General features: G+C 45.7%; 51 protein-coding genes (2 of these 51 only partly in view). 31 read left to right on the top strand and 20 right to left on the bottom strand.

Translation table 11 applies throughout. The annotated features are described in order from the left end of the window. The 3 genes from R7070_RS06515 to R7070_RS06505 form a co-directional block, all read left to right on the top strand. A protein-coding gene (locus R7070_RS06515; RefSeq protein ID WP_256900203.1) for an ABC transporter permease crosses the window boundary here: on the top strand, positions 1-1,429 show its 3' portion. The gene continues 1,082 nt to the left of window position 1, outside the view; 1,429 of the gene's 2,511 nt are visible here — the last part of the coding sequence; its start codon lies beyond the left edge, outside the window; it ends in the stop codon at positions 1,427-1,429. Then, on the top strand, positions 1,429-2,538 hold the full coding sequence (locus R7070_RS06510; protein WP_256900202.1) for a lipocalin-like domain-containing protein: 1,110 nt from the start codon (positions 1,429-1,431) through the stop codon (positions 2,536-2,538). The genes R7070_RS06515 and R7070_RS06510 overlap by 1 nt, the downstream gene beginning before the upstream one ends. Positions 2,539-2,641: 103 nt before the next feature. Continuing rightward, on the top strand, positions 2,642-2,908 hold the full coding sequence (locus tag R7070_RS06505) for a DUF2999 family protein (protein ID WP_004746427.1): 267 nt from the start codon (positions 2,642-2,644) through the stop codon (positions 2,906-2,908). An 81-nt stretch (positions 2,909-2,989) separates the two neighbouring features. On the opposite strand, the gene R7070_RS06500 is transcribed toward R7070_RS06505, so the two are convergent. Both R7070_RS06500 and R7070_RS06495 read right to left on the bottom strand, forming a co-directional pair. Next, positions 2,990-3,577: a GNAT family N-acetyltransferase gene (locus tag R7070_RS06500; RefSeq protein ID WP_238972316.1), complete on the bottom strand. Its 588-nt coding sequence runs from the start codon at positions 3,575-3,577 to the stop codon at positions 2,990-2,992. Positions 3,578-3,668: 91 nt separating this feature from the next. Further along, a complete protein-coding gene (locus tag R7070_RS06495) occupies positions 3,669-4,532 on the bottom strand; it encodes a helix-turn-helix domain-containing protein (RefSeq protein WP_256900201.1) in 864 nt (287 codons plus the stop codon). A gap of 184 nt (positions 4,533-4,716) precedes the next feature. On the opposite strand from R7070_RS06495, the gene R7070_RS06490 reads away from it, so the two are divergent. Together R7070_RS06490 and R7070_RS06485 are read left to right on the top strand one after the other, a co-directional pair. Then, a complete protein-coding gene (locus R7070_RS06490; protein ID WP_256900200.1) occupies positions 4,717-5,616 on the top strand; it encodes a GyrI-like domain-containing protein in 900 nt (299 codons plus the stop codon). A 298-nt stretch (positions 5,617-5,914) separates the two neighbouring features. Next, positions 5,915-7,012 carry an ElyC/SanA/YdcF family protein gene (locus tag R7070_RS06485; protein WP_256900199.1) on the top strand — a complete coding sequence of 366 codons (1,098 nt, stop codon included), beginning with the start codon at positions 5,915-5,917 and terminating at the stop codon, positions 7,010-7,012. A 78-nt stretch (positions 7,013-7,090) separates the two neighbouring features. Here the strand turns inward: R7070_RS06485 and R7070_RS06480 are convergent, their stop codons facing one another. Further along, positions 7,091-7,513 (bottom strand): organic hydroperoxide resistance protein, encoded by a 423-nt coding sequence (locus R7070_RS06480; protein WP_047476680.1) that lies wholly within the window; start codon positions 7,511-7,513, stop codon positions 7,091-7,093. A 137-nt stretch (positions 7,514-7,650) separates the two neighbouring features. Between R7070_RS06480 and R7070_RS06475 the strand changes: the two genes are divergently transcribed. From R7070_RS06475 to R7070_RS06460, 4 genes are all read left to right on the top strand, one after another. Further along, entirely contained in the window at positions 7,651-8,109 is a 459-nt protein-coding gene (locus tag R7070_RS06475; protein WP_005383518.1) for a MarR family winged helix-turn-helix transcriptional regulator, read from the top strand. A 305-nt stretch (positions 8,110-8,414) separates the two neighbouring features. Next, a complete protein-coding gene (ahpC, locus tag R7070_RS06470) occupies positions 8,415-8,972 on the top strand; it encodes an alkyl hydroperoxide reductase subunit C (RefSeq protein ID WP_005374632.1) in 558 nt (185 codons plus the stop codon). A 336-nt stretch (positions 8,973-9,308) separates the two neighbouring features. Continuing rightward, a complete protein-coding gene (ahpF, locus tag R7070_RS06465; RefSeq protein ID WP_256900198.1) occupies positions 9,309-10,877 on the top strand; it encodes an alkyl hydroperoxide reductase subunit F in 1,569 nt (522 codons plus the stop codon). Between the two features lie 1,249 nt (positions 10,878-12,126). After that, positions 12,127-12,546: a VOC family protein gene (locus R7070_RS06460; protein ID WP_005374615.1), complete on the top strand. Its 420-nt coding sequence runs from the start codon at positions 12,127-12,129 to the stop codon at positions 12,544-12,546. Positions 12,547-12,625: 79 nt separating this feature from the next. Here the strand turns inward: R7070_RS06460 and R7070_RS06455 are convergent, their stop codons facing one another. Both R7070_RS06455 and R7070_RS06450 read right to left on the bottom strand, forming a co-directional pair. Then, entirely contained in the window at positions 12,626-13,165 is a 540-nt protein-coding gene (locus tag R7070_RS06455; protein ID WP_005398264.1) for a CAP domain-containing protein, read from the bottom strand. A gap of 127 nt (positions 13,166-13,292) precedes the next feature. Next, positions 13,293-14,249, bottom strand: a complete 957-nt coding sequence (locus R7070_RS06450) for a LysR family transcriptional regulator (RefSeq protein WP_054576541.1) — start codon at positions 14,247-14,249, stop codon at positions 13,293-13,295. A gap of 126 nt (positions 14,250-14,375) precedes the next feature. Here R7070_RS06450 and R7070_RS06445 point away from each other — a divergent pair, with 126 nt between their 5' ends. The 3 genes from R7070_RS06445 to R7070_RS06435 all read left to right on the top strand — a co-directional run bounded on the left by R7070_RS06445 (position 14,376) and on the right by R7070_RS06435 (position 16,575). Then, positions 14,376-15,062, top strand: coding sequence for a DJ-1/PfpI family protein (locus R7070_RS06445; RefSeq protein WP_005374612.1), 687 nt, complete (start codon positions 14,376-14,378; stop codon positions 15,060-15,062). Between the two features lie 120 nt (positions 15,063-15,182). Beyond that, positions 15,183-15,713 (top strand): sigma-70 family RNA polymerase sigma factor, encoded by a 531-nt coding sequence (locus R7070_RS06440; RefSeq protein WP_255209459.1) that lies wholly within the window; start codon positions 15,183-15,185, stop codon positions 15,711-15,713. A 166-nt stretch (positions 15,714-15,879) separates the two neighbouring features. Continuing rightward, entirely contained in the window at positions 15,880-16,575 is a 696-nt protein-coding gene (locus R7070_RS06435) for a VC0807 family protein (protein ID WP_005383527.1), read from the top strand. 73 nt (positions 16,576-16,648) lie between these two features. On the opposite strand, the gene R7070_RS06430 is transcribed toward R7070_RS06435, so the two are convergent. Together R7070_RS06430 and R7070_RS06425 are read right to left on the bottom strand one after the other, a co-directional pair. Then, positions 16,649-17,641, bottom strand: coding sequence for a zinc-dependent alcohol dehydrogenase family protein (locus R7070_RS06430; RefSeq protein ID WP_054578591.1), 993 nt, complete (start codon positions 17,639-17,641; stop codon positions 16,649-16,651). Between the two features lie 88 nt (positions 17,642-17,729). Next, complete coding sequence (locus R7070_RS06425; protein ID WP_175413520.1) at positions 17,730-18,545, bottom strand: AraC family transcriptional regulator; 816 nt, start codon at positions 18,543-18,545, stop codon at positions 17,730-17,732. A gap of 111 nt (positions 18,546-18,656) precedes the next feature. Here R7070_RS06425 and R7070_RS06420 point away from each other — a divergent pair, with 111 nt between their 5' ends. Beyond that, a complete protein-coding gene (locus R7070_RS06420; RefSeq protein WP_256900197.1) occupies positions 18,657-19,361 on the top strand; it encodes an MOSC domain-containing protein in 705 nt (234 codons plus the stop codon). Positions 19,362-19,415: 54 nt separating this feature from the next. Here R7070_RS06420 and R7070_RS06415 read toward each other — a convergent pair whose 3' ends face one another. Both R7070_RS06415 and R7070_RS06410 read right to left on the bottom strand, forming a co-directional pair. Next, a complete protein-coding gene (locus R7070_RS06415) occupies positions 19,416-20,654 on the bottom strand; it encodes a DEAD/DEAH box helicase (protein WP_256900196.1) in 1,239 nt (412 codons plus the stop codon). Positions 20,655-20,919: 265 nt separating this feature from the next. Beyond that, positions 20,920-21,921: an arginine deiminase-related protein gene (locus tag R7070_RS06410; RefSeq protein ID WP_005374598.1), complete on the bottom strand. Its 1,002-nt coding sequence runs from the start codon at positions 21,919-21,921 to the stop codon at positions 20,920-20,922. 404 nt (positions 21,922-22,325) lie between these two features. On the opposite strand from R7070_RS06410, the gene R7070_RS06405 reads away from it, so the two are divergent. Beyond that, positions 22,326-24,176: an ABC transporter ATP-binding protein gene (locus tag R7070_RS06405; RefSeq protein ID WP_005374597.1), complete on the top strand. Its 1,851-nt coding sequence runs from the start codon at positions 22,326-22,328 to the stop codon at positions 24,174-24,176. Between the two features lie 592 nt (positions 24,177-24,768). Beyond that, positions 24,769-25,476: a DUF445 domain-containing protein gene (locus tag R7070_RS06400; protein ID WP_005374596.1), complete on the top strand. Its 708-nt coding sequence runs from the start codon at positions 24,769-24,771 to the stop codon at positions 25,474-25,476. A 103-nt stretch (positions 25,477-25,579) separates the two neighbouring features. On the opposite strand, the gene R7070_RS06395 is transcribed toward R7070_RS06400, so the two are convergent. Continuing rightward, positions 25,580-26,056, bottom strand: a complete 477-nt coding sequence (locus tag R7070_RS06395) for an Lrp/AsnC family transcriptional regulator (RefSeq protein WP_005374595.1) — start codon at positions 26,054-26,056, stop codon at positions 25,580-25,582. A gap of 292 nt (positions 26,057-26,348) precedes the next feature. Continuing rightward, the gene (locus R7070_RS06390; protein WP_005374593.1) at positions 26,349-26,597 is read right to left on the bottom strand and encodes a hypothetical protein; all 249 of its coding nucleotides are present in this window, start codon (positions 26,595-26,597) and stop codon (positions 26,349-26,351) included. Between the two features lie 358 nt (positions 26,598-26,955). Between R7070_RS06390 and R7070_RS06385 the strand changes: the two genes are divergently transcribed. Further along, positions 26,956-27,489 (top strand): GNAT family N-acetyltransferase, encoded by a 534-nt coding sequence (locus R7070_RS06385; RefSeq protein WP_085569453.1) that lies wholly within the window; start codon positions 26,956-26,958, stop codon positions 27,487-27,489. A gap of 18 nt (positions 27,490-27,507) precedes the next feature. Beyond that, positions 27,508-27,942, top strand: a complete 435-nt coding sequence (locus tag R7070_RS06380; protein ID WP_017820067.1) for a hypothetical protein — start codon at positions 27,508-27,510, stop codon at positions 27,940-27,942. Positions 27,943-28,033: 91 nt separating this feature from the next. On the opposite strand, the gene R7070_RS06375 is transcribed toward R7070_RS06380, so the two are convergent. After that, complete coding sequence (locus R7070_RS06375) at positions 28,034-28,273, bottom strand: RNA recognition motif domain-containing protein (RefSeq protein ID WP_005374587.1); 240 nt, start codon at positions 28,271-28,273, stop codon at positions 28,034-28,036. A 148-nt stretch (positions 28,274-28,421) separates the two neighbouring features. Between R7070_RS06375 and R7070_RS06370 the strand changes: the two genes are divergently transcribed. Then, complete coding sequence (locus R7070_RS06370) at positions 28,422-28,955, top strand: GNAT family N-acetyltransferase (protein WP_042522265.1); 534 nt, start codon at positions 28,422-28,424, stop codon at positions 28,953-28,955. A 124-nt stretch (positions 28,956-29,079) separates the two neighbouring features. Here the strand turns inward: R7070_RS06370 and putP are convergent, their stop codons facing one another. The 4 genes from putP to R7070_RS06350 form a co-directional block, all read right to left on the bottom strand. Continuing rightward, entirely contained in the window at positions 29,080-30,573 is a 1,494-nt protein-coding gene (putP, locus tag R7070_RS06365; protein ID WP_005374582.1) for a sodium/proline symporter PutP, read from the bottom strand. A 136-nt stretch (positions 30,574-30,709) separates the two neighbouring features. Beyond that, positions 30,710-31,417, bottom strand: coding sequence for a delta-1-pyrroline-5-carboxylate dehydrogenase (locus R7070_RS06360; protein ID WP_005392153.1), 708 nt, complete (start codon positions 31,415-31,417; stop codon positions 30,710-30,712). Between the two features lie 11 nt (positions 31,418-31,428). Beyond that, on the bottom strand, positions 31,429-34,560 hold the full coding sequence (putA, locus tag R7070_RS06355; protein WP_158173300.1) for a bifunctional proline dehydrogenase/L-glutamate gamma-semialdehyde dehydrogenase PutA: 3,132 nt from the start codon (positions 34,558-34,560) through the stop codon (positions 31,429-31,431). 406 nt (positions 34,561-34,966) lie between these two features. Continuing rightward, positions 34,967-35,779: an AraC family transcriptional regulator gene (locus R7070_RS06350; RefSeq protein ID WP_025768702.1), complete on the bottom strand. Its 813-nt coding sequence runs from the start codon at positions 35,777-35,779 to the stop codon at positions 34,967-34,969. Positions 35,780-36,751: 972 nt separating this feature from the next. Here R7070_RS06350 and R7070_RS06345 point away from each other — a divergent pair. After that, complete coding sequence (locus tag R7070_RS06345) at positions 36,752-37,471, top strand: PAS domain-containing protein (RefSeq protein WP_017820063.1); 720 nt, start codon at positions 36,752-36,754, stop codon at positions 37,469-37,471. A gap of 73 nt (positions 37,472-37,544) precedes the next feature. On the opposite strand, the gene pdxH is transcribed toward R7070_RS06345, so the two are convergent. Next, positions 37,545-38,180, bottom strand: a complete 636-nt coding sequence (gene pdxH / locus R7070_RS06340) for a pyridoxamine 5'-phosphate oxidase (RefSeq protein ID WP_005374570.1) — start codon at positions 38,178-38,180, stop codon at positions 37,545-37,547. A 115-nt stretch (positions 38,181-38,295) separates the two neighbouring features. On the opposite strand from pdxH, the gene R7070_RS06335 reads away from it, so the two are divergent. From R7070_RS06335 to R7070_RS06300, 8 genes are all read left to right on the top strand, one after another. Next, positions 38,296-40,170: an ATP-binding protein gene (locus R7070_RS06335; RefSeq protein ID WP_053308002.1), complete on the top strand. Its 1,875-nt coding sequence runs from the start codon at positions 38,296-38,298 to the stop codon at positions 40,168-40,170. Further along, positions 40,163-41,386 carry a sigma-54-dependent transcriptional regulator gene (locus R7070_RS06330; protein WP_085569455.1) on the top strand — a complete coding sequence of 408 codons (1,224 nt, stop codon included), beginning with the start codon at positions 40,163-40,165 and terminating at the stop codon, positions 41,384-41,386. The genes R7070_RS06335 and R7070_RS06330 overlap by 8 nt, the downstream gene beginning before the upstream one ends. A 173-nt stretch (positions 41,387-41,559) precedes the next feature. Further along, positions 41,560-42,951 carry an HlyD family type I secretion periplasmic adaptor subunit gene (locus R7070_RS06325; RefSeq protein WP_005374562.1) on the top strand — a complete coding sequence of 464 codons (1,392 nt, stop codon included), beginning with the start codon at positions 41,560-41,562 and terminating at the stop codon, positions 42,949-42,951. A 114-nt stretch (positions 42,952-43,065) separates the two neighbouring features. Continuing rightward, positions 43,066-43,749: a transglutaminase-like cysteine peptidase gene (locus tag R7070_RS06320; protein WP_005374561.1), complete on the top strand. Its 684-nt coding sequence runs from the start codon at positions 43,066-43,068 to the stop codon at positions 43,747-43,749. A gap of 5 nt (positions 43,750-43,754) precedes the next feature. After that, positions 43,755-45,668, top strand: coding sequence for an EAL domain-containing protein (locus tag R7070_RS06315; protein ID WP_005383568.1), 1,914 nt, complete (start codon positions 43,755-43,757; stop codon positions 45,666-45,668). A gap of 15 nt (positions 45,669-45,683) precedes the next feature. Further along, the gene (locus tag R7070_RS06310) at positions 45,684-47,798 is read left to right on the top strand and encodes a type I secretion system permease/ATPase (protein ID WP_005374556.1); all 2,115 of its coding nucleotides are present in this window, start codon (positions 45,684-45,686) and stop codon (positions 47,796-47,798) included. A gap of 493 nt (positions 47,799-48,291) precedes the next feature. Further along, the gene (locus R7070_RS06305) at positions 48,292-48,885 is read left to right on the top strand and encodes a mechanosensitive ion channel family protein (protein ID WP_042522270.1); all 594 of its coding nucleotides are present in this window, start codon (positions 48,292-48,294) and stop codon (positions 48,883-48,885) included. A 135-nt stretch (positions 48,886-49,020) separates the two neighbouring features. After that, on the top strand, positions 49,021-49,605 hold the full coding sequence (locus tag R7070_RS06300) for a flavodoxin family protein (protein ID WP_017821885.1): 585 nt from the start codon (positions 49,021-49,023) through the stop codon (positions 49,603-49,605). 63 nt (positions 49,606-49,668) lie between these two features. Here the strand turns inward: R7070_RS06300 and R7070_RS06295 are convergent, their stop codons facing one another. After that, positions 49,669-51,294 (bottom strand): ABC transporter substrate-binding protein, encoded by a 1,626-nt coding sequence (locus R7070_RS06295; RefSeq protein ID WP_256900195.1) that lies wholly within the window; start codon positions 51,292-51,294, stop codon positions 49,669-49,671. A 141-nt stretch (positions 51,295-51,435) separates the two neighbouring features. On the opposite strand from R7070_RS06295, the gene mpaA reads away from it, so the two are divergent. Further along, positions 51,436-52,146 carry a murein tripeptide amidase MpaA gene (mpaA, locus tag R7070_RS06290; RefSeq protein WP_033907251.1) on the top strand — a complete coding sequence of 237 codons (711 nt, stop codon included), beginning with the start codon at positions 51,436-51,438 and terminating at the stop codon, positions 52,144-52,146. A 19-nt stretch (positions 52,147-52,165) separates the two neighbouring features. Here mpaA and R7070_RS06285 read toward each other — a convergent pair whose 3' ends face one another. Beyond that, positions 52,166-53,017 carry an SIS domain-containing protein gene (locus R7070_RS06285; RefSeq protein ID WP_256900194.1) on the bottom strand — a complete coding sequence of 284 codons (852 nt, stop codon included), beginning with the start codon at positions 53,015-53,017 and terminating at the stop codon, positions 52,166-52,168. A gap of 242 nt (positions 53,018-53,259) precedes the next feature. Here R7070_RS06285 and murQ point away from each other — a divergent pair, with 242 nt between their 5' ends. The 3 genes from murQ (at position 53,260) to R7070_RS06270 (ending at position 56,849) form a co-directional block, all read left to right on the top strand. Continuing rightward, positions 53,260-54,162 carry an N-acetylmuramic acid 6-phosphate etherase gene (gene murQ, locus R7070_RS06280; protein WP_053303963.1) on the top strand — a complete coding sequence of 301 codons (903 nt, stop codon included), beginning with the start codon at positions 53,260-53,262 and terminating at the stop codon, positions 54,160-54,162. A 28-nt stretch (positions 54,163-54,190) separates the two neighbouring features. Beyond that, entirely contained in the window at positions 54,191-55,645 is a 1,455-nt protein-coding gene (gene murP, locus R7070_RS06275) for a PTS N-acetylmuramic acid transporter subunit IIBC (protein WP_256900193.1), read from the top strand. Between the two features lie 148 nt (positions 55,646-55,793). Beyond that, entirely contained in the window at positions 55,794-56,849 is a 1,056-nt protein-coding gene (locus tag R7070_RS06270; protein ID WP_256900192.1) for a porin, read from the top strand. 208 nt (positions 56,850-57,057) lie between these two features. Here R7070_RS06270 and R7070_RS06265 read toward each other — a convergent pair whose 3' ends face one another. Beyond that, positions 57,058-57,671 carry the 3' portion of a LysR family transcriptional regulator gene (locus R7070_RS06265; protein WP_256900191.1) on the bottom strand. Its footprint extends 298 nt past the window's final position, so only the last 614 of its 912 coding nucleotides appear in the window; its start codon lies off the right edge, out of view; the stop codon is at positions 57,058-57,060.

Here is a 57,671-nt window from a genome sequence, read left to right as displayed (position 1 = left end):
GCAATGGTGGGCGCAAGCCCTGCTGCTCACGTTAGCCGCAACCCTGTTGGCGTGTTGGCAGCACTTTAAACAGCGAGTGCGCCAGCCGCTTTCCTCTCATGGTGGATTTTATCAAGCACCTGAAGCTTCTAACGAAAACCAATTGTTCGTGATAGGTGCTGCGTTGACGGCTCTCGCACTTGCAGGGTTATGGCTGAGTGAGCACCACCGATTTACCATGGCGTGGCTCGGCGTGCTTGTGGTGTCGATTCCTTTGTATCTACCCAAAACACTCAGTGTATTAGCCAATTGGTGTGAAAAACGCACCAGTTCCGGTTTGATGCAGTATCTGTTTGCAGAGCTGCGCGAGCTGATTTCTCCGCTTTCTCTCGCCATGATGGCACTGCTACTCGCCGTTACTGCCAATATGGGGATGAACACGCTAGTTGGCAGCTTTGAATCCACCTTAAAACAGTGGTTAGAACAAAGGTTACACGCCGATATTTACGTCAGCCCTGCCCAAGGGGAAATCGCTGATGTGGAGCGCGCATTAGGACAGTTCGACAAGGTTGAGACCGTCTACAAGCAATACTACGTCGACGATAACCTGAAAGGCTTACCGATTTTGCTTGGCACCAAAGACAAAGACACCTTAGAGCAAACCATGGTGTTCAAATCGCATTTGGAGAACTTCTGGTCCCGCTTTTACCAAGGTGAATTAGTCGCCATCAGTGAACCAACCGCGGTCAAACTGGGTTTATCACTGGGTAGCGAGCTCACACTTGATGCTGTTCCAAATAAGAACCTGCTTGTGGGGGCTATATTTCACGATTACGGTTCACCCAATGGTGAAGTGTTATTGGCACCCAAATTATGGCAAGAGAGTGGCTTTACCGACCTGCCAACAAGCCTTGGCATTAAAGTATCTGGTGACCCACAAATCGTATACGACCAACTGCGCGAGCAACTGAATCTGCATCCAAGTCAGCTCTACGATCAGGCGCAAATCAAATCCATCGCGTTGGATATTTTCTCGCAGACCTTCGCCATTACACGCGCACTCAACGGCGTGACGTTGATGGTCGCGGTGATTGGTTTGTTCAGTGCTTGTTTCATGTTGCTCGACGCGCGCAAAGCCGCCATCGCAAGGCTATATGCACTTGGCGTCAGCCGTCGCAAATTAATGACCATGGTGGTCGGACAGATCGTTGCTCTGGTCAGTTTTACTCTGGTTATTGCCCTGCCCCTCGGTGCCATAGTGGGATATGTGCTGACAGACATCGTCACCTTGCGTGCTTTTGGTTGGAGCTTAAATTATCTGTGGAATTGGAGTGATGCGCTGAGCATTGCGGCGATCACCATCTTAGTGGCAGTGATCGCAACCTTGATTCCGCTGTGGCGATTAGTCAGCAAGCCTGTCGTGTCCAGTTTGCAAAGCGAGGTGTTGTGATGGTTCGATTAGCAAGCAAACTTACTCTACTCATAAGCAGTTTATTCCTGTTCGGTTGTGAAGATTCGCAGCAACAAAATATGGGCACTTTGCTGGGCAGTGGAGATACGCAAAGCGAGAGCAACTTATTCACACCCGTAGAAAAAGGGGTTGAACTCACCTTTCCTACCGATCATCAAGCGCACCCAAACTTTCGTCATGAATGGTGGTACTTAACCGCTAACTTAATTGATGAAGATGGCAACCCACTTGGCGTTCAATGGACACAATTTCGCTTTGCTGCTGCGCCGCCAACGGACGAAGATGACGTGAAGAAAACCGAGTGGCAAGCTCAACAAATCTACATGGCGCACAGCGCAGTCACGACAACGGACAAACACTACGCCGATGAAAAATGGTCACGCGATCAAGTATCTCTAGCCGGCGTCGACACTTCACCGTTTCGTGTTTACCTCGATGATTGGCAGTGGACTTCTTCAACCAACGACCTCTTCCCTGCCACGTTGAAGGCGAAATCCGAACAGTTTGGCTATTCGCTCACTCTTACCAGCAGCGTGCCTTATCAAAAGCAAGGCGAGCAAGGTTACAGCACCAAAAGTGCCGATGGACAGGTGGCTTCGTATTACTACAGCCAACCGTTTATTGATGTCTCAGGTGAAGTCACCATCGACGGCAAAACCCATCAAGTGTCGGGCAAAGGTTGGATAGACCGAGAGTGGAGCTCGCAATTCTTACTCGACTCACAACAAGGCTGGGACTGGTTTGCCCTAAGATTGAGTGACGACACCAGCTTGGTGGTGTTCCAATTGCGGGATTCCAAAACCGGATCAGCCAGTTACTCCAGCGCAAGGCTGATGCAGCAAGATGGTTCTGGCATCGCTATCCCACAAAAAGACATTCAGTTAGAGGCAACCAATCAAACAGAAATCCAAGGGCGAAAGTATCCAACCCAGTGGCAAGTGTCGATTCCTGACCAGCAAATTGATCTTACCGTTTCTGCTCTCAACCCGAACGCGAAAATGCCCCTTTCTGTGCCTTATTGGGAAGGCCCGGTGCGTATTGAGGGCTCTCATTCTGGGACAGGTTATATGGAACTAACGGGGTATTGAAAAGTTGAATGATTACCCCAATTATTCAGCTAGTACAAACACAGGTAACCGAGTGATACACTGCACCTCAGTGTCATCCAATGAATAATTGAAAGGAAATATGATGAACCCAATTATCGCCTTGCTAAAAGAGAACAACATCAGCGACGAACAAATCAACGAGATTTTTCAGACTCTGACGCAAAACCCTCTAGCGGCAATGGCAACAATCAGCCAACTAGGTTTGCCACAAGACAAGCTACAAATGCTGATGGCGCAAGTGATGCAAAACCCTGCGCTAATCAAAGAAGCGGTAGACGAATTGGGATTGGATTTCTCAAAGGTTGAAGAAGCAAAAGAGAAGCTTCAAAGCCAGAACCAAGGCAACTAAGTCTTAGCCATTTAGCGCTGAATATAGAAAAGGCCGTTAACCCGAGCATGTGGGTTAACGGCCTTTTTTGTTGGCTAATTATTAGCGATTTAAAGACGCGAATTGTTCTGCGGTCATACCGTAGTACAGCTTGTCGTCAAAGCCTTGCTCTCGTTTGTAGTAGTCTTTCTGACGGCCTTCTTGAGTAAAACCATTTTTCTCTAACGTCTTGTAAGAGCCAACATTAGAAGCGTAGCAATCGGCACTGACTTTATGGGCGTTTAGCTCAGTAAATCCAATCTCGGTCATCATTTGGCAAGCGCGAGTCGCAACGCCTTTGCCCCATGCGCAAGTAGGTAACTGATAACCCACTTCGTAGTTGCCAGTTAAGAACATCACTGCGGTCACTGCACACATTCCCATGTACTGACCTTGTTGGTCACGAATCACGAACGTTGGGATATCTGGCCAAACACCTCCTTTGATCGCTTGTGCCGTATTTTCAATAATAGGGCCAAAGAAACCTTCATACAGGCTGTTGTCAGCAGGTGCGAAGAACAGATACTGATTGACCTTATCATCGTTCAACATCTCGATAATATCTTGTAGATCAGAGCCTTGAATCAGCTGGATAGTCAACGATTCGTTAAATGGGATGGCTTCGCCTTGTTTTAGTTTTTGATATGACATGTGTTACCTCGTTATCTGCTGAAAATAGTAGCTCAGCGGATAAGAGAAAAATTGGATTTTTGCGACAACTTTCGGGCTGACCAGCAATGCATTACGACTCAAAGTCGCCATAGATATCGATGGTTAAGTCGCGCTTTTTCAAGTATTTGCTCGGCGTTTTTCTTAGCTGCTGTTTGAGGGTACGAATCAAATGCGATTGGTCACTGAAACCAAATTGCTGTGAGAAGCTCGCCCAATCAATCGCCTCTTGTTGCTTGTAGAGAGTCAAAATCATCTGCTCTAGACGTGCCATTTGTTGATACTGCTTAACGCTCAGCCCCACTACTTGCTTGAAACTGCGCTCAAGCGTTCTTCGAGAACAGGCGCATTGTTTGGCTATCTCATCAATATCCATCGCTAGCTCAGGTGAGCGTAGCGCTTGAGCGTCCATCACGGATACCGCTTTTTGCGATGCCAAAAACGGTTTGGTGCAACAAGGTTCGATATCTAACGCATCTAGATGTTGTTTGATGTAGTTCAGCAAACATTGCGGTGAATCTTGCAACTCTAGCTGCCATAACCCTTGTTGAAAGCGCACATCAAACGCCGTGTTGAGCCAATCAAACCATTCGCATTGGTTAATTGCTGCGACTTGGGATGCATCACTAAACCGTGATTCAATGGCATACAGACCCTCTGGACGAAAGGTGATACCAATACGCTTGATGGGAGCCGTATCTTCCAACAACAGCAAATGCTCGTTAGCCGTTAATAAATGGCAGCCTTTGCCAGCAAGCTTTGTGTCTCCCGTGTCGTAGCTGTAGCCTTGCACTGGTGGCGTAAAGAGTAAATGAGCACGCGGGTTTGGAATAAGGTGCGGCTTGGGGTCAATGACTTCACCCTCTGGCACTTCCAAGTACCACACTTGATGAATGAGCCATTCGTACTCTGGCAGAGACTGTTTCCAAGCGATCATGATTGTCCTAGCGGTTAGTAAAGATAATGAGCGCAACGTTTTTGCTTAAACATCTGCTCGTTGAGTGTGACTGATTGACGCGCATCTCGCCACGCATTTCTCACCCTGCTCCCTTGCAAGCTTGTTGGATTGCGGTAGGCTTTGAGCAGAGAAAACAAGCTGAACAGAACAAGGAAATACCACGATGCGCGTCGACTACCACCAACGACTGGTTCCTGTGATTCGTTATTTAGAACAACACTTTAATGAACCACTCAACCTGCCAGAAGTGGCCGCGCTGGCGAACCTTTCCCCTTATCACTTTCATCGCACCTTCAAAGCCGTGCAAGGCGAGACATTGGCCGACTTCATTCGACGTTTACGTTTAGAAGCCGCTGCCGATGACTTATTCAAATCCAAGCAACCGGTATTAAACATTGCCCTAGAGTACGGGTTTTCTAGCTCACAGAGCTTAGCCAAAGCCTTCAAACAACATTATGGCGTTACACCTACGGCCTTTCGTGACTGTGAGAACTACCAGCAATTTTCTGAATTAGCACGAAACAGCAAGATTGGACACACGTTGCGCAAGAATGGAAACGAAGTGACACCAAGCGATTCATATACTGGCTCTGAACTCACCAAATGGAGCACGACAATGGAAACGCAAGACTTTGAAAAAGCAAAACTGGCTTACATTCGCGTAAACGGCCCCTACGGCCAAGGCTATGAAGAGCCGTCAGGTCGCCTGTATCAATGGGCAGGAATGAAAGGTTTGGCAGGCAATACCTGCATCTTCATCTACCATGACAATCCTGAAATCACGCCAGACGAGAAGTGCCGTACTGATATCTGCTTGATGGTGCCAGAAGACACGGAAGTTCCGAAAGGCATTGAGCTGCAAGACTTCCCCGGCGGTCAATATGCGGTGGTGCGCCAGCACATTACTGACCCGAGCCAATACTCAAAAGCGTGGGATGATGTCATGAGCAAGGTAATTGAATCCGGTATTGAGAACGACGACCGCCCTTGCTTTGAGCTTTACCACAGCTTCGACCCACAAACGCACCATGCAGACGTTAGCTTCTGCACTGCCATCAAATAAACCAAAAGCCTGCATCATTGCAGGCTTTTTCATTTCTGACTCTGGTTGCTTAAGTCCGTTCTTCCAAACGCTGTTTATCTTTTAATCCAATTACTTAGAACACGAACGAATACCTCAATATTTTCGTGATCCTACTTCGCGTTTTGACCACGCGCATTCATTCGCTCGGCTGAGTTGGGATTCATTTCACAGATTATTCATGAAGCGAACCTAGACTGAAAAAATTCTATCGACCCCGTTCGACCTACAACGCTAGGCACAATAAAAACTAGGTACTACAGCACCTCTAGGACATTCCATGAAGAAGAACTTACTTGCCATTGCTCTTGGTAGCGTGATTGCGCTGACTGCTGCCCCATACTCTATCGCGGCTAACGATGCTACCGTCCAATCTTCAGCGGACTATTCACAGATCGTCACCAAACGTCAGGTTGTTGACCAACTGCTGAATGACGCGGTACAAGCATTCAAATCTCCTGCGCGTATTTCGCATGCGGGTTTTACCGCCAAAATGCCGAGCAACATGGAGATTGTTACCGACAGCTTGCTAGAAGCCTACAAACTTGAGCCGTACCGCACTGACCTACTGATTTCTGCGGCAAACGCACAGATCTACAACAAGAATGCAGACCGCGCGATTGAACTATTTGAACAAGCTCTTTCTGTCGCACCAGACGATGTGGATTTGCACGCTTACTTAGCGGTATGGCAACGCTTTGAGGGCAACCAAGCAGAATCAGCGAAACACATGGCGACGCTCATGAAGCTCAATGCAGGCAAAGCGGCAGACATCCAACGCATCTTCGACACCGTAGACCGCGTACTTGCAACGCCACTAAAAGAGAAAGCCGATAAAGGCAAATTGGATGACAAAGGCGCAATCGTCACGTTGGGATACGCGCTGAACCCAGATGGTTCGATGCACCAGATCTTGGTTGAGCGTTTGGAAACTACGCTAGCCATGGCGAAAGCAAACCCAGACGCGTTGATCGTATTGACGGGTGGTGTACCGAAGAACCACAAAACCGAAGGCAAATTAATGGCAGATTGGCTGATCAAAAAAGGCATCACCAAAGATCGCATCATTGAAGAAAACTACGCCACCAGCACGGTAGGCAACGCCCTATTCAGCAGCTACGCATTGGCGCGTCATAACATTAAACACGCGACCATCATCAGCTCAGCGAGCCACGTACGCCGTGGTCAAACCTTGTTTGAAATCGCAAGCTGGCAAACTGGCCCGCAAGGCATCACTTTCGACACAGTGAGCTATCCAGACAAGCCACTGAAAGACTTAGCCAAAGCCAGCGATAGTGAGCTGCTTGGTATCTACCGCGATGCTCTGCGTACTTACGGCATGTGGAGCTACCGCTCTTACCCGCTAGAGTCGCGTTAAGTATTCTCGACTCATACCAATCAAAAAAAGCCTGCGTGCTTGCAGGCTTTCTTGTCTTTGTGCAGTGGTTGAAACCGCTTAAATTGCTTCGCCGTTTACCGTTACTGCCACATCAATGTTGCCACGAACTGCGTTTGAATATGGGCAAACTTGGTGTGCAATGCGCGTTAGCTCTAGCGCTTGTTCTTGTGGCATGTCTAGCTCTACCGCTAGGCTCACTGTTAGTGCAAAGCCGCCTTTATCGTTCGGGCCGATGCCCACTTCCGCTGTTACGGGTGCACTCTTCAGGTTCACTTTACCTTCACGTGCTACGTGCAAAATCGCGTTAGAAAAACACGCTGAATAGCCCGCTGCAAAAAGCTGTTCTGGGTTAGTTGCTGCGCCTGTGCCGCCCATTTCCTTCGGGTATGACAGCTCTAGATCGAGAAGACCGTCATCTGTTTTTACTTGACCATTACGACCAGCCAAAGCGGTAGCTTGAGTTTTGTATAGAGTAGTCATGCGAGTGTCCTTCTTAATTTAAGTTGTGCGCAATTTAATTGCTTACAACCTTATATCGAAGTGAAGATCGTTTGCAACTATATTGTGCACAATTTATTTTATGACTCTCTTTCTCTATGAGCAGGTAGGCAACGCCAATGAGCCAGTGTTACACCGACAACACCATGACCGACGACGATAAACTCTTACTCGAAAACCAAGTTTGCTTCCCGCTCTACAGCGCAGCAAACGCAGTGATCCGAGCTTACCGCCCGTTGCTGGACGAGCTTGATCTGACTTATTCGCAGTACTTAGTGATGATGGTGCTGTGGGAGAAAGATGGTGCCAGTGTGAAAGAATTGGGGTCACAACTGCATTTGGACTCAGGCACACTCACGCCGCTGCTTAAACGCTTAGAAGCAAAAGGCTATGTAGAACGTGGGCGCAGTGAGACCGATGAGCGCGTTCGCGTACTCAACCTAACAGAACAAGGTCGTGACCTTAAAGAACAAGCTAAGTCAGTGCCAAACGCCATGATGTGCAAAATAACCTTAGAGCTGGATGAAATGATCATGCTTAAGAAGTTGTGTGGCAAAGTGCTCGACAATCTGAGCTAACAAGATAGAAGCATCCGCTTCCCCACTTCCTATTAGAAAGAGCCTGCCGAAATGCAGGCTCTTTCGATCTTAGCTAGAATATCGACTCAAAGTAATCATCGATATTCTCTATTGCTAATCTGCCTTCATCTTCAATAAAACCTATCAAAGCAAACTCACTTACATCGGATTTCCCTATCAAGTGAAATAGGAAATGGCTATCAATAGGATAGTTACAAGCGATTTTCCTTAAACACACTCCGATGAGAATATACTTTCCGAAAGCAACAACAGCTCAGCTTAAAACATTCAAAGGAAAGTAAATTATGATTAATACTCAAATCAAACCATTTGCAGCTACAGCGTACAAAAACGGCGAATTCGTTGAAGTAACAGAACAAGACGTTCTAGGTAAATGGGCAGTATTCTTCTTCTACCCAGCAGACTTTACGTTTGTATGTCCAACAGAACTGGGCGACCTAGCAGACCACTACGAAGAGCTACAAAAACGTGGCGTAGAAGTTTACTCAGTATCAACTGACACACACTTCACTCACAAAGCGTGGCACGACAGCTCAGACACAATCGGTAAGATTCAGTACTACATGCTTGGCGACCAAACAGGCAACATCACAAACAACTTCGGTGTGATGCGTGAAGGTCAAGGTCTTGCAGACCGTGCAACGTTCCTAATCGACCCAGAAGGTACTATCCAAGCAATGGAAATCACTGCTGAAGGTATCGGTCGTGACGCAGAAGACCTACTACGCAAAGTAAAAGCAGCTCAATACGTAGCAGCGCACCCAGGCGAAGTTTGCCCAGCTAAATGGAAAGAAGGTGAAGAGACACTAGCTCCATCACTAGACCTAGTTGGCAAAATCTAAGCCACTGAAATTTAAGTTCTAATCAGTTCCCGATTTCCTTTTTCTGATTAGAACTGAATTAGAGAGCACTTCAGGTTAGATACCTTGACGACCTTCTGCCTGATTTGCTCTCTCCCCCTCAGGTTTTATCTACAGTAACCACTTTTTTATTACCTATCTGAATAAGTAGGTGTGCAGTAATTGCGTAGAAAAAATCGTTTAGAACCAGGCATAGATTTTCGATAGCTAGTTACTCTAACTACAAAATCTATAACGCAGTTATCAACGATTTTAGCTAGCAAGAATGAACAAATACTTGTTTTGATTGGTAACTATTTAATTAAGGTAGTAACAACTATGTTAGACCAAGCGATCCAACAACAACTCAAACAATATCTGGCTAATGTAAAAGAAGAAGTTCGTTTAGTGGTTAGTCTAGATGAAAGCAAAGCATCGAATGACATTTTGTCTCTAGCGAACCAAATCGCAGAGATGAGCGACCTAATCACTGTTGAACGTGACGACAACGCAAGCGCACGTAAACCAGTGATGGCGGTAACTAACCCAGCAAAAGGCACAGCACTACGCTTTGCAGGCTTGCCAATGGGTCACGAATTTACCTCTCTAGTATTGGCACTGCTTCATTCTGGCGGTCACCCAATCAAACTAGAACCAGAAGTGATTGAGCAAATCGCAGCACTAGACAAAGATCTAGACGTAGAAATCTTCATTTCACTGTCGTGTCAAAACTGTCCGGACGTGGTTCAAGCGTTCAACATGATGGCGGCGATCAACCCGAAAGTAAAAGCAACCATGATCGACGGTGGCTTGTTCCAAGATGAAGTGAAACAACGCGACATCATGGCAGTACCAAGTGTATTCGTGAACGGTGAGCTATTCGGTCAAGGCCGTATGTCTCTGACTGAAATCCTAAACAAAGTGGATGACGGCGCGAGCGAGAAAGCCGCGAAAGCACTAAGCGAAAAAGACCCATACGACGTACTTGTTGTCGGCGGTGGCCCTGGTGGTAGCGCAGCTGCTCTATACGCCGCTCGTAAAGGTATTCGTACTGGCGTTGTTGCTAAGCGTTTTGGTGGTCAGGTTATGGACACCATGGCAATTGAGAACTTCATTTCGGTAAAACGTACTGAAGGTCCAAAACTGGCAACTGACCTAGCAGAACACCTAAAAGAATACGACGTAGACGTAGTAACTGAGCAACAAGCTGAGAAGCTAATGGGCGCAGCACACACAGAAGATGGTTTGATTCACATCCAACTTGAAAGCGGCGCAACGCTGAAGAGTAAGAGTGTCATCTTAAGCCCTGGTGCCCGCTGGCGTGAAATGAACGTTCCGGGTGAGCAAGAGTACCGCAACAAAGGTGTCGCATACTGCCCACACTGTGACGGCCCACTGTTCAAAGGCAAGAAAACTGCAGTTATCGGTGGTGGTAACTCAGGCATCGAAGCTGCTATCGACCTTGCTGGTATCGTAGAACACGTAACGGTTCTTGAATTCGCAGACGTACTTCGCGCAGACCAAGTGCTTATCGACAAAGCGAACTCACTACCAAATATCGACATCATCACGATGGCGCAAACAACAGAAGTAGTGGGTGACGGTACTCGCGTAACAAGCTTGAAGTACAAAGACCGCAACACAGATGAAATCAAAGAGATTGAACTGTCAGGTATCTTTGTTCAAATCGGTCTAGTGCCAAACACAGAATGGCTAAAAGATTCAGAAGTAGCGCTATCTGAGCGCGGCGAAATTGAAGTCGGTAGCCGTGGCGAAACTAGCCTAGAAGGTGTGTTCGCAGCGGGTGACGCAACAACCGTTCCTTACAAACAGATCATCATTGCGATGGGTGAAGGTGCAAAAGCAAGCTTAGGCGCATTTGACTACCTAATCCGTAAGCAAGGTTAATCTCCAATTTCTTGAGCACAAAGCGCACGGTGCTGTGTTTTCTTCCCCGGAAAACCAATCGGGGCACCGTGACAGCGATGAGTAACAAGAAATAAAATCAAAAAACCTAGAAGCCCAAAGACTTTGCCAGCAGGTATTAACTGCTGGCTTTTTTGGTTTGGGGAGAGGTGTAAGCAAATCCCTCAGCGCTCCGAGTTCAAACTGGAGGGAATGGCTCTACAATCACGGATAATTCAGTTCACTCCACCAGCATCACAACGCGCTGCGAATAGATTCTGAATACTCGCTTAGGCTCCTTCAGAATGACGCTGTCCGTTTAGCGTTCTCTTCCCGTCATTCCCGCGAACCTAGGTGAGACTGGGAATCTACTCACCAAAAACTCGATCGAAAATGATTAGCAAGAACACGAACAAACAAAAGGTGAAAGAAGGTTGCAAACACCTAACCCAACATTCAGCCTCAAACCAACGACCCCACCTAACCTCCCCCTTATATCAAACTCTTAAGATCTCATCATTCCGAGCGCAAGGTGGCAAGTTTTACAGTCACAGATAATTCAATTCACTCCACCGGCATCAAAACGCGCTGCAAATAGATTCTGAATACTCGCTTAGGCTCCTTCAGAATGACGCTGCTCGTTTAGCTCTCTTTCCGTCATTCCCGCGAACCTAGGTGAGACTGGGAATCTACCTACCTAAAGCTCGAACGAAAGACATTCACACACATACACGTGACGCATCAACGGTTGGAGGGTTCATGAACATGATCCTCCTCTCAACCTCAAACCACCAATCCCATCTAACCTTCGCTTATATCAAACTCTTAAGATCTCAGCATTCCGAGTGCAGGTGGCAAGTTTTACAGTCACAGATAATTCAATTCACTCCACCGGCATCAAAACGCGCTGCAAATAGATTCTAAATACTCGCTTAGGCTCTTTCAGAATGACGCTCTTCGTTTAGCACTCTCTTTCCGTCATTCCCGCGAACCTAGGTGAGACTGGGAATCTACTCACCACAAACTCGATCGAAAATGCTTAGCAAGAACACGAACAAACAAAAGGTGAAACAAGGTTGCAAGCCCCTAACCCAGCTCTCAGATTCAAAGCACCAAACCCACCGAATCTCTCAATGTATCCAGATCCAAAGATATCAACCCTAAAAAATTTTAAAAAAGCCCTTCACCTCAACTTAACTTGAGGTATTAGCATATTCATCGTTGGCTAGAAAATGACAAAAAGGAGCACATCATGATCCAACTAGAACATATTAACTTAGTCGTGAAAGATATCCCTGAAATGCTGAAGTTTTACCAAACTGCATTTCCACATTGGTACGTGCGTGATGAAGGTAAAGGCGAATGGAGTGGCAAACCAAGAAACTGGCTACATTTTGGCGACGAGTATCAATACATAGCCATGAGTGACCATGGCGAAGGAGAAAACCGCGAGTTGAGCGGGCACCAAGTTGGGCTAGCGCATTTTGCTTATGTGACCAACAACGTCGATGCAATCATCAAAAGACTAACCGATGCAGGTTATCCGATTGCCCAACCTGGTGCTGATGAACCATATCGCAAAAATGTGTATTTTGTTGACCCTGCAGGTTTTGAGATTGAATTTGTTGAATACCTGGCGGATGACCCAAAACTTCGTAACCTGACAAGCTAAAAGAGATGTAAATAATAAAACGCCAGCAGATAGTGACTGCTGGCGTTTTATTTTTTATCTATCGGGCTTCTTTATCGCATTAGCGCTGTTTGGCAAAAACCTGAGTCCAGTAATACCCGTAACGTGCAGAGTGATTTTCGACAAGCGACGCGCCCATCTGATCAAAATCCGCACTCATGATATTAAGGCAGTGACCTTCACTCGATAACCAAGCATTCACGACGGCGTTAATGGTGCTTTGCCCTACGGCGACATTCTCACCAATGGCGCTCCAAGCATAACCCGTTGCGTTAACTCGATCTGACATTTTGCTGCCATCAGAGCCTGTGTGGCTCATGAAATCGCTGTTCGCCATATCGCTTGAATGTCGATAAGCGGCGCTTTCCAAATCGTAGCTCCAAGTCAGGGCCCCAACAGGTGGCATGGTGGTTGCGCCACACTGTTGTGTAGTAGAGCGAGCGCTGTTGACCGCTGCAAGCATCTGCTCGGCAAATGTGCCTTGTGACGATGTGGAACCTGTGTTTTGTGAGCCGCTTTCTGCTGGGGCTGACGACTCCCCATCGCCGCCACATGCGCTGAGAAGTAGGGCCAAAGCAGGCACTAAGATCTTAGTTGGCATTGTCTTTCCTTTATGAGTGACGAAGAGCAAACTGCGCTTTTCGATAATAACGCCCAATAAACTAACAAAAACCAATAAAAGCGTCATATAGCTTAGGGGGTTTTAACCAAAGACTCACATGAAGTTTTCAATCGCCTTGGTTCGGTCGATAAATCGGCAACGTTTCAGCCCAAGTATGGAATGGCGTTTCATCCATATCCTGTATTGCTTGAGTGATAAAATCGATGAACACCCTAACTCGTGCAGGCACATAATCCCGGTTGGCATAGAGAAGATACACGCCATTTCCTGCTTGGCGCATGCTCGGAAATATCGGCACTAAACGCCCCGCTTTAAGCCAGTCTCTCGCGATAAAATGAGGGATCTGAGTTAATCCTAAGCCTTCTGCGCAAAGCTCTGCCATGGATTCACCGTCATTTACAATGTAGTTTCTTTCGGGGTCATATTCACTCGCACCGTCTGGTTCTGGCATCCGAATCGGCAACAGTTTCCCCGTTTGTTTAAAACGAAAACGAACCCAAGAATGGTCATTGAATACATCCGGGCCACTCGGAACACCATGGCGCGCTAAGTAATCCTGACTGGCACAAATGATAAAATCGATAGGGCTCAGCTGACGCACAATCAATTGACTATCGTGAACGACACCAGAGCGAATCGACACATCAATACCTTGCTCAATAATATCAACGTAGGCGTCATCGTAATGAATATCGATAGTGATGTTAGGGTAGCGGCGACAAAACTCTTTTAATAAAGGACGAATATAGAGGCGACCGTACGAGACTGGCACATTAATCTTAAGCTGCCCTGAAAGCGCATCATTGTGACTTTTTAATGAATCCTCACATGCCGCCAGCTCCTCCAGTACAAACCTAGCAGTATTTGCGTACCTACGACCAGCTTCTGTCAGGCGGCTCTGTCGCGTAGAACGTTGAAAAAGCTGTATACCCAAATCGCTTTCAAGACGATGTATGGCTTTACTCACGGTCGAAGGGTCAGTGCCATACACTTTGGCAGCCGCAGCAAAACTACCGCCATCTAAAGTGGCAATAAAAAATCGTAGGGACCGTATCTTATCCATATAACCAATGAACTCTATTCATGAATTTTATTCACTTTAGTAAAGACCAAGTGGCTCTTCAATCACTAATTAGCCTAAATATAATGAACCTCAATAACTTGATGCTCTGTTAGCGAGGAAAAAACCATGGGTAAAAACGGATTGAAGAATGCACTACAACTATTGATAGCGACACTAGTCCTATTCTTTGGGGTGCTTCAAACAGCACATGCCGCAGATAAACGAATTGGTATTCTGGTTTACGATGGCGTACTGACCTCTGATGTTACTGCTCCTTTAGAGGTTTTTGGCGTCGCAAGTCGTCTCACTTGGTTTAGTGATTATGACGTGCTCACCATTTCCGTCTCCGATCAGAAAACCATCACCACTGAAGAAGGATTAAAAATTGGTGTGGATGCTTGGATTGGTGATCTGCCGGAACTCGACGTATTGGTTTTAACATCCAGCTATGACATGGATGCACTAATCGAAAATAAAGATCTCATTCACTTTATTAAAACTACCTCAAAGGCGGCAGATTGGATGGCAAGTAATTGCTCTGGCGCGTATTTGTTAGCCGAAGCTGGCCTTTTAAACGGCAAAAAAGCAACAACTTGGGCCGGAGGTGAAAACGGCTTTCAAAGAGATTACCCAGCAGTCAAAGTACAAGTCGACCAGAATTTTGTCATTGATGATGGCGTTATCACTTCGAACGGTAGCCTAGTTAGCTATCAAGCTGCTCTTAAGCTACTTCACCTTATGACTTCAGAGTCTAAAGCTCAGGAAGTCGCAGATGCCATCCAGTACTCACGCTTTTCCAACCAACCATTTTAAGCGTGTAAGAAAGAAATCAGAGTCACCCTTCGATATTTGGAAGGTTAACTCTTCGAATTTGTCTTCCTAATCGAACAACCCTTTTTATCACTGTAAAAGCGATAAAAAGGGTTGTCGTTCATCTGGCAGACACAACGTGCTCTCCAAACTTTTTATCTTAATGCTATGGAAAAACATAAACGTTACGAAGCACTGACGAAAGATCGATACCAAGAGATTTACCGTCTCGCGTATTGGTTATGCAAAGATCACCACCTTGCTCAAGATTTAGCGCAAGAAACCTTTCTGAAAGCGTGGCGATTCTTTGATAAATTAAATGACCCCAACGCCGCGAAGTCTTGGCTCATTACTATTTTGCGTCGTGAGAATGCTCGGCGCTTTGATAGAAAACAGTACGATTTTGTCGACATTGATGAGTGTGCAATACAGACAAAAACCTACCCTGGCAGTGACTACGACATGGCCCAAGATTGGCTTCAAAAACAAATGATGATTCTCGAACCCAAATACCGAGAGCCGTTGCTCTTGAGCTTAGTGGCTGGGTTGAATCATGATGAAATTGCCCAAGCCTTGAGGCTCAACCACAACACAGTGGCGACTCGATTATTCAGAGCGCGTAATCAGATCATCGCACAGAAGGAGAGTCATTAAGACACAAAAAGTAGTCAATCATGTAAACTAACTGGCTATGCTCCGGTCTATTTCATAAGTCGTTACACAACTCGACGCTTTAACGCTTTACATCAAGCGCGACTAGATGAACACTTCTTGTCAAAGTACAATAACAGCCGACATAGAGTAGAGTCAGTAAAACATTATGAGTAACACGACGGCGAAAAAGCCGAATCCCTTATTTGAAATCCTTTTCAACGTATTTATCCCTTCCTTCATTTTGATGAAGTTTAGTGGCGATGAGCATCTAGGGACAGCAATGGCGCTGGTTGTCGCTTTGCTATTTCCTATCATTTATGGCGGTATGGACCTTGTCCGTAACAAGAAATTTAACTTTATTTCTGCTCTGGGCTTTATCAGTGTTCTACTAACTGGTGGCATCGGCTTGTTAGAGCTTGATACACGCTGGTTAGCACTAAAAGAAGCCCTGATTCCTGGCCTGATCGGTTTAGCGGTTTTGGGTTCAACGTTTACCCGCTACCCGCTGATGCAGAAGTTAGTACTGAATGACACTGTGTTGAACCTCGCGTTGATTAACCAACGTTTAAAAGAAAATGGTAAAACCGATGCGTTCGAACGTTGCCTTATGTCTTCTAACTACCTGTTTGCAAGTACTTTTGCGTTCTCATCTGCAATGAACTACTTCCTTGCGACTTGGATTGTGACTAGCCCTTCTGGTACTGCTGCCTTTAACGAAGAGTTAGGAAAAATGACGCTGTACAGTTACCCAATGATTGCCATCCCAAGTATGTTGATGATGTTCGGTATTTTTTATTACATTTGGCGTCAAGTACGTGCGATGACATCGCTCGAAACAGAGCAAATCTTCCATCTAAAATAGCCCAATCATTACAAGTAAACCCATAAAAAAGGGAGGATTTTATCCTCCCTTTTCTCAACAGGCCCACTGTAATTCACAGCGTCAAAATGATTTTTCCTGACACTGCTGACGAGCGTCGCTCAACCATTTCAATCGCTGTTTGAAAGTCCTCTAACGACAGATCATATGCAACGTTTAACTTTATGTCGCTGCTAATAAAGTGTTCTAACATTTCAGCGAACACCGTCTTTCTCCCGCCTTTACCTACCGATTCTTCCCAATACCGCAAAAAGAATGTACTAAAGTCGATGTTGTTGGCCTTCATCGATTCAAAAAACTCAGGCGTATAAGGCGTTAACGACAATGTTCCGTAGTTGATGTATTGGCCGTTTTCTTTCAAGGTACGAATGAGATCCGTGCCAGCCTCACCACCTATCGCGTCCAGAGCGACCGTTGGTTGTGGCAGTTGGCGCGTTTGCAGCTGCGCTTGTAAGTCTTTCTTTGCGTCCAACACTGGAATGGTATCGTACGGATACTCGTCTCGCTTTGAGGTCACAGCAATCAGTGCAAAACCCAGTGAATGGGCGAGCTGGGCAAATATCTTACCGATCGCTGACCCTGCTGCATTGATGATCACCACATCGTCTTTGTTCAACTTAGCTACTTTAGTGGTGATCACCCACGCGGTTAACGCGTTGATGTACAACTGACAGGCATAGCCGTTCTCCAAACTCTCAGGTAGCGGAAAAAGATTCTCAGGCGAGGCATCTATGTAGTATTGCCAAGTACCACTCATCGCCACCAACACCTTTTGCCCAACTTGAAGGTCAGTTTGACCAACTGCACTGACTTCCACCACACGCCCAACCGCTTCAAACCCCGGCACGCGAGGTGGTACGTGAACGCGGCGGTATTGCCCAACACCATGAATGGAAAGCAAGTCACTTGGGTTAATGTTTGTAGCTTCCAGTCTCACCCGAACCTTGCCCTGAGCAAGCGGATTGAGGGGCTCTTTTTCCAACGACAGCGATGTTTTGGGTTGACCAAAACAGAATTGATTCACTCGAGTATTTATCGTTGGTGCCATTGTTATTCATACCATGTAATTGAAATTCAAAAAGAAAGTTTCGTAACTTCTACTCAAAAACATTAAGTGAAGTCGAAGCTCTGTATTTCTACCTGCGCGATACGCCGTTCACTCTAAACTGTTGTGGCGTCATATCAAAATAGGCTTTAAATGCTTTGATGTAGGATGAGTCGTTTTGATAACCCACTAGGTCTGCAATGGCTTGGATTGACAACGATTCATCTAACAAAGAAAGCGAGTAAATTAGCCGAATTTGTTGCCGCCAAAGCAGAAATGAAGTGTTGAATTCCTTGGCGAACAACCGTGATAAAGTACGCTCCGATGCCCCAATTTTCTCCCCCCACTCTTTTAGCGAACAGCTCAACGCTGGCTCGTCAGTCAGTCGCTCGAAAATCAGTTTTAGTCGTCTGTCTTGTGGCAGCAATAACTGAAATGTCTGCACGTTGCGTTTCAAAATTTGATCATGCAGTACCGCCAGCAAATGCAACACTTCTTCGTGGCTTGTCTCACCTTCACACTGTCTGCGGATCTCTTGTAAAAGCTCATTTAAAAACGACGTTAAAGCAATGGTTCTCACTTGTGGCTCGTACGTCGCACCAAACTCAGGGTTGAGGTAAATACCAACAAATATCGTATTGCTTAGAGCAATCGACTCGTGTTGAACACCCGCAGGAACAAATAACGCAGAGGTGTGCGGAACCAAGTGCTGATAATGCTCAGTTTGTGTTTGCAATAACCCTTTGATAGGAAAGATGATTTGATGCCAAGTGTGTTGATGCAGCGCATCAATGTAACCTTTTGGCATGTCGATGGTTTTCACTAAAACAGGAGAATGGGGATTCGCGGCCATCATCTCATTGGAGGTGACGACGCCTGACTTCGAATCAATTTGGCGAGTTAGCATTGTTAGTTGTCTTTTCATCCCTACACCGACACAAGTTTACTAGGCTATCATGCTCCGCATTGCGAATGAAGGTAAACACTTTATCTCTCATTCAAATAATAAGGAGGTTACATGAAGAAAATCGGCGTCGTAAAAGCTGTGCTAGCAGGGAAAACCGTCCCTTATGCTCATGGTGCGCAAAGCGCAATCAACAAACAAGTGCTGCCTGAGCGCCAGCATGCAACAGAGCTCGGTTTTATCAGTGATGAGCAAGGTGATCCGCGCTTTCACGGTGGCATTCAAAAAGCGCTTCATATTTACCCAAGCGAGCACTACCCAATCTGGCAACAAGAATTAGGCAAAAGACCAATTTTCCAATCCGCCGGCGGCTTTGGCGAAAACATCAGCTCCGAAGGCGTCACCGAATCCACGATTTGCTTGAAAGATAAAATTCGCATCGGCTCAACACTACTGGAAGTGTCGCAAGGTCGTATGCCTTGTTGGAAACTTAACGTACGCTTTGACCAACACGATATGGCGAGAAGACTGCAAGATACGCTTCGAACAGGCTGGTATTTCCGAGTGTTGGAAGAAGGCGATATCGGTGCAGGTGACGAGATTATTCTGTGCGAAAGACCTTATCCAGAATGGCCACTGGCTCGCATCATGGGTGCGGTTTTCACTGGCTGTTTAGATAGAAAAGAACTCACTAAGCTGTCTGAGCTGCCGTTAGTCGAGTCTTGGGGCAAGTTAGTCGAGCGCCGTCTAGAAACTGGTGAAGTCGAAGATTGGGAAATGCGCTTGATTGGCCCAACTGCCGTTAATACTCAAAAGTAAAATTTGTAAGCCACGCTCTGAACCGACTATGCCGTCAAGAGCGTGTTTTTTGTTTTACTTCGCACTCGGGGCTGGGCGTTTCGACTTACCTTGAAACTGCTTAATGCTCTTCTTAGCATGAGTTCGACGGTTGGCTTTTTTATCGCGTGGCGCGCGTTTGCTCTCGCCAGTTGATGGCTTATCCGTTACTGGAAAACCTGCCAGATCTTGCACTGGTAATGCACGTTGAGTCAGGTGACGAATCGCGTTTAGTGCGTCCATTTCACCTTGACAAACCAATGACACCGCCACACCTTGCTCGCCAGCGCGAGCGGTACGCCCTACTCGGTGAACATAAGTTTCTGCATGCATTGGCAGTTCAAAGTTGATCACTACAGGCAATTGCTCAATGTGAATGCCGCGCGCTAGTAGATCGGTGGCAATCAACACCTGAATTTGCCCAGATTTAAACTGCGCCAATGCTTCTTCTCGCTCATCTTGACTCTTATTGCCATGCAGCGCATTGGTTGAGATGCCCGCTTTGTTTAGCTTCTTCGCTAAGCCATCGGCGTTCTCTTTCACACCAATAAAGACTAATGCCTGAGCCCACGCGTTTTTTTGAATCAGTTCAATCAATGCCTTGGTTTTACTGCCTTTGTTGACGAGGTACAGCGTTTCAGCAATATCTTGGTTGGTGCTATTTTCTTGATGCGCTGCAACTTGCTTTGGTGCCTGCATAAGCAGCTTCGCTTTATCCTTCAACTCATCTGAAAACGTTGCCGAGAACATCGCGGTTTGACGCTGATTGAAGGTTTGCATCGAAATCTTTTGTACGTCAGGCCAAAAGCCCATATCCAACAAACGATCCGCTTCATCCAATACTAGATAATGAACATTGCTCAAATCCAGGCCATTGTTTGCTAGGTCAACCAAACGACCTGTCGTCGCGACAAGGATATGAGGATTTGTCGCTAGCGCCTGCTGTTGTTGCTCTTTATCAACGCCGCCACACAAGCACACTGTTTTAATGCCAATAACTTGACCAACTTGGTTAACTGCTTCACTCACTTGCATTACCAGCTCACGCGTTGGCACAAGAATCAGGGCTTTTTGCTGAGGATTTATATTGAGCTTTTCTAACAACGGCAAACCATAAGCAAGGGTTTTGCCGCTGCCTGTATTTGCCAATGCCAACACATCTTTGCCTGCTAACAGTTCAGGAATCGTTAACGCTTGAATATCAGTCGGCTTATTGAAGTCTTTTGGCAGTGCGTGAATCAGCTCAGAACTCAATGAGAGAGTAGAAAATGGCATTAACGAAAACCTTGTACTTTGGGTTGAAGAAGCAATAAAAATAATGAAGATGCGGTAAAACGCAGGCGCGGACTTTACCACAATCTGCTAGGTGGACCATCCTATTTTAGGCGCTTAAACCAAGCGTCGCCTACGCAAATCGTCAGAAAACTAAAAAGCGCAAAAAAGCCGTTAGTCTGTACTGCCACAGAGCTAACGGCTAAAAACCCTTGAAGAGAACGCTTCATCAGCCTTTCACTGCGGCTGAAAAGAAATGTGCAGTTTATTAAAGCACAGCTTTACGATTCGGTAAGAACACTTCACCCAACATGCAACGAACCGAACCACCACCAATAGATTCTATGGTAGAAACGTCGAATGGCAGCAATTTACCGTGCGTTGCCAATTGGTTTCTTTGTGCTGGTGAAAATGCATCGTACGCCGATTGCGACATCGCAATCACCTTGTCGCCGTTGATCGTTTCTAGTTGCAGAATGTTACCGCAGAACTGGTTCATCTGATCAAGCGAAATTGAGATGACTTGCTTGTCTTTGGCGAGTGACTTCATTACAAAACGACGCTCAAATTCTGGGATCACTTCGTCACAAATCACGCAAAACTGTTCGCCAACCGCCATCATCACATTGGTGTGATAAATCGGCGCACCAGACGGCAAACGAGTTTGGAAAGAAATCACTCGTTCATAGCCAATACGATCGGCGTAATCTTCTAAAACCAGACGATCACAACGTTGTGAGAGTGCGGCGTAGACCGTTTTATTTAGGTGGTCAAACACCATCACACCCGTGCTTTCTAAATACGCTTGCTCGTCAAGATATTCAGTTAGACTGCTGCGTCGATGAACTTCTCGCCCTGCTTGCGCTAGTGCTGCCACAAGTGCATCGGGACGTACTTCTTTTTGACGGTTTTCACAGGCCATTGGAAAGGTGTACAACGTGCCATCTGGCGTAGTGCTAAACCAATTGTTTGGAAATACCGCGTCTGGCGTTGCAACATCTGAAGTTGGATAATCAAACTCAACAACTTGAACGCCCTCTTGACGCAGCGTTGCAACCATACTCGCGAACTCGGCCATTACTCGACGTGAGACTTCTTCTTGGCTGAGTGACACTTTATGTTGGAACTCATTATCTTGTGCGGTTTCTTCATTAAAACGAAACTCTTTCGGTGGCACCATCACTACGCAGTTTGCGGTTTGGCGCTGAGCACTTTGCGTGCTTTCTTCTTTCCCATTAGCAAATTGGGTCACTGATTCGTGTAATAGCATCCAATACATTCCTTATCACTAGAATGAGGAGATTGTAAATTTATTGTTAACTTCAGTTTTGCTGTTTTGACAATTAATTTAATTGCACAAAAGTAATTTTTGCTGCATTAAGTTCATTTTTCCTTAAATTTTATTGTCACTTTGCAGGTTTAAGCTTTTATGGCACCACGATGAACATGATAAGAATTCATCATAAGAATCAGAACCATAGACAATCACACTCATAACCAACTAGTTACATTTAAGACACAATCGGTTAGACTATTTTTTCGCCCCTCTCGTCAATCGGTCTGCTTTATCGAGGAGCAGGCAAAAAACTCTCATACACGCGGTTTCGTCCAAAGCAGCGTGAATCGATGGATTTAGCCACCCCAAATGGCACTGTTTTAACTTTAGGATGAGTTATGTTTAAACGATTTGAAGGCTTTACAGAGCCGTTCCCCAAATCTACACCGGATCAGCCTCCTTCAGGGATGTTCGCTTTTCTGCGTTATTACACTCGTGGTTATGAAAAGCCTTTGATCATCATGTCTTTGATGGCCACAATTGTGGCTGTTGTTGAGGTAATGTTGTTTGGCGCCATGGGACAACTGGTTGATTGGTTGTCTACCAGCAATCCAGAAACGTTCTTACAAGACAATAAATCGGATTTGATTTTCTACGGAGCCTTATTGCTGGTTGTCATGCCTATATTGGTGATCTTGTACTCGTTGCTCGTTCATCAAACGTTATTGGGCAACTACCCAATGTCTATCCGCTGGCTTGCACACCGGTATTTGCTCAATCAAAGCTTGAACTTCTATCAAGATGATTTTGCAGGTCGAGTCGCAACGAAAGTCATGCAAACCTCATTAGCTGTGCGCGAAACCGTGATGAAAGCTATGGATGTGTTTGTTTACGTTACGGTTTACTTCACCAGCATGATCATTATGTTAGCGACGGCAGACTGGCGTTTGATGATCCCAATGATCGTCTGGCTACTCGCTTACATCGCTATCCAAATCTATTTTGTCCCTAAGCTCAAAGACGTCGCTTCAGCGCAGGCCGATGCACGTTCGACAATGACAGGGCGTATCGTCGACAGTTATACCAATATTCAAACCGTCAAACTGTTTTCTCATAGCCAGCGCGAAACCCAATATGCCGAGCAAGGCATGAAAGGATTTTTGAATACGGTCTATCGTCAAATGCGCCTAGTGACCGGCTTCGACGTCGCTGTAGAGATCTCAAACTATATTTTGGTATTTTCCGTTGCTGCTTTATCGATTTACCTGTGGTTGGATAGTGCCATTAGCGTTGGAGCGATTGCGATTGCTGTTAGTCTTGCATTGCGCGTAAACGGTATGTCTATGTGGATAATGTGGGAAGTTGGCGCCCTCTTTGAAAACATGGGAACCGTTGTCGATGGAATGAAAACGCTCTCTAAGCCTATTGATATTAAAGATAAACCAGGCGCAAAAGACTTGGTTGTCACTGAAGGAGGCATTCACTTTGATAACGTCAGCTTCCATTACGGTGAGAACAAAGGCGTGATTAGCCATCTCGACCTCAACATCAAACCAGGAGAGAAAGTAGGCTTGGTTGGGCGCTCCGGCGCCGGGAAATCGACTTTGGTGAACTTGTTACTTCGTTTCCACGATGTCGAAGACGGCAGCATTAAGATCGATGGACAGAACATCTCAGAAGTCACACAAGACTCTTTGCGCTCAAAGATCGGTATGGTGACCCAAGATACTTCTCTGTTACACCGTTCAATTCGAGACAATATTTTGTATGGCAATCCAGATGCGACAGAAGAAGATTTGCTGAAAGCCACTAAGCAAGCGCATGCCCATGAGTTTATCGAAACTCTGACCGACCCATTTGGTAATGTCGGATACGATGCGCAAGTTGGTGAACGTGGTGTGAAACTGTCTGGCGGCCAACGTCAGCGTATCGCAATATCTCGTGTGCTACTCAAAGATGCACCATTGCTGGTATTGGATGAAGCAACATCGGCTCTGGATTCAGAAGTCGAAGCAGCGATTCAGGAAAGCTTGAATGAATTAATGCAAGGGAAAACGGTTATTGCTATCGCTCACCGATTATCGACCATCGCACAAATGGATCGCCTCATCGTGCTAGATAAAGGCAGCATCGTTGAACAAGGTTCTCATCAAGAACTCATTGCGAATAACGGCATTTACGCCCAGCTTTGGGCGCATCAAACTGGCGGATTTATCGCTGAAGAACTAGACAATCAACACGCTTCTTAACGAGTGATAAGCTCAATAAAAACGGCGCTTTAAGCGCCGTTTTTTATTTTAATCCATGGCTAGACGCTCATATAGCCATTGTGGTTTCTCATATATGAAACACTCTCCATGATAAAGCTCACACTTTTTCTGCTAATATACCGCCTCGTTGCGTATCCATTGCAATGAACACAATACAGAGTATTGAGCCGTCTTCATTTGTCATTTCACTTTTTGAGAAACAGCTATACTCAATAGATGGCTTAGTTATTATATTAACAATAAGGTAATTAGCTTATGTGTAAATGTGGTTCAATGCAGCTCGTACAACTCAAACCAAGTTGGGCTGACAAGCTATTTGGCTACTCAGAAAGATGGAAATGCCAACTTTGTTGTAAGATCTACCGCATCTAAAATTAAAAATAGAATCTTAGTTTTTCTAAGAAAAAGCAGTGGCCCGACAATGATTGTCGGGTTTTGTTTTTCTGAACATTCATTTTTTGTCCCTTCTCTACAAGACTACCCATCACGGCAAAACCTAGCATCTTAATGTGACTTAGGTATAGAATCAGGCCCACTTATTCTTTCCGATATTCATATATAACTGGTCACTATGAACAAAAGTTTGCTAACGAATGTCCTCGCTATCGCTTTGATGGCTGGAGGTCATCAATTACAAAACGACTATCTTTGGTATGCAGGGCTGTTTGCGTTCTCAGGCGCCATCACCAACTGGCTTGCCATCCATATGCTGTTTGAGAAAGTGCCTGGATTATACGGTTCTGGCGTGATCCCCGCGCGATTTGAAGAGTTTAAACTGGCTATCAAAAACCTGATGATGGAACAGTTTTTTACTGAAGCGAACATTGACCGATTCTTGAATAAAGAAATGGCGGGCGGTGTGAACATCGATCTTCAACCAGTAATTGAGAAAGTAGATTTAAATCCAGCATTTGATTCCCTAGTGGAAGTAATTGAAGGCTCTCAGTTTGGTGGCATGCTAGCGATGTTTGGCGGCTCGGAAGCGCTACAACCCATGCGCCAACCTTTCGTCGAAAAGATGCAAGAATCCATCATTGAGTTGAGCAAGAGCGATAACATCAAAGAAGCACTGAAAGAGCAATTCGAATCTCCTGCAATGATGGATGAGATAAAGCAGAACATTGAAGGTATCATCGATCAACGTTTAAGCGAATTAACACCGGCATTAGTTAAAGAAATGGTGCAAAAGATGATCAAAGAACACCTTGGCTGGCTAGTCGTTTGGGGCGGTGTTTTTGGTGGTTTAATTGGCGTTATCAGTACCTTTATCGGGGCATAATCGCTCACCGATTTATTAAAAAAGGAGCTTCGGCTCCTTTTTTAATCGAGAAAAAGTAATATACCAAGCCACGCTAAATAAGGAGGCTCAACACATGCCTCGCCTAACCAAGGAGCTCGGGATTAACACCAAATCCCGTTTTATGTTCTTCTATGACCACTTCACTACGAGTTTGAATCACGCCCGGAAGCGTGCCTAACTTACTCGACATAAACTCCTGATACGCTTTCATGCTCTTAACACGAACTTTTATCATGGTATCGAAATCTCCAGAGAGCGAGTAGCACTCTTCAATTTCAGGCATCAATTCCACCGCTTTCGCAAACTTTTCAAAAATAGAAAAACTGGTTTGGTCTAAACGAATATGGATGAATACTTGCACATCCAGCCCCAACTTTTCCGCATTCAACTCTGCATGGTAACCATTGATATACCCTTCTTTTTCTAGCCGCTTTACACGGTCAGAACATGGAGAAGTCGTTAAGTTAATCAGCTTTGCTAGTTCTACAACCGGAATTCTGCCTCTCGAATGAAGCACTCTCAAAATATGTAAATCAATCCGGTCCAATTGATAACTCATTAACCCGCTTCCTTGTAACCACTTAGAAAGCATCACATTAATCGTTGCTCAAACAATTGCAAACCATCAAATGCACAGCATGTGAAATTCAGCAGAGAATAACCAGAAAACAACGAAGGAGGGAAAGAGCTATGATTATTGCCGCTCACTTAGTAACCGTGATATGAAGAGAAAAAGCAACCTAGCGGCTCCCGCGGAGTCGCAAATTTGAAAGCGCATGACACGCCTGTATAGATATGTCGTTCGGGCAACACTGCCCTATTTAGCCATTAATCATGGCTATCACTCAGAATTAGAGTGCGGCCGATGTATGCCGTGTAGGATGTGGAACAACCTCTCCAATTGCACGATGATTACAACAACGGCAGTAGTATTGAGGCTCCATCTCGTAATAATGTTCACCTGATACAAATTTCGCCATCAGCTGTGTAAAACTCACCATTTTGCCTGTTAACGAGTCAACAGACTGAGGCTCGCAACGCTTCATAATCACTTTATGTTGCGTTGATTTTCTACAAGCTGCGCAATATATATCCGGCATTTCTCTTCTCCCTACTTTTTCGTCCTACTGACAATTGACATATTTTGTTCAAAATAATTCCACAATTAAAAAGCTCCTTTAATTTTTTGTGCCCTATCTTCAAAAAATTGAACGAAAGTATCAAAAAACTGAGACATTGGTCAGACCTCAACTTTTGTACCATCAATATGAGCAAACGTGCTTATGTGTGTAATAATACGACACATTACACATAAGCAATTGTTCGGGCTTATTATTTAGTAAGGCGCATGACAACTACACGCCTGGCTAGATCGAGCTTTCGAGACGCCTTGTTATCTCGATTTACCCCGCAAACCAGTTGCTAGCAGCTATAGCCGTCTCATCAAGGAAGAAATGCATGACGATACAACCGATTCTCACTACCGAAAGACTCGTCCTCCGGCCATTCAATATCGATGACTGCCAACAAGTGGCTTTACTCGCTGGAGATAAGCGAATTGCCGACATGACAGCAAACATCCCTCATCCTTATGAGCGACCGATGGCGCAAGCATGGATAGATAGGCACGATCCGATGTATCAGCAGCATCAAGGCGTGGCGTACGCTATTACCTTGCGAAACACTGGGGAGTTACTTGGTGCAGTGAGTTTACCGCGTATCGAAGAGGGCTACGGTACATTAGGCTACTGGGTTGGCGTGCCACATTGGGGGAAAGGCTATGCATTCGAGGCCTCCAAAGCCTTACTCGAATTTGCTCGAATGCACTTTGAGTTAAACGGAATAACCGTGATGCATTTGGTGGACAATCAGCGTTCTAAATCGGTGATCCAAAAACTAAATATCCCTTACATCGGTGACAAAACATTGCGCATGCAAGGCAAAGAACGAAAGGTTTGTGTCTACCAACTCACGTTCGTCGCTTCTGAATAAAGTCGAGGAATATGTCGGATGATCATCCATGAAACTTCACAAAATCTGCCCAAGAACAACCCTTTCTTGCTAGGAACTGTATTGTTGTCGCTGTTCTATTTTTCCTACCTAGCAGACAAGATCGTCGAGTTTGGACTCGTAGCACTCACAATAATAGGATTGAAACTGCTCTCAACGTACTTCACGCGCCGCGCGTTCAATCCTAAAACGCTAGATATCGATGCAAGCACCAACACCTTGAAGTACCGCCAGGGCTCAACGGTTTACTTCCGTCTACCTCTTGATGACATTGTCAAAGTCCAAATACAGAAAGAGTTCTTCTCTAGCAAAAGTTTGATGCTCTACACAGTCAACGACGCTTACCAAGTGCCGAATTCAGACAATTTCGATTCTCTACAGTTAAAGGATTTAATGAAACAACTTGAAGAGAGAATTGATGATCAATCTCGCTAAAACGAAAAGAGAAGACATTCTAGAATGTTGCCAATTTGGTCTCTAAATAGAAAGACAAAAAAGCCAGCAATAACGCTGGCTTTTCTCTGTATTAGTCTTGTGCGACTTTCACGCGAATTTTGCTTTTTTCTACGTTCGTCAAATTCAGTGCTTCAAGAGCAGAAATGGCTTCTGCTTCGTCCGGCATGATGACAAAACCGAAGCCTTTCGACAAACCCGTGTCTTGATCAAGCACTAGCGAACACAGTTCTACTTTGCCGTACGCTGAGAATAATTTGCGGATATCTTGCTCGGTCATGTGACGAGCCAAGTTTCTTACTAAAAGTTTCATAATGAACCTAGTTGGTTTGATAACGGTTCGATTCTCTCAGTTTCTCTCTGGCAAACCAAGTGAATAATATGACGGCGTTGACTAGATCATTCTAAGTACATCTGTTTAAATGATTTTCCGTTCATTTTTCACCCATAGGAGAGTCGGCATGGAAACGAAACGTCTCAAACTCATCCCTGCTTGTTTAGAACGAGCCGAAGAGGCGCATCAAGCTGTCGTTCGCAGCCAAAAAACTCTCGAAGTCTATCTGCCGTGGGTGCCTCATGTGCTGACATTAGAAGCGATGATAGAAGGGACAGAGAAAGCCATCGCAAACTTTGAAAACTTCGAAGAAGAGCTGCGTTACTACATGATTGAAAAGGAAAGCGATCGCTTACTGGGTGCGGTCGGCCTGATGATTCGAGATCCCGACGTACCGTCCTTTGAGATAGGTTATTGGTTAGATAATGCTGCCGTTGGCAATGGTTATGTTGCCGAGGCTGTGCTCGAAGTTGAGCGCTATGCGTTTGATGACTTGGGCGCAAAGAGAATCGCAATTCATGCTGATAGCACCAACCAAAAGAGCAGGGCTGTAGCCGAGCGCTGTGGTTATGAGTTCGAAGGAGAGCTCAGAAACGAACGTCTGACTACATCGGGAGAGCTGAGTAACACCGTTATTTACGCCAAAATTCGTCGCGACTAACACTCCAATCTAACCGAGCAATGCTAAGCTTTGATCTCAAGCTACCACCATTAACGTTAATTAAGTTTCAGATAAAACAAAGCCCGCTAAAATAGCGGGCTTTGTGTTCATATACGGGAAGTTACTAGTCTAGTTCAACCAGTTTTTTCTCGAACGACTGGTGTTGGTCTAACACGTCTTGCGCAGCACCGCCCGTTGCTTTACTTACCACAATGATAGCAAGCGTAGAGAAGATGATGCCCGGTACGATTTCGTACACATCAAACCAACCGCCAGTTAGCTGCTTCCAAACCACGATAGTGATACCACCAACAAGAATACCTGCTAACGCGCCGTTACGGTTCATACCGCTCCAGTAAAGGCTAAGTACAACCGCAGGACCAAATGCCGCACCAAAACCAGCCCAAGCGTAAGATACAAGACCAAGTACTGAGCTATCAGGCGTCATCGCTAGGAATAGCGCAACAAGCGAAATAACGATAACACCGATACGACCAATCATTACGATTTCTTCAGAAGACGCTTCTGGCTTGAATACTTGCTTGTAGAAATCTTCTGCAAGCGCGGAAGATGAAACAAGGAGCTGTGAGTCAGCGGTACTCATTACCGCCGCTAGGATTGCTGCTAACAACATACCCGCAACGACAGGGTGGAATACTGCGTTAACCAATAGCATGAAGATCTTCTCGCCGTCTTCTAGTTGAGTACCCGGATGACCCGTAACCCAAACCAGACCAACAAGACCAACAAGCATTGCACCAACCATAGATAGTGCCGTCCAAATCACTGCGATACGACGTGCAGTTGTTAGATCTTTGTTTGAACGAGACGCTTTAAAACGCGCTAGGATGTGTGGCTGACCAAAGTAACCAAGGCCCCACGCCGCTAGAGAGATAATGGCAATCGCAGACAATGGTTCGCCTTTCGCGTCATTCCATAGCGTTGCAAGTTCGGGGTTGATGTCATGTAGATCAGAACTTAGCTGACCTAAACCACCGTCCATTACCGCTATAGGAACAATCATTAGCGCAGCCGCCATTAGCAGACCTTGCACTAAGTCAGTCCAAGATACCGCTAGGAAACCACCGAATAGTGTGTAAGAAACGACACACACCGTACCGATGATAACAGCGTAGGTGTAATCTAGACCGAATACCGTCTCAAACAGTTTGCCCCCTGCGACCAAACCTGAGCTGGTGTAGAAAAGGAAAAATAGAAGAATGAAAAACGCAGAGATTGTCTGAATCAGTTTCGACTTATCGTTGAAGCGACGTGACAGGAACTCTGGCAACGTTAGCGCGTCAGTTTGGATACTGTAGGTACGGAGGCGTTTTGCACTGATGAGCCAGTTTGCCCATGTACCAAGAAGTAGACCGCCGGCTAACCAGAAGGCCTCGATACCCGCAGCGTACGCATAGCCAGGCAAGCCTAGCAGCAACCAACCACTCATGTCTGAAGCACCTGCAGATAATGCAGCAGGCCACGGACCTAGGCTACGGCCACCTAGGAAGTAGTCAGATGAATTGGAAGTCCTCTTATACGCGTAAACGCCAATAGCAACCATAATCAGTAAATACGCCACAAAAGTGGACGTGATAGCAAAGCTATTTTCTATCATTAGATAGTCCTCGTTATAATTATTTCCTTCCTTGCCTGCCCTGATATTTTACCGTCTCAGCAATACATCAGAGTATAAAAAACCAATCTGGACCGGCTCTCAGTCCAGTTACTCCAGATTGGCATTACAAGTCAGGTTAGTGAGTTTCGTTCCCCAACTCGAGTAGAGTTGCGTTACCACCCACCGCGGTAATATTTATCGTTCGAGTGCGCTCAGTAATGAAGCGCAACGAGAGATGAGGATCATGAGCCAATTTCGGTGACTCTAAATCCGTTTCAGAAACTAAGCCGACGATTGCACCGTCACGCTTAGCTAGTTGAAGATTGAGCGCATGCTCAATCTGTGAACGCCCAACATAACCCACACTACGTACATCGCTCTCAAGCAACGGGGCAGACGCATCGTACGCAACAACCTGGACTAAGTTAGATGGGAAGTTTGCCAACGCTACAGCTTGCTTAACCAATTGGTTTAGCTCTGCATTGTCACTGCAAACGACCACACTGTTGCCTGCAATTAAGGCACAGGTGATCATCGCAAAAGCACTGTATAACGCATTATCAGCAGGCTCGATGTTGTTTTCACAAATCACCAAAGCCACACCGCGTCCTGCGGCATACAGTTCGTTAGTTTCCCCTGTAGGGCCAACTAACTGGTGAGTTTCTGCAAGAAGAGCTGATGCTTGTTGCAAGTGGTAAGAAACCACTTTGGCAACGGTAGACTGCTGCCCTTCTAGTGCAGATTTAAATGCCAGAACATGCTCGCATTTGTAATCAAAATCAGTCAGATTCCACTGCTCCCACGCAGAGAATGCATCTTTAAAATAGGTGATCTGATGAACCATAATGCGACTCCTTATGCGTTTTCTGCTTGAGCAAGAAGATGTTGAGTAAATCGGAATAGGTAGTGTGGACCACCAGCTTTCGGGCCAGTACCTGACAAGCCTTGACCACCAAACGGCTGTACACCAACCACAGCACCAACTTGGTCTCGGTTGATGTAGCAGTTACCTACTCGAGCATGCTTCTCAATCCAACGGTACGTGGTTTCGTTACGGCTATGGATACCCATCGTCAAGCCAAAACCCGTTTTGTTGATCTGCGCAACCACGTTCGGTAATTCAGACGCTTTAAAGCGAACAATGTGCAAGATTGGACCAAATTGTTCTTCTTTCAGCACATCGATGCCCGAGATTTCAAACGCACTTGGTGAGACAAAGTCACCATGCTGGCACGATTCATCCAGCTGTAGCTGAGCGACTTTAGTCTGTGTTTTGCTCATTTGCTCAAGGTGAGCGAGGAGTTTTTGTTTTGCATTGCTGTCGATAACCGGACCAACATCTGTTTTGTGTAGGTAAGGTAAACCAACATGCAGTTCATTCATCGCACCCTGAATCAGGTTGATCATACGGTCTGCTACATCTTCTTGTACAAATAGAACACGAAGGGCAGAACAACGCTGACCAGCAGATGCAAACGCCGAACGAATCACATCACGCACCACCTGCTCTGGCAATGCAGTACTGTCCACAATCATTGCGTTTTGGCCACCTGTTTCCGCAATAAACGGAACTGGTTTCGCGCTGCGCTCCGCGAGCGTGACGTTAATGCGTTGCGCCGTTGCCGTTGAGCCAGTGAATGCCACACCAGCAATAGCATCATGAGAAGTCAGTGCATGACCGATCTCAGCGCCGCGACCAGTAAGTAACTGAATCACACCTGCAGGGAAGCCAGCATCAAGCATTAGTTCAATAGCGCGAGCGGCAATTAAGCTTGTTTGCTCAGCAGGTTTTGCAACCACTGTGTTACCCGCAATCAGTGCTGCCGTCACCTGACCAAGGAAGATAGCCAACGGGAAGTTCCAAGGGCTAATACACACAAACACACCAAGACCTTCACGGCTAGAAATGCGTTTCACACCATCAAAGCCTTCTAGCTCAAATGGCTGTAGGTTTTGCGCTTGTTTCGCGTAATAACGACAGAAATCCACCGCTTCACGAACTTCATCAATGCTATCGTGAATCGTTTTACCCGCTTCTTTGTGGCAAATCGCCACCAGCTCAGCTAGGTTTTCTTCCATTAAGTCAGCAAGCTTTTCTAAACAAGCCGCTTTTTGCTCAACAGGAACGGTTTTCCAATCAGAGAAAGCAGTTTGCGCCGCATCAATTGCAGCGGAAACGTGATCAAGAGTTGCAAATGCCACTTTGCCGACTTCAATTCGGCGATCGTATGGTGCGGTGATGATCTCAGCCGCATTTTCCTTGATCATGCTTTCGGCAAAGCGTTCACCATTGATCATCGGGCCTGCAACCCACTGGTTGTCCATGAAGCTTTCGACCTGAGCTTCAAATGGCTTCGCTTCACTGTCGATGTCGATGTTGACGCCATATGAGTTCTTACGCTCAGGGAAAATGTCGGCAGGCAATGGAATTTTGTCGTTGTGTAGCGTGTCAAAACCCGTCAACACATCCACAGGGTGATGGGTCAACTCATAAATCGGACAACGCGCATCAACTAGACGGTGTACAAACGAGCTGTTCGCACCATTTTCAAGCAGACGACGAACCAAGTACGGAAGAAGATCAGCATGGCTACCGACAGGAGCATAAATACGTACTGGCTGACCGTACATTTTCATAACATGGTTATACAGTGAATCACCCATACCATGCAGGCGCTGGAACTCGTATTCTTTGTGCTCCGCCATGACAGCAATTGCCGTAACTGTGTGAGCATTGTGGCTTGCAAATTGTGGGTAGATATTACCGCGAACACCTTCGCTAAGTAGGAAACGAGCACAAGCTAGGTATGCAACGTCCGTCGCTTCTTTGCGAGTGTATACTGGGTAATTTGCATAACCCGCTTGTTGAGACCACTTGATTTCGCTGTCCCAGTACGCGCCTTTAACCAAACGCAGAGGAATAACGTCACCTTGTTCTTTTGCGAGTGCATTTAGCCACACCAAGACTGGTAGCGCACGTTTTGAGTAGGCTTGAATAACCAAACCAAACTTGCCCCAACCCTTCACAAGATCGCTACGGTATACTTTCTCAAATAGCTTCAGGGAAAGCTCAAGGCGATCCGCTTCTTCTGCATCGATTGTGATTGCAACGTCGACTTCAATTGCACGTTTCAATAGCTGCATTAGTGAGTCATACAACTCTGTCATTACACGTTCTTCATTTGCGACTTCGTAGCGCGGGTGTAATGCAGAAAGCTTGATGGAAATCGAAGGCGCAGGGCTGGTGTCGTTACCGTAAGTCTCGCGACCCACCGCTTCGATCGCCATTAGGTAATCTTTGAAGTACTTGTTCGCGTCCGCTGTAGTTAACGCCGCCTCACCCAACATATCAAACGAGTAGGTGAAACCTTTGTCGCGCATTGGACGACCGTTCTTCTGCGCTTCTTCGATCGTACGACCACGAACAAACTGGTGACCCATGATCTTCATTGCCTGATACATGGCTTTACGAATCACAGGCTCAGAGAATTTATTTACCAGACGGTTTACAGCCTGACCTGGGCTCTGGGTGCCTTGCTCACCAAGACCAACCACTTTACCTGTTAGCATGAGGCCCCATGTTGATGCGTTAACAAACACAGAGTCAGAGTTCTTCAGGTGAGATTTCCAGTCTGCGACACTCAACTTATCTTTAATCAAAGAATCTGCTGTCGCGGCATCTGGGATGCGCATTAATGCTTCTGCAAGACACATCAGCAAGATACCTTCTTGAGTATCTAAGCTGTATTCCAGCAATAAAGCATCAATCATCTGGATTGACTTCTTATCGGCACGAATGGCTTCGATAAGGTGGGTCGTTTGGGTAGTGATCGCCGATTTTTCATCCTCTGTCGGCGTCGCTAGTGGCAATAGTTGCTCTAGCCATTGAGACTCGTCCACCATATATAATGGCGAGATCAGTGACCACAACTTATCAAGCGGCTGCCCGATAAATTCCGGTGTCAACACGTTCGTAGCTGTAAACATGTGTGTTCCTCAATCTCACTCCTCGAAAACCGCTTCGAGGATTATCAATGGCTGGCAGTGTATTTTGAGGCCGATAAGAATACTTGTCAAAAACTACGACATTTTTGCCAAAAACTCGCTTTTATAACAAAACATCCACATAGTCACATTCAAATAGGTAATATTTTGTGTTGTAAATTTTAATTTTTTCATTGCATTCACAACAAAATATCAAGAATATCAATAAGATTTTTGTGAAGAGCTCGTTCTAAGAGAAAATGTAGGATCAAGTGGCATATCAACCACTGCAAAGAACAGAGAGTTTAAAAAAACGAGAGATAGGTCACGTGAATAAAACATAAAAAAACCATGCATAGTGCATGGCTTCATTCTGATTGATGATTATTTGACCTAAAAAAACGCGTTGTTATCCAACTTGTTTTTTATAACGGGAAGGTGATATTCCCTGTAAGCGAGTAAAAGTATGAGTAAAAGTACTCTGGCTTGAGAAGCCAGTAAACTCGGCAATTTGCCCTAAAGAAAGGTGCCCTTGCTCGATTAATTCACGAGCCATGTCGATTCGCTTTCCGAGAACATATTGATGAGGTGTAATCCCCATCTGCTCTTTAAACAAGCAATGGAACTGACTTTCCCCAAGAAACACTCGCCCGGCCAATTGAGCCACACTAATCTTATGACTCAGGTGCTGCTCAATGTAACGATCAATCGCCTCCAAATCAAAGCGCGACTCTTTTCGACTGGTCTCAAATGCCGAGATATGGCGCTGCATTAACGCAATCACAGTGTCGTTACACGCACGACTTAACAGCAGGTCATCCGGATGGTTTCGCATTTCCTGAACCAACATCTGTATCAGCTTCTGAATTTGACTATCTAACTGGAAGTAGACATGGTCTCTCTCCAGGTTATTGATTTTTTGAAGCATTTCGGGATCATCATTTGTCGGTTTGGGCATATTCAGCACCAAAATATCCGATTGATTGATGACGCCACCGAAAGCATGATCAGAGCATGCGGTAACCACACAACCTTGACCAGGGCCGACAAGATTACCTCGCCCGCGCACTTCAAATTCGGCTTGCCCTTTTAAACCAATCACGATCTGCGTATAAGAATGATCGTGGCAATCCATATAAGACGGAAGTGTGATCAGCTCCGCCGGCTTTGGCAGCATAATCTCTTGATATGAAAGGATTTTTTGGTTATCTGAATCACTCATTTTAAACAGTCGTCTTTACACGGTCAGCTTACGTCTTCGCATCATATACCTTCTTTGTTGGGTTGCAACTTTTACCCAACTCAATCGACAAGATCAAATCAGCATGATCAAGTTCATTTACATGATCATAGTTCCGGAACGATGATCATGCGAGGTTAATTTACGGTCAGTGAGCAACCAATTTTATTAACAAAAACGGATAGATAGGCAACACCTTACGTATACATAATCAATCAATGTAAAGATCCTTATTACCGAACAATCCGTTATTTTGTAAAACATCGTGCTCCATATTAGATAGGTCGTCCCTGAAACGGATCGAAACCCACGCTTAAACTCAACATAGAGGGATTTCCCCCCTTACTAATATGCTTCTGATTCAATACATTAGTTATCGAGCTTTAAGATGCATACGATCTAAAGCTCTCGGTATCTCATTGATACCTCTAACTTACTTAGCAGACCCTCGCTAGGTAATTTAGAACCTCTTCTACACGTCGACAAGATTATATCTTGTGTTGCCAGCCCGTCTTCAGGCTGGCTTTTTTTTCGCTTCTCAACAATGAAAACAATGGCATAAGCTGATATCATAGCTTTTGTCTCACTGTCCCTCTCCTATGCTTAGGTGCTGCTCTTTCACTCACAAGTGATATGAACGTCAACCACATTACAACTGAGTTGTAGGAAGCATGATCAAGGACGATACGAGTTGTAAGCCGAACATTAGGCGGACATCCGTGAGCGCACATATCTGTAATGAAACAGACCATTTTCCCAATTAAACTCTTCGTTCCATTTCGTCGTTGTCTATGACTACCTGACGAAAACATCGAACACCATGAATTTAATTGGATTGAGCGCCAATCAACGAACGTGTTCTAGCAACGTAACTGCCTACTTGGCAACATCAATACGAGCCATGTAACACGGACGTCTCTGTATTGGTAAAAGCAGTATGTAGTGAGTCCTTTTGTGAATATTTCAGTCGATACCATAGAACAATCCCTCCTTAAACAGCTACCAGGTTGTTGGGGATGCAAAGATAAAGATTCGGTATTCCTATACGTAAACCAGGAATACGCAGAACTGTTAGGGCACACGTCGCCCGAGGAGTGCTTGGGTAAAACTGATTTTGATATGGCCAGCCCAACCACTGAATGCGCGCAAGAATTTCAACGCCAAGATAAACACGTTCTCGAAACTGGCGAGTCACTAAAAATTCTGGATATCCACCCTTATCCAGATGGCCGCTGGCGAGCACATATATTTACTAAAACACCGTGGCGAGATGACAAAGGCGACATCGTAGGCACCATTTTCTACGGAAGGGAACTCACCGACACCGCCGTGATTGAAGTCGGGTATTGGGTTTGTCGTGCAATCAGTACCAACCCAAATCAACAATCCATCTTTCGTTTTTCTGACTTACAACCAAAACCAGAGAAGCTCACATGCCGCGAGCAAGAAACGCTTTTCCTCTTGCTCTATGGCAAAAAGCCTCAATTTATCTCTCAGGTCATGGGCATATCAACAAAAACCGTTGAAGGTCACGTCGCACGCTTACGTAATAAGTTTGCAGCGAACAGCAAGAACGAACTAATAGATAAAGCAATGGAAGCAGGCTACGGCTCTGTTGTACCCAAAACGCTGCTTAAGCATCAATTATCGGTTGTGTTGAATGGAGAGCGATAATTCGCATCGCTTCCACCTACAAAAACACCGCCCCAATTCGGCGGTGTTTGTTTATTCATGAGGGACCATAAGCCTATGGCGCTAAACGATCAATGTCCCAACTTCCATCATGCTGGGAGAAAAGAAAACGATCGTGAAGGCGATGTTCGCCACCTTGCCAAAATTCGATGCTCTTTGGTTTTACGCGAAAGCCACCCCAAAAGGTTGGTACTGGTATTTCACCCTTAGCAAACTTCTGTTTTAGCTCTAAAAACTTACCTTCCAACACACCTCTGGCAGAAATACGGCTACTTTGTTTGCTCGCGATTGCGGCCAACTGGCTCTCTTTAGGACGAGAAGTAAAGTATTTCATATTCTCTACGGCGGTAAGCTTTTCAGCCACACCAGTAATATGAACTTGGCGCTCTAACGGATGCCAAGGGAAGTGCAAACTAATATTGCTGTTATGCTCTAGCTGCTGGGCCTTGCGACTGCCTAGGTTGGTGTAAAACACAAAACCATCTTTGTCGACGTTTTTCAATAGAACAATGCGTTGAAACGGCATGCCATTTTCATCAACCGTTGCAACTGTCATCGCAGTCGGGTCAGTTAAACCCGCTTCAACTGCTTGTTCTAGCCACAGATTAAATTGATCAATAGGATCAGCTTTCAAATCTTTACGACGCAGCCCACCTTTGGTGTACTCACGACGAATATCAGCAAGTTCCATCTTTACTCCTTCACTCGTTTTTGTCGATTGTGCTCCCGATACTGAGGAAATACAAGGACATCATTGTGCTTGTTATCGTTGCCGCTCACAGCATCACAGTGCTTCATTTGATACCATGACACAAAAAACCAGTGAGCCGATCGTGAACTTACTCAACCCCAAAGCCCTACGTCATTTTTTACTGCTACTGTGTGCCGTTGGCATTTCAGGGCTTGCGCTTACTCACCATTACGCAACTCAATACCAACATGATCAATGGCAACAAAAGCTAGAGAGACAAGCCGCGCAAGTATCACAAGAAGTGGACTACGAACTGGCAAAGTTTGAACAGATACCAAACCTATTAAGTCACGACCCAAGGCTACTCAAAGCAGTAGAGCGCGGAACGCCCTCTCAAGAGCTCAACCTACTGTTATCAGATTGGTTGAAGCAAAGTTTGGCCGATACTATTTACGTTCATGACCGCACCGGGTTAGTCATTGCCTCAAGTAACTTTCAGCAAGAAGATACGTTTGTTGGCTCTAGTTTTAGCTATCGCCCCTATTTTAAAAATGCGCGACGCGGTGAGCCCGCTCAATACGTTGGATTAGGCGTGCGCTCGAATAAACGTGGGTACTTCTTCTCGTCTCCGCTGTGGGTAAATGAGGAAGTCGTTGGCGTGATCACAGTAAAAGTGAATTTGGAGCAATTAGAACAGCGCCTTTCGCAAACCACGACTGACGTACTCATTACAGATAAACACAATGTCGTGTTTATGAGCAATTTACCAGACTGGCGCTATCGTGCACTTTTCCCACTGTCATCGAGTGCAATAAATGAACTTACCGAAACGCGTCAATATGGCGATACCTTACCCGAATATTTTGGTGAGTTAACGGCACACAGTGGTGTCACGGAGTTTGATGACAATCAATTGCTTCTATCACCGAATTACCTCGCATACGCAACACACTTATTGGATAAAGGGTTTCGCGTCGTTGCCTTAATTAACCACAACAGCGTTCTTGCCGCCGTTTTACAGGCCGATATCGTCTTCCTGATCTTATATGCGCTCATTGCTCTAATTGCGTTAGCGTGGTTCCAAACCCTAGTTAACAAAGCACGCCTTGCCCATCTCAATGTGAGCCTAGAAGAAAAAGTAGTGCAACGGACACTAGTTCTGAGTGAAGCCAACCAAAAGCTACAACAGACCATCCGCCAATATGAACAAAGCCAACAAGAGCTTAAACAAACACAACAAGAGCTGACGCAAGCCGCGAAATTGGCACTGTTGGGCGAGCTGTCTGCCAGTATTAATCATGAGATAAATCAGCCACTTTCCGCACTAAGAACCTATACCGAAAACTCGCAGCGTTTGTTGGCAATGGAAAAATACCCAATGGTCGCCGACAATTTGGGCAAAATGCTGACACTTAATGACACCATTTCGGAAGTCATTGCCCGCTTAAAAGTCTTTACTCGGAAAGCCACGCACGATTCACACAATGAAATCTCAGTACTGCACGACGCGGTACATACTGCCACCAGCATTTTGAGCAACAAGCTTATTAAGCAAGGAGTAACACTAAAAGTTCCGGCCATCGACTATGATGTGAAGCTGGCCATTCACAGCGTTGAATTAGAACAAGTGCTGATAAACCTCTTCCACAACGCGGCACAAGCGATGGAAAACCACTGTATCGATCCGCAAATATCCATTGCTGTTCAGTGTCATGATGACAGTTGCGACATTCTTGTTTCCGATAACGGGCCTGGCATGTCGGACGAAGCCCTAGCAAAAATCTTTGATCCATTTTTTACGACTAAGCCAGAGGGCTTAGGATTAGGTTTGACCATCTCCAAACGCATTTTAGAGAGCTATCACGGCTCCCTCTGTGCCTATAAACATCAGAGCACAGAACAACAAGCAGGAGGGATGACCTTTATCGTGACGCTACCAATAGTCAATCAGAATAAACGTACCCCAGAAGTGGAAAACGACCATGAATAACCCAGTTTTCTTTGTTGATGACGAACCACACATTCGTGATGCCGTGTCTCAAGCCCTGCTGATTGAAGGGATAGACGTCACCTGCTTACCGAACGCAGTAGAAGCCTTACGCGTAATCGACTCAAATATGCCTGCGATTATCATTACCGATATCCATATGCCCGTGATGGATGGCTTGGAGTTTATGCGAACTTTGCGAAGCAAAAACGATCACTTTCAATTCATCGTACTTACTGGACATGGAGATGTGAAAACCGCGGTAGATGCGATGAAAAGCGGCGCGTACGACTTTCTAGAAAAACCGTTTTCAACGGAACAGCTCATGAAATCGCTCAACAATGCCAGCGATAAACTGAACTTGTTGCAAGAAAACATCTGGCTTAAGAAAGAGCTCGACATGCAAACTCATGTTGGTCCGAAAATGATTGGTCACAGTAAGGCCATGGTGAGCATTCGTCGCGCCTTGATCAGTGCGCCCACAAGCCAGCCGCTCATTTTTGTAGGTCAAGATGGTACGGGTCGGCGACTCGCTGCACAATTTGCCCACGACATACATGCAACACCGGACAGTGAGCTAATCGCCGCTTCTGGTGAAGACCTCTATGAGCTTTCATTAGAAGCGCTCGACAAAGCCATACACCGCTTAAGTGAAGGAAAACGCCACTGCAGTTTGTACTTACATAGCGCAGAGCATGTATCATTTGAGCAATGGGAATACTTATTCAAGCACCCAAAACTTGAGCGTGTTTTTGGCGCGACCACCCAAGCCGAGCCACCTCTAAAATCCCTGGCGACTCTAATTCGCTTACCAACGCTCGATGAAAGAAAGGAAGATATAGGGCCTTTATACAAGCACTTTGTGCGCCACACAGCGAGTCGATATCAGTTACAGCCACCACATATCAGCCTAGAAGAGGTCAAACACCTCACCAGTCTCGAATGGCCAGAAAACGTTAAGCAGCTACGCCAATTTGCTGAACTTCGTGCCCTCAAGCCAGATACTTTTAGAATGGAAGATTGGAACAGTGAGAAAAGTCTTGAAATTCAGAGTATGACTCAGCGCACAGAATACTTTGAATATTGCTTGTTATTCGATGCATTGCAAAGACATCGCGGCAGACTCAAAGAGGTTCAACTAGAATTACAGGTATCACGCAAAACCTTGTACGACAAACTAAAAAAACATCAGTTGGATAAAGCCAAGTTCAAGGCGTAATAGCTATACTCCGGCGCTAATTATGCTTTTGTTTGATTTAGAAAGTGTAAGAAAGCTCATTTGAAGAGAGAATAACCCTCTTCTCATATTTTATTAGCCGAGCATGCTGACATGATCGGTTAATAATAATAAGATCAAAAAGATAATCCGTAATTATATAAGCAGGGACTGTGATGAGCCGAGATAACTACAACAAACTCAACGATGAAGAGTTGGATTTTGTTGATGACAAAACTGCAGCATTGCTCCTCAATACCCCCAACAGCGCGCGTTTTATGCTCTGGGTTATGGTGCTATTTTTCATTGCAGCAATAGGTTGGGCATCTTGGGCTGAAATCGACAAAGTCACGGTAGGTCAAGGCAAAGTGATTCCCTCCTCACAGATACAAGTAGTCCAAAACTTAGAAGGTGGCTTAGTCAAAGAAATCTTGGTCAAAGAAGGTCAGTTGGTTGAAAAAGGCCAACAGTTACTGCTTATCGACGACACCCGCTTTCGCTCGGATTTTCGTGAACGTGAGCAACAAGTTGCCAACCTTACCGCATCTGTGCTGCAACTATCCGCTTCTATTAACAGTGTTGCCGTTAATCGTGATTTTGAAACGGAAAACTGGCGTCAAAGTGTACTACTTGATTACGGTAAACTGACCTTCCCACCAACCTTGGAAGAGACTCGACCTCAACTCACACAGCGTCAAAAAGCAGAATATCGCGAAGATCTAGATAATTTACGCAACCAACTTTCTGTTATTGACCAACAAGTGCAGCAAAAGCAGCAGGACTTGGTAGAGATCCAAGCACGAGTAAGGAACTTGCGTCAAAGCTACCAATACGCGAAAAAAGAACTCGATATCACCAAACCTTTGGCAGACGAGGGCGTTGTTCCTCGTATTGAACTGCTCAAATTACAGCGCCAAGTCAACGATACCCGTCGTGAAATGACGTCCAGTGAGCTCAAGATTCCCGTATTGCAATCAGCGATTCGAGAATCCATGCTCAACCGTATTGATGTTGCACTCAAATTCCGCTCTGAACAGCAAGAGAAACTCAACAGCGCCCAAGACCAGTTATCTGCTTTGGTTGAATCAGCGGTGGGCTTGGAAGATAGAGTAAACCGAACGGTTGTGAATTCGCCAGTAACAGGCAAAATCAAAACACTGAACATCAATACTGTCGGTGGTGTTATCCAACCTGGTATGGATATCGTCGAGATCGTACCAACAGAAGACACACTATTGGTAGAGGCGAAAATTGCGCCAAAAGACATCGCATTTTTACGCCCAGATCTTCATGCTATCGTGAAATTTACAGCTTACGACTTCACAAAGTACGGCGGTTTAGAGGGAGAGTTGGAACATATCAGCGCGGATACCACTCAAGATGAAGAAGGCAACAGCTTCTACATTGTTCGTGTACGCACCGAAAAAACAAACTTTGGTCAAGATGCAGATTTACCAATCATTCCAGGAATGACAGCATCGGTCGATATCATCACAGGGAAGCGAACCGTTTTGGAATATCTACTTAAACCGATTTTAAGTGCCAAAACGAACGCCTTGAAGGAGTAAACCACATTAAGATACTCGCGATAGGGAGTATTGAGCGATAAGTGATTAAATAAAAAGCACTTATTTCTCACTGACGAACTCTCTAGAAGAGTATACTTGTGATACGAGTCGAATATGCGATCCAATTTGCAGCGTAAAGTTACATTATTAATCAGCTTAAGTTGTTTGTCGTTCCAACTTGGTGCGCTGAACAGTAAAGAACAACGATGGGTCAATACGGTCACAGCGGTGTACGGCGAACGTGCGGGATTGCGCGTAAATACATGGCGAAAGAACCTCGACTTATTTAAACAATTAGAGACTCATGAACAGCTCGCTGGCGTTAACGACTTTTTTAATCAGCTGTATTTCGTTGACGACATAAAACTGTGGGGAAAGACAGATTATTGGGCTACGCCACTCGAATTTTTAGGGAGTAACGCAGGAGACTGTGAAGATTTCACTATTGCTAAGTACTTCTCTTTACTCGAGCTAGGAATACCAGATTCAAAGATGCGGTTAATATACGTAAAAGCCATCGAACTGAATCAGTTTCACATGGTATTAGCTTACTACCCTACCCCAAGTTCTGAGCCGCTCATTCTCGATAATATCAATCCTGACATTGTCCGAGCCTCTAAGCGTAGCGACTTGCTACCGATATACAGTTTTAATGGTACAAACCTGTGGTTGATGAAGTCATCTGCTAGCACTGGAGAGCTGGCAGGGAAAGCATCACGGTTGAGCCTTTGGAATGACTTACGCTCGCGCGAACGTAAGTTGCAGTTAAATAAACCTAAAATTAACTATGACGAGTGAGAAACATGACCCTATATAAGAAGCTTGTGGTGGGGATGGTTACGGTCTTTATACTCTTGTTGGCATCAGTATTCGTAATCCAATTCAACACGACTCGAGACAGCTTGGAGCAACAGCAACGTTCAGAGGTCAACAACACTATTAACACCGTAGGTTTGGCACTGGCTCCTTACCTAAAGGACAAAGATAAAGTCGCGGTTGAGTCCGTGATTAATGCTCTATTTGACGGCAGCACCTACTCCGTTGTTCGTCTTACAGCATTAGATTCTGACTACCAGATCGTGCGTACTTACCCAGTTAAACCAAGTACGGTGCCACAATGGTTTATCGACATGAATCTATTTAAAGCGATTCACGATAAGCGTGTTGTGACCAGTGGTTGGATGCAGCTCGCCGAAGTAGAAATCATTAGCCACCCAGGCGCAGCTTACGAGCAGCTCTGGCAAGGTTTTATTGGGTTGCTGTCTGTATTCAGTGTCATTTTTCTGGCTGGTTTAGTGGCAATTTCATACATCCTACGTCGCTCGCTAAAGCCGTTAACGGCCATCGTGAATAAAATGCATGAAATCGCGAATAACCAATTTGGTGAACCGCTTGCTCGTCCAAGAACCAAAGATCTTATCGCGGTGGTAGATGGCATTAACATGATGTCTGCTCAAATCGAGCTATCATTCAAAGAGCAAGCCAAAGAGGCGCAACGTCTGCGTGCTCAGGCTTACCTCGATCCTATATCTAAATTGGGTAACCGCTCATTCTACATCAACCAAATCGACCAATGGCTTGCAGAGCAAACGCAAGGGGGTATCGCGCTACTACATGCTGAATACATTGGGGACATTTACGAGACCAAAGATTACCAACGCGCAGATGCCCACGTTAAAGAACTGTCTCAACGTTTGAAAAACACCATTGATGTACCGGGTGCCACGATTGCTCGCTTGTCTAGTGATGAGTTCGGCTTGCTTTTCCCTCATATGGATGAGAGCGAGTTACGCATTTTATCGGACAGCATCGTCAATTGTGTGAACGGCCTAAATACTGACCCAACAGGCTTAGCAAAACCTAAAGCGTCACTAGGGGTTGCACACAGCAAAGATCAGAAAACGCGTTCTGAAATCCTCTCGATGGTGGACAACGCACTATCGAAAGCCAAAGCGCAACCAGACAAGCCATACGGCTTCATTGGCAGTGATACACCTTCTAGTTTGATGGGTAAACAGCAATGGAAAGCGTTGGTTGAAGAAGCCATTCATAGTGATTGGGTTAAATTCCGTTTCCAAGCTGCGAAAAACACATGGGGTAAAGTATTCCACAACGAAGTATTTTCAAGCATCGAAAAAGATGGTGAAACGTATCGTGCGAATCAATACCTATTCGCACTAGAACAGTTAGACGCCACCAACATCTTTGACCAGTATGTCATTGAATCAATGATTAAGATGCTAGAAAGTGGTGAACTTAATGACCCAGTCGCGATTAACATCGCGCAAAGCAGCTTGTCTCAACCATCGTTTATTCGCTGGACAACTAGCATGCTGGAAAAACATGCCAAAGTGGCCTCTAAGCTACACTTTGAAATTCCAGAGGAATGCTTTATCGATCAGCCTCACCACACAGCACTGTTATGTAATGCCATTCGCCAATCAGGTGCTGAGTTCGGCGTAGATAACTACGGACGTAACTTCCAATCTTTGGAATACATCCAAGAGTTCCGCCCGAACTATGTGAAGCTCGATTACCTATTCACACACAACTTGCACGACGAAAAACAGAAATTCACGCTAACGTCGATCTCTCGTACTGCCCACAACCTTGGTATTACGACTATCGCATCGCGTATCGAAACTCAAATCCAGTTGGATTTCCTCACTGAACATTTTGTTGAGGTATTCCAAGGATTCATCGTCGACAAGGAATAAAAAGGTTTATCAACGATGAAAGACCCTTTACTGAATTCGCTCATCTACGTTAGCCGTTACTATGGGTTAGCTAACTCGCCAGAAGCGCTAGTCAACGGACTACCGCTATCTGACGGTAAACTGACCCCATTTTTGCTACCAAGAGCAGCGGAAAGGGCCGGATTGGTTGCCAAGGAAAACCGCGCAGAGCTGGAGAGCATCTCCAGCCTAATTCTGCCGGCAATCTTAGTTCTTAAAGGCGGTGACTCTTGCGTTCTCAACAGCATCAATATGGAGAAACGCGAGGCCGAAGTCACCACCCTAGAAAGTGGAATGGTGCCGATCTCTATTCCATTAGAAGACCTACTTGAGCAATACACTGGTCGGTACTTTTTAGTTAAAAAGCAATTCCGTTTCGATGAGCGCTCTCCCGAAGTGCTCAAAACCAACGAAGGCCACTGGTTCTGGTCAACCTTGTGGCAGTCAAAACGCATCTACCGCGATGTTTTAATCGCATCACTTCTCATCAACCTCTTTGCGGTTGCCGCTCCGCTATTCACTCGCTTGGTGTACGACAAAGTGGTTCCGAATCTTGCGTTTGAAACCCTATGGGTACTAGCAAGTGGCATCTTTGTCGTGTTCCTGTTCGACTTCATTCTCAAGTCGCTGAGAAATTACTTCATTGATGTGGCGGGCAAGAAGTCTGACATTCTGATTTCATCCAAACTGTTCAGCAAAGTGATGGGGATTAGAATGGAATCGAAGCCGCCTTCGGTCGGTGCCTTCGCTCGCCATTTACAAGAATTCGAATCTATTCGAGAGTTTTTTACTTCAGCGACCGTCAGTGCTCTCATTGATTTGCCTTTTGCCATTCTGTTCTTAGTGATTATATGGCTAATGGCTGGCGATCTTGTGTATGTACCGATGGTGGGCGTGGTCATTTTGATTATTCACTCGCTACTGATACAAGGGCCGCTGCGTCGCTCCATAGAGGAGGGTTCACGCCTAGCATCGCAAAAATATGCCAATTTGATAGAGAGCCTGGCTGGGTTAGAAACCGTAAAAATGCTCAGTGCGCAAAGCCAATTCCAATACCGCTGGGAAGAGGCAGTTGCGCACATGGCGAACTGGAATATAAAAAGCCGCCGAATTACGGATAGCATTCAAAACGCGGCAGGTTTTGTGCAGCAAAGTAGTAACGTAGGGATGATCATCCTAGGCGTTTACTTAATTGCAGAAGGCGACTTAACCATGGGCGGTTTGATTGCCGCAACCATGCTTAGCGGCCGCGCGATTGGTCCTTTGGTTCAGTTATCCTTACTCTCTACGCGCTACAACCAAGCGAAGTCTTCTATGACAATTATCAATCAAGTCATGGAAATGCCGGATGAACAAGAAGAAGGTAAACGTTACATTCACCGCCCAATAGTACAAGGCAAAATTGAACTTGAACGCGTGACCTTCCACTACCCAGATTCACCGGTGGCGTCGATTCGAGATTTGAGCTTGACTATTAACCCAGGCGAAAAAGTAGCGATCATAGGCCGTATCGGTTCGGGTAAAACCACGTTAGAGCGTCTAATCATGGGCTTGTATCAGCCGACGGAAGGTCATGTTCGCATTGATGATACCGACATCGCACAGCTGCATCATGTCGACATTCGCCGTAATATTGGTTGTGTGCCGCAAGATTCCAATCTGTTCTTTGGTTCTATCCGCGACAACATTACGCTAGGTCGCCCATTAACCGATGACCGTGACGTACTAGACGCAGCGAATCGTGCCGGTGTTACTGCGTTTACGCAATCTGACCCAGCGGGCTTAGAACGCCAAGTTGGTGAAGGTGGTGCAATGCTTTCGGGTGGTCAACGTCAAGCAGTCACGATCGCTCGTGCATTTTTGGGTCGTCCTCCTGTTCTACTCATGGATGAACCAACCAGTGCGATGGATAACCGCTCAGAGATGCACATTAAGCATCAATTAGCACAGTTGAAACCTAGTGAAACGCTGATTCTGATTACGCATAAAACGTCTATGCTCGACATCGTTGATCGCGTAATTGTGATGGAGAAAGGCAGCATCATCGCAGATGGCCCTAAAGCGCAAGTGCTGAACGATTTGAAACAAGGCAAAGTGCGTGCGGTTAGCTAGCCTGAATTCACATTGATAAAAGACAAAGGCCCCATTTAACTTGTGTTTAACGGGGCTTATTTTATTGGGAGCCCGAGATAATTAAGTTCTTCAAGCGCGACCCAAACGAGTACAAGGCCAACAATCACGAATAAAATCATAATCGCCTTTTCATCTTCTTCCATTTTTCAACGCCCTAAAAGCTATTTCAATTAATACACCTTAGGTTATCAGGACAAAAGTCATATTCAGCTCGTTTATAAGGAACTAGCGTCATATAATGTCGGATATGGGATACAGCTCAAAGATTGCTCTTTTCAAAATCACGTCAGCTTTGGTTGAATATAAGTAATAAAGCCAAAGAGTTCGCAATGCTCACTAAGTCTTTGATTAACCAATATAGTACTCTGTGGAACCTCAACACAGAGACAAATGGTGTAAAGAAAAATTGTGATTACTTACAGCAAAAAATCAGCTATAAAAGCCGCTTTCTAGATATCGTCGAGATGAAGAAATGAATGATTGGATCCAATTAGAGCAAGTGAGCCAGTATTTCACTACGGGCTCCCTCGGTTACAAACTATTGATGGGCATTTTTGTCCTGATCGCGTATCGCATCCTGAAGAGGATTGTAAATAGAGCTATCCTAAATTTGGCAACAACGAAAGGTGTAAAAAAGGCTCGTTTGAGTTTTATTCAGCGCTGTTTCAATGTCGCGCTGCTATTTTTGACCGCCTCTATTTTTGCCATTATCACAGGTATTGGCTATGGCGATGTGTCTTTGTTCCTATCGTCCATTTTTGCCGTATTAGGTGTGGCGTTTATTGCGCAGTGGTCAATTCTGAGCAACATCACTGCCAGCTTTTTGATCTTTTTTGTCTTCCCATACCGAGTGGGTGACCGAATTAAAGTCGTAGATAAAGATGAAGACATCTGCGGTGAGATTCAAGAAATCAGTATGTTTCACGTGTTAATTAAGCACGACAACGGAAACTTAATCACTTACCCAAACAACCAGATTTTGCAAAAAGCAGTGCTAAAGCTGGCGAAAAACAAGCCAGAGCCAAGTAAAGTAAAATCTCGGATTTATACTCGCAGAAAGAAATAACCCACTAAAAAGCCGATGTATCTACATCGGCTTTTTAATGCACTTCTTTTTAAGTTTTAGTGTTGACCTCAACCTAGCTTGAGGTTTTAGCCTTAGTCGCACGATTAAAAATCAACAATGAAAAAAGGAACCATTGTGTCCAAAATTGCGATTATTTATTTCTCTAAAACCGACGTTACTGGTCAACTTGCTCGCGCGATTGCCGCAGGCGTTGAACAACAAGGCATTAAGCAGCAAGATGAATGTGAAATCCTCTCTCACCGAATTGAAGGCAGTGAGATTATTGAGGGACGTTTTGTGAACCCTAAACTAATGGATGAACTTGCTGAGTGTGATGCGATTATCTTTGGCTCACCGACCTATATGGGCGGTGTAGCAGCGCAGTTTAAAGCATTTGCAGATGCAAGCAGTGAATCTTGGTATTACCAAAAATGGGCGAGCAAAATCGCGGCTGGCTTTACCAGTGGTGGGGCAATGAATGGCGACCAATCTTGCACATTACAATATCTACAAACGCTCGCTAACCAACACGGCATGATGTGGGTCGGGTTGGATAAGATCAGCAATTCTGGGGAGCAAAACCTGAATCGTTATGGTGTACAAGGTGGTATTGTTGCACAAGGTGGTGAAGGTGGTCAGTTGCATGCTTCTGATGTTGCAACGGCGGAGTATCTTGGCAAACGAGTCGCTATGCTCGTGAATAAGCTCTCCACTCGCTAACAAAAAAAAGAAGCCCCTTAAGATATATCTTCGGGGCTTCATATTTATCGCTTGTTTTGAGCGCTACTTCTTGATGTAGAGGTCTTTCGAGTAGATACGACCTTCTACGTTGCTCTTGGCAAAACCTCCAACCGTAGGACGAACCAAACGCGCTTGCATGTAGTAGTAAATCGGTGCGATTGGCATATCCGCCGCCAACAATTGCTCGGCTTGATCATAGAAACCTTGGCGCGCTTTCTCATCGGTTGCGGCCAATGCACTGTTCATCGCGTTGTCGTACGCTTCATTGCTGTAACGTGCAAAGTTACCCGAAGAACCTGAGCGAAGTAAGCTCAGGAAAGTAGACGCTTCATTGTAATCACCACACCAGGAAGCGCGCATCACATCGAAATTGCCTTGTTTACGCGCCACTAAGTATGACTTCCACTCTTGGTTTTCTAACTCCACGTGTGCACCGAGATTTTTTTGTAGCATCGACGCTATCGCAACCGCGATCGATTTGTTTGCCTCACTGGTGTTGTACAGCAATTTAAAATCGAGCGGCTTGTCTTGGCTGTAACCCGCTTCTTTTAACAACTGACGCGCTTTCTCGTCACGTTGTTGCTGACTCCACTTACTGTATTCAGGCGGCGTCGCATCAAACCCTGCGGTGTACTGATGCGCAAAAGTATAAGCAGGAAGGTTGCCCACTTGCGTGACACCATTCGTAATCACATCGCGCATGATGGAGTACGACACCGCTTGACGCACTCGCACATCATCAAATGGCGGACGAGTGGTATTGAACGCGTAGTAATACGTACACAATAATGGCACCACCGTGTAAGCCTGCTTGTAATCTTGTTTAAGCTTCTGCGCCATATGAGTCGGCACATCTGACGTGATATCCAGCTCTCCTGCCGCATAGCGATTGATAGACGCGTTTTGGTTTTCAAACGGAATGTAAGTCACTCTGTTTAGATGCGTATCTGCGCTGTCCCAGTAACTTGGACTCTTAACCAGTTCAATGCGCTCATTCACGACCCACTTATCCAATGTGAATGCACCGTTGCTAACAAATTGGTCTGGATCGCTCCACGGCTTGTCGCGGTTTTCCACTGTCGCTTGATGCACTGGCATCATGGACGTGTGCCCAGTCATAGCAACAAAGTACGGCACTTGACTGTCCAACTCAAAACGTAGGGTGTATTTATCCACTGCCTTGATACCGAGATCGTCCAAAGGCTTTTTGCCCTCTGCTACATCGGTGATGTTTTTGATCTTGGTGAGTTTGAGATACCAAACATTTGGAGAAGCGGTTTTCGGATCTACCGCTCGGCGCAGTGAATAGACAAAATCATCCGCTGTCACAGGCTCGCCATTCGACCATTTCGCGTCTTTGCGCAAGTGAAAAGTAAAGGTTTGGTTGTCGTTGGTTTCCCATGATTCTGCCACACCGGGAATAATGTTTCCGTCACGATCTTGAATCACAAGCCCTTCAAATAAGTCACGAATCACATGCATTTCTGGCAGACCTTCGGCTTTCGCTGGGTCAAGCGTCGCCGCCTCTGCGTCATTCGCACGTACTAAATGCTGTTCTGCGGCAAGTTGAATGCCTTTAGGTAAGGTCTCCGCAGCAACTGATGTAGCAAGAAAAGGGGTGAATAAAGAGGAAATCAGCAACGCCGTTGAATGTTTTTTAAAATCCATATCGTTTTTCGTTCTCCTAACGCGTCTTGTGAAGCAAGTGCCACAATTAACATTTCAACCGTTGACGAGTTTAAACGGTTCAGTTTAGCTAGGTGTAATTAGCTTAGATATTGATACTACTTCATCAATCAGGAGATTACGGTGAGTCTAATTCCAAGAACGGAAAGAGCGGCATTTTTAATTCGGCCAACATCATACGGTCAATCCGTGCTTGGTGCGCCATTACTGTATTTTCCGGCTCAAGTCGAAAGTGCTTCGCGAGGTTTGATTTTGGCAGGCACTCACGGGGACGAGACGGCCTCGATTGCAGGTTTGTCCTGCGCGCTAAGAAGCTTGCCTGCTGAAAACTTACGACATGATGTGATTCTGTCAATGAATCCTGACGGCAACCAACTAGGCACACGCGCAAATGCAAACCAAGTGGATCTCAATCGCGCGTTTCCAACCCAAAATTGGACTGAGCATGGCACAGTGTATCGATGGAGCTCTCACACACCCGTTCGAGACGTACAGGTGAAAACTGGCACTAAAAACCAACTAGAGCCTGAAGTTAGCGCATTAATTAACTTGATTGAACTGCGCAAGCCAAAGTTTGTGGTGTCGTTTCATGAACCGCTTGCTTTTGTGGATGATCCCAAACATTCCGACCTTGCCAAATGGCTCGGCGAGCAGTTCCAACTGCCAATCGTTGACGATATCGACTACGAAACACCCGGCTCATTCGGCACTTGGTGTAGTGAACGTGATTTACCTTGCATCACGTTGGAGTTACCAGCGATTTCTGCCGATCTCACCATTGAAAAACATCTCTCTGCTTTTATTGCTTTGCTGAGGCACGATCCGGATCTCTAGTCCGCTGTTAAACAAGCGATCATGTGAGGATCTGTTTGATGTCGGTACTGATATCGCTGATCAACTGACGGGCACTGTCGTCTCTTTGCTGAACCAAGATGATAAACAGCAAATCGGTGATCACGTTTTGCGCGGTACGCGAAGCAATGGATGAGCTGCGATGTTCCGTTTCATTGGCAATCGTATCAAACGTAATATCGGCAATACCGCGCAAGCGACTTCTTCCAGGCGCAGATAACGCAATCACCTTCGTGCCCTGTTCTTTTGCCGCTTCTGCCGCGACGAGAATTTCTTTGCGCTCACCCGAAAACGAGATTGCGATCTGAACATCTTCTGGAGAGAGCGTGCGGGCAACAGCAATCTGCACGTGGCTGTCTTGTTCAGAAAGCGCCGTAATACCAAGTTTAAGCAGTTTAAAGCTTAAATCCTTCGCGGTCAGTGCAGAGCCCCCAATCCCGACCACTTGCACTCGACGCGCTTCACTCAACCATTTCACCGCTTGGTGACACGCTTCATAAGACAGCGCATTGGTGGTTTGAAACATAGCGTCGGTTTTTGCTTTCACCAGTTTCTGTGAAATAACCGCGATGGGATCATCTGCCAAAATATCACTGTGCAACGGTGTCGACTGCATCGCATGCTTACGGCCAATCTCTTCATTCAGAGCTAACTTAAACTCGCTGTAGCCTTTAAAGCCAATACGCTGAGTAAATTTCACAATGCTCGATTGACTCACTTTTACTTGCGCCGCAAGTTCTTGGCTGGTGAGCTGCGCTGCCTTTTCTGCGTTTTCAACAATCCAATCGCCGACCAAACGACCACTTTGCGAAAGCTGAGTACGCCTCGCGACTATCTTATTGATAACTGACACAACAAAAACCTCAAAAATTTTAAATAAATTATTCCAAAACAAAAATAATAAGAGTTTGATTTAACCCCCTGATTATTCTAACCAAGGCAGTTAATCCTGGATGTAATAGACGTATATTTTCTCTCATTATTCCAAATTTCTCCTGCATAAAGAATAACCTCAAGTGTGATTTTTATCACCAAACCTGAATATTTTATTCCATAAAATCGCCCTCAGATTGAACATTACGAAGAGTGCAAAACATGAAAATTGATTTAAGCAGATTGGTGACAGAAAGCCGTAACCCAGCCAGTGCCGAGATCGATACGCTTTCGACCATCGAGATGCTGCAAGTCATTAATGAAGAGGATCAAAAAGTCCCGCTCGCGGTAAAAGCGGTGCTACCACAAATTGCAGAGACAGTTGACGCAATTACCCAAGCTTTTGCAAATGGTGGCCGTTTAATTTACATGGGAGCTGGTACGTCAGGTCGCTTAGGCATTCTTGATGCAAGCGAGTGTCCTCCTACCTACGGCACGCATCCAGATATGGTGATTGGCTTAATTGCTGGTGGGCATCAAGCGATTTTAAAAGCGGTAGAAAACGCAGAAGACAACGCGAAAATGGGTCAAGACGACTTAAAAGCACTTCACCTCACCAAGCATGACGTGGTTGTAGGCATTGCAGCGAGTGGCCGTACACCTTATGTACTAGGTGGTTTGGACTACGCTAAATCCATCGGAGCCACGACCGCATCTATCGCCTGTAATCCAGAATGTGCCATGGCAGAAGCAGCCGACATCGCGATTCTGCCGATAGTTGGCGCAGAGGTTGTCACTGGATCTTCTCGCATGAAAGCCGGCACCGCACAAAAACTGGTGCTAAACATGCTCACGACAGGCGCAATGATTCGTAGCGGTAAGGTATTTGGCAACTTAATGGTGGATGTAGAAGCCACTAACGCCAAGCTCATCCAACGCCAAACCAACATTGTTGTGGAAGCAACCGGCGCATCAAAAGAAGAAGCAGAGCGAGCATTAAAGGCCTGCGGTCGCCACTGCAAAACCGCCATCTTAATGATTTTGGCCGATTTGGATGCCGAACAAGCCAAATCACGCCTCGCCGCGCACAACGGCTTTATTCGCGCAGCACTAAATAATAACTAAATAATCCGAGTTCTGAAGGATAGACCCTATGGCAAAAGTAACTTCAAACACAGTATCGCAGTTGCTGTCCGCAGTGGGTGGCAGTAACAACGTAAGCAAATGTGGTAACTGTATGACGCGTTTGCGTTTATCGCTCGCCAACAATGGCTTGGCTGATCAATCAGTTATCAAGCAAATTCCCGGCGTAATGGGTGTGGTGGAAAGCGATGAGCAGTTTCAGATCATTCTCGGTCCCGGAAAAGCTCAACAAGCGGCTGAGATGATGAATCAACTGATCGACAGCTTAACCTCTGGTGACAGTGAAGAAGCAGATATGCCGCAACAAGATCTTTCTGCCGTCGCAGCCGAGCAGAAAAAACAGATGAAGAGTAAGCAAACCAGTGCGGTTCAGCGTTTTTTAAGCAAGTTTGCCACCATCTTTACGCCGTTGATCCCAGGCTTTATTGCCGCTGGTTTGTTGCTAGGTTTTGCGACGTTATTGGAACAGATGTTTGTTCTCGACCAGACACCAAGCCAGTTTATGTTGGATTTGATCGCCTACATGAAAGTCTTTGGTAAGGGTCTGTTTGCTTTCCTAAGTATTCTGATTGGTTACAACGCGCAGCAAGCATTTGGCGGCTCTGGTGTTAATGGTGCCATTCTCGCCTCTTTGTTTGTGCTGGGTTACAACCCAGAGGCGACATCCGGCATTTACTCTGGCATGAACGAGTTTTTCGGCTTTGCGATTGATCCGCGCGGCAACATTATCGGCGTACTTTTAGCAGCGATCATCGGTGCACAAGTCGAGCGTAAGGTTCGTCAATACATGCCAGATGATCTGGACATGATCTTAACGTCCGTTATCACTCTGTTGATCATGGGTGCGGTAACCTTCTTGATCATCATGCCAATCGGCGGCGAGCTGTTTAAAGGGATGTCTTGGTTGTTCCTCAACTTGAACGATAACCCATTAGGCGCTGCAATCTTGGCAGGTTTGTTCTTAATTTCTGTGGTATTTGGCATCCACCAGGGTTTTGTTCCAGTGTACTTCGCATTGATGGAAGCACAGGGCTTTAACTCACTATTCCCTATCCTGGCGATGGCAGGTGGCGGTCAGGTTGGCGCGTCAATGGCGCTGTATTTCAAAGCCAAAAAAGACGCTCTACTGCGCACTCAAGTTAAAGGCGCTATTATTCCGGGTCTTCTAGGCATTGGCGAACCATTGATTTACGGCGTGACATTACCACGTGTAAAACCATTCGTTACCGCTTGTATTGGTGGTGCTGCGGGCGGCTTCTTTATCGGTTTAGTTTCTTACCTTGGCTTACCAGTTGGTCTTAATACGGTGTTTGGCCCATCCGGTATCGTGGCGATTCCTCTCATGACATCTGAAAATGGCATCTTCCCGGGCATGATGGTGTTTGTTGCTGGCCTGCTTATCTCTTACATCGTCGGCTTCCTCGCGACTTACTTCTTTGGCTGCAAAGACGTCGATTTAAGCTAAATCATTCTTCCCCTATAGGAATGGACTAGCTCGCGCCCTTGGCAAACAAGGGCGCACCCTCTCTCTACTTCACGACAATTTTTCTTATTCCGTTACTCGGAAGGGGCTTTGTCGTACCTAAAACAATAGAAATGAAAGGTCGTTAATCATGAAAAAGCACATTTTGACTCTACTTCTCCCAACATTGATGGCATCAAACGCAATGGCAGCGCAGCTGTATCAAGCGGAAGATGGGTCAGTTTTAAATATTTACTCTCGTCTTGGTTTCAATGTCACCAGTAAAAATGATGAGCACGGCGATGCAAATGGCGAGTTTGATGGCCGTATTGGTTTAAACGGTTCACAAACCATCAACGAGTACGCGTCGATCATCGGCCAAGCGCAATACCAAGTGGGTGCCGCTGAATACGCAAACCAAGTAAACGACAAACCGTCTCTGACCGCACGTTATGTATGGGCGGGTATTGATGCGAAAGATTATGGTCGCATTACTGGTGGTCGCGTGGCATCTGGGTTGATTATGTTTACCGACATTGGTGATGTGTTCGCCTCTTCCGATGTTTCTATGGCGCGCCAAGCGAATAAAGTCGACAAAACCGCAACGCAAGTTTTCCGTCAAGATGGCACGCTGCAATACCAAAACAGCCTAGATAATGTCGATTTTTCTGTCGCGTACATTTTAGGAAACAACACTTCTGAGCTCGACTACGGTTACAACGCTGCACTGCGTTATACGCTAGACATGGGGAATTTGGGTACCTTGGCACCAGTGATAGCGATGCAGAAGAATAAAGGTGATGCACGTGAAAGCAACGACACCGATTACACATTCTGGGGCGCAGGTACGCGTTACTACCTAGGTGATTTGATGTTGGGTGCGTTGTACTCGGAAGATGAACTAGAGGGCTATTACTCACAAACCAGTACCGACAAAGTGATGGAACTAACGGCGGTTTACAGTGTAAATGACAAATGGGTACTGCGTGCTGGTTATCGTTCTTTAGAAAACAGTGATGGTGACGAGCTAGAGCTGAAAGATACAACGCTAGAAGTGCAATACAAACTGACGCCTCGTTCTTCTATCTACACAAACTACGTTGATCGTAACGGCTCGCGTGGCTACAGCAATGGACAAGAAGTCTCGTTTGGCGGTGCACACGCAGACGAAAGCTACTACCACTTAGGTCTGCGTTACGAGCTGTAAGCACGATACTTAATGTAAGTTAGCTGAATCCATGAGCTTCTTCTGCGTCCGGTCAGTAGTTATTGCCTTTAATGCTGATTTGAAGAAGCTCACCCTCGTAATATGTTTTCTTCGTTACCTGTTTTGACCAACACGCCTGCATCAGGAAAACTGGTGACAGTGTTTTCGCATTCCTTTGCTTCCTCAATTGTTGCTAAGTTTGTTGTCGCTATTCGCCGACAGAATATATGTTCCTAAAGTGTTCGATGAACGCTCGCGTTCTTCTTGGTAAGTGCTCACGTTTTGGGTAAAGCAGATAAAGCGGCAAAATCGCATCCGTTTGCCATTCTGGCAGCAAACTCACGAGTTGTTCTTTTTGTGCAGGTTCGAGTTTAGCCAGTGCAAATTCATCTAGCATGGCTACACCACAACCCGCCAAAGTAGCATCCAACATGGACTGGACAAGATTAAAACTCAGCGTACTTTCTAACTCAATGCTGCACTGCTGTTGAGTTTGCTTATGCGTAAACGTCCACTTATCTAACACCAAATCGCGACTTTTATAAAGGATGTGCTCTAAGTCGCCAAGCTCCTCTGGCGTACTTACATTTGGTTTATCAGCTAAATACGAGCGATGAGCGATCGGTTTACAGTGTAAAGTGCGTAGCTGATGGCCGACGTATCCCTCTGGAGGAGTATCGGTAAAGTAGAATGCGATATCAAACCCAGCCTCAATCAAGTCGAGAGGTGTCTCTGTGAAGATCACTTCGACGCTCACTTGTGGATGTTGCAATCGAAACTCGCTCAATGTTTGGCTGAGTAACGCGGCTCCGAAAGAAGCAG

The sequence above is a fragment of the Vibrio sp. 1557 genome (assembly GCF_033340175.1).
GTDB classification, from domain to species: Bacteria; Pseudomonadota; Gammaproteobacteria; order Enterobacterales; family Vibrionaceae; genus Vibrio; species Vibrio alginolyticus.
Note: the sequence above shows the minus strand (reverse complement) of the source record. Positions and strands in the feature narration are given on the sequence as shown.

What these genes read in the sequence shown, in the direction of transcription:
- R7070_RS06320 (WP_005374561.1), top strand. Translation starts at nt 43,066, where the DNA reads ATGCGATCCAATTTGCAGCGTAAAGTTACATTATTAATCAGCTTAAGT.
- R7070_RS06420 (WP_256900197.1), top strand. Translation starts at nt 18,657, where the DNA reads ATGAAGAAAATCGGCGTCGTAAAAGCTGTGCTAGCAGGGAAAACCGTC.
- R7070_RS06475 (WP_005383518.1), top strand. Translation starts at nt 7,651, where the DNA reads ATGAGCCAGTGTTACACCGACAACACCATGACCGACGACGATAAACTC.
- R7070_RS06480 (WP_047476680.1), bottom strand. Translation starts at nt 7,513, where the DNA reads ATGACTACTCTATACAAAACTCAAGCTACCGCTTTGGCTGGTCGTAAT.
- R7070_RS06435 (WP_005383527.1), top strand. Translation starts at nt 15,880, where the DNA reads ATGAGTAACACGACGGCGAAAAAGCCGAATCCCTTATTTGAAATCCTT.
- putP (WP_005374582.1), bottom strand. Translation starts at nt 30,573, where the DNA reads ATGATAGAAAATAGCTTTGCTATCACGTCCACTTTTGTGGCGTATTTA.
- R7070_RS06510 (WP_256900202.1), top strand. Translation starts at nt 1,429, where the DNA reads ATGGTTCGATTAGCAAGCAAACTTACTCTACTCATAAGCAGTTTATTC.
- R7070_RS06380 (WP_017820067.1), top strand. Translation starts at nt 27,508, where the DNA reads ATGATCATCCATGAAACTTCACAAAATCTGCCCAAGAACAACCCTTTC.
- R7070_RS06405 (WP_005374597.1), top strand. Translation starts at nt 22,326, where the DNA reads ATGTTTAAACGATTTGAAGGCTTTACAGAGCCGTTCCCCAAATCTACA.
- R7070_RS06295 (WP_256900195.1), bottom strand. Translation starts at nt 51,294, where the DNA reads ATGGATTTTAAAAAACATTCAACGGCGTTGCTGATTTCCTCTTTATTC.
- R7070_RS06455 (WP_005398264.1), bottom strand. Translation starts at nt 13,165, where the DNA reads ATGCCAACTAAGATCTTAGTGCCTGCTTTGGCCCTACTTCTCAGCGCA.
- R7070_RS06330 (WP_085569455.1), top strand. Translation starts at nt 40,163, where the DNA reads ATGAATAACCCAGTTTTCTTTGTTGATGACGAACCACACATTCGTGAT.
- R7070_RS06425 (WP_175413520.1), bottom strand. Translation starts at nt 18,545, where the DNA reads ATGCTAACTCGCCAAATTGATTCGAAGTCAGGCGTCGTCACCTCCAAT.
- R7070_RS06385 (WP_085569453.1), top strand. Translation starts at nt 26,956, where the DNA reads ATGACGATACAACCGATTCTCACTACCGAAAGACTCGTCCTCCGGCCA.
- putA (WP_158173300.1), bottom strand. Translation starts at nt 34,560, where the DNA reads ATGTTTACAGCTACGAACGTGTTGACACCGGAATTTATCGGGCAGCCG.
- R7070_RS06335 (WP_053308002.1), top strand. Translation starts at nt 38,296, where the DNA reads ATGACACAAAAAACCAGTGAGCCGATCGTGAACTTACTCAACCCCAAA.
- R7070_RS06390 (WP_005374593.1), bottom strand. Translation starts at nt 26,597, where the DNA reads ATGCCGGATATATATTGCGCAGCTTGTAGAAAATCAACGCAACATAAA.
- R7070_RS06360 (WP_005392153.1), bottom strand. Translation starts at nt 31,417, where the DNA reads ATGGTTCATCAGATCACCTATTTTAAAGATGCATTCTCTGCGTGGGAG.
- murP (WP_256900193.1), top strand. Translation starts at nt 54,191, where the DNA reads ATGGCAAAAGTAACTTCAAACACAGTATCGCAGTTGCTGTCCGCAGTG.
- R7070_RS06430 (WP_054578591.1), bottom strand. Translation starts at nt 17,641, where the DNA reads ATGGCACCAACGATAAATACTCGAGTGAATCAATTCTGTTTTGGTCAA.
- R7070_RS06460 (WP_005374615.1), top strand. Translation starts at nt 12,127, where the DNA reads ATGATCCAACTAGAACATATTAACTTAGTCGTGAAAGATATCCCTGAA.
- R7070_RS06400 (WP_005374596.1), top strand. Translation starts at nt 24,769, where the DNA reads ATGAACAAAAGTTTGCTAACGAATGTCCTCGCTATCGCTTTGATGGCT.
- R7070_RS06415 (WP_256900196.1), bottom strand. Translation starts at nt 20,654, where the DNA reads ATGCCATTTTCTACTCTCTCATTGAGTTCTGAGCTGATTCACGCACTG.
- R7070_RS06310 (WP_005374556.1), top strand. Translation starts at nt 45,684, where the DNA reads ATGAAAGACCCTTTACTGAATTCGCTCATCTACGTTAGCCGTTACTAT.
- ahpF (WP_256900198.1), top strand. Translation starts at nt 9,309, where the DNA reads ATGTTAGACCAAGCGATCCAACAACAACTCAAACAATATCTGGCTAAT.
- R7070_RS06350 (WP_025768702.1), bottom strand. Translation starts at nt 35,779, where the DNA reads ATGAGTGATTCAGATAACCAAAAAATCCTTTCATATCAAGAGATTATG.
- R7070_RS06395 (WP_005374595.1), bottom strand. Translation starts at nt 26,056, where the DNA reads ATGAGTTATCAATTGGACCGGATTGATTTACATATTTTGAGAGTGCTT.
- R7070_RS06270 (WP_256900192.1), top strand. Translation starts at nt 55,794, where the DNA reads ATGAAAAAGCACATTTTGACTCTACTTCTCCCAACATTGATGGCATCA.
- R7070_RS06445 (WP_005374612.1), top strand. Translation starts at nt 14,376, where the DNA reads ATGGGTAAAAACGGATTGAAGAATGCACTACAACTATTGATAGCGACA.
- R7070_RS06325 (WP_005374562.1), top strand. Translation starts at nt 41,560, where the DNA reads ATGAGCCGAGATAACTACAACAAACTCAACGATGAAGAGTTGGATTTT.
- R7070_RS06410 (WP_005374598.1), bottom strand. Translation starts at nt 21,921, where the DNA reads ATGCTATTACACGAATCAGTGACCCAATTTGCTAATGGGAAAGAAGAA.
- R7070_RS06315 (WP_005383568.1), top strand. Translation starts at nt 43,755, where the DNA reads ATGACCCTATATAAGAAGCTTGTGGTGGGGATGGTTACGGTCTTTATA.
- ahpC (WP_005374632.1), top strand. Translation starts at nt 8,415, where the DNA reads ATGATTAATACTCAAATCAAACCATTTGCAGCTACAGCGTACAAAAAC.
- R7070_RS06490 (WP_256900200.1), top strand. Translation starts at nt 4,717, where the DNA reads ATGCGCGTCGACTACCACCAACGACTGGTTCCTGTGATTCGTTATTTA.
- murQ (WP_053303963.1), top strand. Translation starts at nt 53,260, where the DNA reads ATGAAAATTGATTTAAGCAGATTGGTGACAGAAAGCCGTAACCCAGCC.
- R7070_RS06485 (WP_256900199.1), top strand. Translation starts at nt 5,915, where the DNA reads ATGAAGAAGAACTTACTTGCCATTGCTCTTGGTAGCGTGATTGCGCTG.
- R7070_RS06500 (WP_238972316.1), bottom strand. Translation starts at nt 3,577, where the DNA reads ATGTCATATCAAAAACTAAAACAAGGCGAAGCCATCCCATTTAACGAA.
- R7070_RS06370 (WP_042522265.1), top strand. Translation starts at nt 28,422, where the DNA reads ATGGAAACGAAACGTCTCAAACTCATCCCTGCTTGTTTAGAACGAGCC.
- R7070_RS06450 (WP_054576541.1), bottom strand. Translation starts at nt 14,249, where the DNA reads ATGGATAAGATACGGTCCCTACGATTTTTTATTGCCACTTTAGATGGC.
- R7070_RS06495 (WP_256900201.1), bottom strand. Translation starts at nt 4,532, where the DNA reads ATGATCGCTTGGAAACAGTCTCTGCCAGAGTACGAATGGCTCATTCAT.
- R7070_RS06505 (WP_004746427.1), top strand. Translation starts at nt 2,642, where the DNA reads ATGAACCCAATTATCGCCTTGCTAAAAGAGAACAACATCAGCGACGAA.
- R7070_RS06305 (WP_042522270.1), top strand. Translation starts at nt 48,292, where the DNA reads ATGAATGATTGGATCCAATTAGAGCAAGTGAGCCAGTATTTCACTACG.
- pdxH (WP_005374570.1), bottom strand. Translation starts at nt 38,180, where the DNA reads ATGGAACTTGCTGATATTCGTCGTGAGTACACCAAAGGTGGGCTGCGT.
- R7070_RS06375 (WP_005374587.1), bottom strand. Translation starts at nt 28,273, where the DNA reads ATGAAACTTTTAGTAAGAAACTTGGCTCGTCACATGACCGAGCAAGAT.